Origin of the sequence: Fusicatenibacter sp. (assembly GCF_050872605.1) — a bacterium.
Taxonomy (GTDB): domain Bacteria; phylum Bacillota; class Clostridia; order Lachnospirales; family Lachnospiraceae; genus Fusicatenibacter.
On record NZ_JBNMHD010000002.1, the window covers coordinates 115344 to 164888 of the forward strand.

Here is a 49545-nt window from a genome sequence, read left to right on the forward strand (position 1 = left end):
GTACATTACACCGGCTGGAAATCTCCGCCGGATCCGCGTTCTGGTATACTTCCAGGTAATGTTCATAGGGAATCCGTTCTTTGCTGTCTTTTTCGTAATTCAAGTCTACTGCCATGTGAATCCAATTCCTCTCAAAAAAGGTTCTCACTTCCGTTTTTATACTTCTACAGACGGGAACATCGCTGTGTCCGTGTGCGGCAGGAAGCAGGCCGCTACAAATTCGTCCATATACGTCGGTACGGTCGAAAGCTCCAGATACGTCATGTTCCGGGCAACCTCGTACGTCTTCTTCTCTGCCGCTGTCGATAAGAGCATCGAATACGCGCCGGTCAGGGAAGAGTTGCCGATGTAATGGAATTTTTCCAGCGGGATGTCCGGGAACATACCGATGGTAACGGCATTTTTCATGTTGATGCCGCTTCCGATACCGCCCGCTACGTAAACCTCCTCAATCATGGAAACATCCATATCCAGATAGTTCAGCATCGTACGGATCGCTGAGAAAATCGCGCCCTTGGCGCGGATAAAGTTGTCGATATCGACCTCGGTAATCTCAACATCGCGGACACTTCCAGCCTCCTCCTCAAACGCAATGACATAGCTTCCCATGCCATATTTGTCGTGGCGGATCCGTTTTCCCTCACGGATAAATTTACCCTTCGGATTGACCATCTTCGCGCGGAACAGCGCCGCAATCACATCGATGATACCGGAACCGCAAAGGCCGATCGGTTTCGTACCCTCATCTCCGATGACATGATAAGATGGCTCCATCGTCTCCGGATCGATCGTACATTTCTCGATTGCACCGTCGGTTGCACGCATACCGCAGCTGATATCACCGCCCTCAAAGGCCGGTCCTGCCGAACATGCACAGCTTACCATAAAGTCAGAGTTTCCAAATGCAAGCTCTCCATTGGTACCAAGGTCGATAAAGAGACTCATCTCCGGCCGGTTCCAGATCATGCTGACAAGAGCGCCGGCTGTGATATCTCCGCCGACATAGCTTCCGATATTCGGTGCCAGAATGATATGCGCATCCGGATGAATCGCGAGATTGATATCTGATGCGAACAGAGAGTTCGTCTTAAAGAATGCCGGAATATACGGCTCCATCCGGAGCGGATCCGCATTGATGCCCATCATCAGATGCTCCATCGTAGTGTTTCCGGCGATCGCTGCACGGTAAATCTGCTTGCTGTTGATTTTTGCCGCACGGCACATATTGGAAATCATCGGGTTTAAGGTTTCTTTGATAATGGCGTTCTGCAGTCTCTCATAGCCGCCCGGTTTCTGGGACTCGATGATTCGGTTGATGACATCGGCACCGTAGCGGATCTGTCCGTTTCCGGAAGATGCTTTCGCCAGGATTTCGCCGCTCAGCATATCCACGATCAGCGCAGATACGGTTGTCGTTCCGATATCGACCACAAGGCCGCCGACAACTGCTTTTTCTTCCATCGGAAGCATATCGTATAAAAAGACGTCGTTTGCCGTTGTACGGACCACACACTGCACCTGGAAATGAGACTCCCGAAGGACATCCGGCATTTTTTTCAGCGCAGAGTACGGAATCCGCACCCGATCCAGTCCGGTTGCTGCCTGTACGGCCCAGGTGACTCTCTCGTTGTCCGGCATCGTATCGTCAAGTGTCGGCTCTTCCATCGAGATCGTGATCACCTGCATGCTGTTTTTCAGCTCCAGGCCGGCGTCTGTAATTTTCTGTTTTGTATCTTCAAAAATTGCAATTTCACTCGGTGAACTAAGGTCTGCGACCTTCATGCGGCTCCGGTATGCAGATGCAATGTCTGGTACTTCCACCTCGACATCACCTTTCACGGTGCTGACGCATGCCAGTCTCCAGCCGTTCTGGTATTCTTCTTCTGAAATATGGCGGGTCATTTTGGAGTCCAGCTCACCGCTCACGAGGCGGACACGGCATTTTCCGCAGGACGCGTTTCCAGAACATGGTGCATCGATCGGCACGTTGCTCTTCTGCGCTACCTCAAGAAGACGCTCTCCCTCGGTTGCATAGGTGACTACCGGTTCTCCCTCTTCAAATCGAAAGGTTACTTTTGCCATAACTTGTAAATCCCCCAGTCGTATGTATTTCTCCGCTGTTTTTCTTTTCCGCTTGTAGATAGAAAAACCCCTGATGGGCCGCAGGTTTTCGCAAACGCTGCGGCACCATCAGGGGAAAACCTGCGAGAATTACAGTTCCAGATAAGAATCTGCGTACAGAGTGTTGCCTTTGAATACGTCACAGGATTTGATGGTCTCCATCAGTCTCAGGTCATTCGGGTTAACGATGGCGCTGGTCAGACCCTGCATCATAGCCATAGCTACAAGTGCGGAATCCATGATCGGACGGATGTTTTTCGGCATACCGTTGGAGTTGTTGGAAAGTCCGCCGGTAGAATTCAGTCCCATATCGCTGAACATCTTGATGCACTCAAGAACTTCCATCTGTTTGTCCTGCATTCCTTTTACAACCAGGAACAGCGGGTCAAACCACAGATCGGTCGGCTCCATACCATGCTCCATACCTCTTTCCAGAAGGGTCTGGCAGTACATCATACGCTCGTCGTTGTCTTTTGCAATTCCTTCGCCGTTGCAAAGTGCGATAACGATTGCATCGTTTGCAGCCGCAAGGTCAACGTACTCGATTCTTCCTGCAGCATCTGCAGAGTTTACGATCGGTTTTCCTTTGGAACGGTTGTATACAGAGATACCAGCCTCAATTGCTTTTTTGTTGGATGTATCCAGAGCCAGCGGAACATTGTCAAAATTGCTCTGCAGCAGCTCAACAGCCCATTTCATGATGTCCTCTCCATCATTCTCAGCCGGTCCGATGTTTACATCAAGGTAAACGGCACCAGCGTCCAGCTGCTGTTTTGCTCTCTTTAAAATTGGCTCTTCATCTCTTGCTGCGAATGCTTTGTTTACAGTAGGAGCTGTAACGGAAAGTCTTTCGCCGATGGTTACAAATTTTGCCATATCTCTTCTCCTTTTCTTTTGGGAATCCCCCATAATTATTTTTTCACGGGCGGAACTTCTTTCTTGCAGAAGCCCCGGCCCGGAATTTTTATGTATTACAGTTCTCCGTTTGCCTGCAGATCTTTCATGAATTTTACAAGCTGAACTGCCTCAAGCGGAGCAACAATTACTTCCCAGCCAGGAAGTTTGGACTCAATGTCGCCCTTTAATACGGCTACTTTACCAGGAATAATAACTTTTCTGGATTTTACTTTATCTTCTACATTCTCTTTAAAGAACTTGGAGATAGAGTTACCGGAGAATTTACCTGCTGCCCAGGATGTCAGTACGGAAAGTCCGCCGGCGTCGTTGATTACAAGGTTGACCGGAACTCCGGATCTCTCGAGCTCTCCGGATACCAGGAAATAGGTCAGAGCAAAGTCTACGGTGGTCAGGCAGATCGAATTTTCGTCTGCGCCGTTCAGCGGGTAGATGCCCGGCTCTACTTTCATCGGTTTCTGCGGATCGGTAAATACGTTCTGGCGAAGTCCGAATACCGGAAGTGCCTCTGCGTATCCCATCTCCTCAAGAACGATGATGGAACCGTATTTCATGGTGAACAGGGAAAGCAGTGCCTGCTGCATATATCTGTCGCCCTGTGCGATTTTTGCCAGATTTACGATAGACGGATAACCGAAGGTACGGTCTGTGTCTTTTAAGGATGCGCGTCTTACCTGCACGGTAGTAGCGAAGGTCTCTTTGATGGTAGCTTCTGTGGTATCAAGAACCAGGTTCTTGTTGCCGAGTTTCTCGATTGCTTCTACGGTATCGTGAAGCTCATCGATATTTGCGCCGCTAACGCCGAGAACAACGCCTGCCTCTGTGGCAAGTTTGCTCATCTCTTCGTAGTTGGATGCGTTTGCACCATTCAGGATCGGTTTTCCTGCTTTGCATACTTCCAGAGCAGCTTTTGCAGCCTCTGCGTCCTCACAGCCAAGTACCAGAACTTTTCCGGTAGCTGCAGCTTTTGTTACGAGGGATACGTATTTGTCTACGCCATTTCCGGCATAGTTTACATACAGCATCTCTGCGCACATACGCTCACCGATACGGTCGTAATCAACTTTTTTGTCTTCTTCCAGTTTTGCATCGATCTCTTCGTCAGACATGCAGCTGCAGAGAGATACCGCATAACGGGTTTTGCTTACAAATGTTTTCTCATGACGATAGAGAACCGTCTCTCCGCCAAGAGTGTACTCACTGTCGCCGGTTCCGACTTTGATCGTCTTCATTGGCGGTGCGGTAGCTTCGGAAAGCTGTGCCATAGCGTCGTCAGACATATATGGGCACGCTGAAATATCCATAGCGCCCTGTGCAACCTTCATGGAGAATGCCATACAGGTCGGACATCCGCACTCCTTACAGTTTTTCTTTGGGGTCATTTTAAAAATCTGAATACCTGATAATGCCATAATTCTTTATCCTCCTAATCTCTTCCTTACGTACTGATTACATCAGTTCCTGAATCATTTTGGAAATGGTTGCAACAGACTGTGGATGTTTGAGGATAACTGCATCAGAACCAGAAGCCAGAGATGCGGCTGCTGTCTGAATCTCCATAGAGACTCCTCGTACTTCCTGACTTCCCCATTCCGGAGATTCCTCTTCTGTTGCCATTGCCTCTTTTACAGTCCATGTCTCAGAAGCGATTGGAGTAATAATTGGCATCTGCAGCATTTTATCGTCCTGGGATAATGCTGCTGCTTTGATACGGTCCAGTGTAGATACTACGTACTCATATCCGTATCCGACTGCTGCAGAACCTACGTTCATAACAATGCTGTCTGCGCTGACACCAAGCTGGGTCATAACAACATTCAGCTGTTTTGCAAGGTTGATATCTACAGCGGACTCAGCGCCGACTTTCTGGCTGTATGCCAGACCTGCGGCTGCACCAACTGCCTTGTAATCTTCTTCTCTTGCGGACATAACAAGAACGTTTCTTCCCTGAAGAACCTCTGCTACTTTTGTGAGCAGCTCGGAATCTTTCTCAACGTTTTTGCATCCTTCTACAACAAGCGGCACGTCAACGGCATCAGCAACCTCTTTGACTGTCTCAATGAGTTCTTCTACCGATTTGTTCAGACCGTTCGGGTCTCCGCCTGCCAGACGAAGGCAAAGGAAATCTGCACCTTCCATAGCTGCTGCTTTTTTTGCAATCTCGCCCATGGTAGCTGCACCTTCATAGTATGCTTTTACGCTTTCCGGTTCTCCTTCCATACCAAGGTCTGTGATTTCAACGCCGACCTTCGGTCCGTTTTTGATTTCACCATCGAAAGCATAGAATGGTAATACGTTTTCTCCGCCAAGAGTTACGGTTTTGTCTCCGCTGCCGATTACAACGGATTTAATTGCTGCATTAAACTTTTGTGGTTTGCGATTAAACGGCATAAAAAAAGCCTCCTTAAAAATAAATTACATACAGGCATATCTCCATGATTCCGCTTCATGGACACACCTGTTATTATTTTAACGTTTTTTCCCGGAGAATGCAAGATTTACCAGGATATTTTCCAAGATTTTCTGACAAAAAGTATCCGTTTTCTCTTCGTCAGCCGTTTTTTTTCAGAAAATCACTTTACAGCTGCCGGCATGTGCCGGAAAGGGCTTCCTCCTCCGCTTTGGAATCCCCTCCCAAGCCATACCGGTCTGCTTATTCTTTCACAGGATAGGCCTGTAAAATACGAATTACATCATTGGATCCATACCAAGTGCCGGATGGCCTTTCTCGGTCAGGAATGCAACCAGTGTCTCCGGATCTTCTGCGATGGTCTCATCACCGATCATATCGGTAAAGTTGTCGATACCGTACAGCTCTTTTGCTGTCTCATTCAGTTTCTCTGCAACCTGCTCTTTCAGCTCTTTCGGCATCCATACGATACGGGCAACACCGCCTTCTGCTTTCATAAACTTCTTGGAAGCGATAAAGTGTTTGCCGTGTCCCATGAATCCAGGAGTCTGAACACCGCCGCCTGTCATGGAAGCCAGTTCGGAGAAGGTCATTCCCAGAGGAGTCATGCCTGCGTACTCACGGTTTGCGATGCAGACACCGTTGGAGAACGGCTCGATACCACAGATACACTCGAAGCATCCGCAGGATGTCATTGGTTTTTCCATGATGGAGTACAGAGATACATCATCAAGAGCGCCCTGGGAAAGTTTACGAACAGCCTCGTTAACATCCTCGTACTCACCGATTCTCTCATCGATTACTTTTTCTTTTGTGATAACCTGGCAAGGTCCGTTCGGATCCAGCTCGTTGGTAGCTTTTGCATCCAGCCATGAAACAGCACCGCAAAGTCCGAGACGCTCTGGTGTAACAACGCATACATGGCTCGGGGAGAATGCCTGGCACATGATACAGCTGTAGTATACCGGTACGGATTCATCTGTCATGGTAGACAGACGCTCATCACGTTTGTCGAATACCGGAATTGCAATTTCGTGACGGATCTTGGTACAGTCTTCCGGATTGGTGTAGATCTTAACCTGACATTTGTCAACAACAGCCTCGAACTCGTTTTTAACCTGTGCGTACAGAACTTCTCCGAAGTGTTTTGCACGGAAGCCTGCGTTGAAAGCTTCTTTGCTGACACGGATACGGATCATATCACGCTGTCCGGTATGCATCACACCTTCGATGCAGTTCAGGTAGCTGTGGAATTTACGCTCAAATACAGGCTCGAAATCCGGCTGCATGCTCTTTCCGGCAACCTCAACAACGTATGCAATGCTGTGTTTGGAACCTACCTCGAACTCGTCGATGTCCGGTCCGATCAGCTCGATCCTGTGATCTTCTACTTCGGAAGCACCTTTTGTCTGAACCAGCTCGCAGCAGTCTACGCGGGAACCGTCAAACTCAACCTGCATATCACCACGGCGGATGATTTCACCCTCGAATGCAGATGCGAATGCAACCGGGATATCAATGTTGGTGATTTTGATCTTGATATCGCGTGCTTCCAGAGAAGTTGCGTTGAATTTGGAAACGTCTTTCTGGATAATAAGGCTCTTCGGAATAGCCGGAACGTCTTTGTCATCGTTTGTGATAACCGGGAAACCAAGTGCAATTGCACCAGCGCCGCATGCAACAATCACATCGTCCAGAGGAGCAAAAGCATTTACAAATGCCGGTACACGGTCTTTGGTATAGGTCATCAGTGCGCCTGCATCGCCTGCGGTTACGTTACCGAAGATCAGGGCTGCACGGATTGCTACGGATACAACATGGATAACAGATGTTACGTCTTTTCCAAGCGGAATAACACGTACGTTTGCGCCGGTCTTGTATCCTAATTCCTGACACTGATCGATGATTCCGCCAACCAGTGTTACAAGAATACCCTGTGCCTGATAGCTCTTAACCAGATCCACGCCTTCCTGTGCGGTCGGAGCGCTTCCAAGGATAACAGCTACGCCCGGGATATCGCCTGTTACAAGCGGCACACCAAGCTCACGGATGATGGCATCGCTTAAATGGCCGTAGCACGGCTCATCATATGGTTTTGCACCGTCGATGTATTTAATTGCCTCGATGAACTCTGCGCAGAGTGCAGTTGCAACACCGGACATAAATACATCATTCAGCTGATTTTCTCTTGTCATCAGAGATTTTACCACGCCAAGAGCCTCTTTCATCTCTTTTAAGTTGGTAACCTTTACTCCTGTTACAGCATAGTAACACGGAAGTGCGTAAGCAGTGTCCGGGAAGCTGACTGCTTTTTCCTCTCCGTTTGCTGCGATTGCGGCATCAACGGCAGCTTCGGTAAGACCGTATACTGCATCATTTCCGCCAAATACTCTCTCGAATAATGTCATGTGTTTTTCCTCCTATCACACTTTTTCCATGCCAGGCATGTTTGACTTATCGATTTTTGTTTTTATTTTCCGTATCTCTTCTACTGCAGCCGCGCTGTAATCATATGGAGACGAACCTTCCCTGTCCGCTTCCATAATTTCCGGGTTGTAGTGGACCATGCCCAGAAGATCCTCCGGGGGGATACGGTCCTGTATGAATGCCTCATCTTTTTCGTCGCGTACTTTGTTTGCCACGACATGAACCTGATGAACGCCAAGCTCTTCGGCCAGACGTTTGACATTCTTATAGGTCTGAATACTTCTTGCACCCGGCTCGATAACTACGATGAACATATCCATGCCCTCAGTCGTTCCTCTTCCCAGATGCTCAAGGCCTGCTTCCATGTCGAGGATGACAACATCCCCTCTGTGAAGGACCAGGCTGTTGATGATTCTCCGCAGCATCACATGCTCCGGGCAGACACAGCCGCTTCCGGCCGTCTCCACGGTGCCAAGCGTCAGGAGTTTGACTCCATTGTACTCTTTGCTGTATTTATCGGGGATATCACTTACTCTCGGATTTATCTTGTAAAACCGGTTGTCTGCACTTGCCTCGGTGCGCTCTTCGATCAGCTTTCTCATTTTGGTAATCGGAACGATCGAATCGAGGATTTCTTCCGGAAATCCAAGCGCAAGGCCCAGATTGGCATCCGGATCGACATCTGCAGCCAGAACCGGATGGCCTTCTTCTGCATAAAGTCTTGCAAGGGTCGCTGCGATGGTTGTTTTTCCTACGCCACCCTTTCCAGTTACTGCTATTTTCATTTTACACCTTTTCACTTCAAAAAGGGCGGTCTCTTTTTACGTCAGGGACCGCCCTGTCCTTTTTATACGCCGAGTGCGGCACGTTTCTCTTCGATTCGTGCGAGCATTGCATCGCCCAGCTTGTCGATGTCTTTTTCTACTGTGTAAGCTGCCTCAACCCAGTCGCGGACACCGTTGGTCAGAAGTCCTGTTACCTCAGTGGATCCGGATACGTACGGCTCTACGCCAAGGTAAGTATCGATACCGGTTGCTACAACATAGTTTCCGATAGAAACTGCTTTCTCAGACATCCACTCCGGAGCACATCCGACAACCGGAAGCTGGGAAATATTGACATTACCGATTTTAGCAAGTTCTGCTACAAGAACCATCATACGGGAGATATCAACGCAGGATCCCATGTGGAGTACCGGCGGGATATCAGCCAGCTCGCAGACACGTTTCAGACCTGCACCGCAGAGATCTTTGGCACGTTTGTCCATCAGACCTGCTCTTGCTGCTGCCTGTGCAGAGCATCCGGAAGCAACGATGATAACGTCGTGCGCAATCAGCTTCTTCATCAGCTCGATGTGAGCGGTGTCCGGACGGACTTTCGGGTTGTTGCATCCTACCATGGCAACTGCACCGCGGATAACGCCGGATGCCACACACTGCCACAGCGGCATCAGAGTTCCGGTCTGGTCAACCTGGGAATTGGTTACTTTATCCAGAGTCTTGATGATGGACTCAACAGAGTATCCAACGGTTGCTTTCTGCTTCATATGCGGGATATGTACCAGCTCCGGTTTCCGGTTTTTAAAGTTTTCAATTGCCATTTTTACGATGGCTTTTGCATTCTCACCTGCTGTTTTTGCGTTGAAACGAATGTATTCTGCATCCGGCATCTGCGCAATCGGGCTGGTGGTAACGAATTTAGTATGGAAGCATTTGCTTAAAGGTCCAAGTGCCGGGAAAATACACTGTACGTCAACAACGATGGCCTCGCAGGCACCGGTCAGTACCACGTTTTCCTGCTGCAGGAAGTTACCTGCCATCGGCACGCCGCGGCGCATTGCTACCTCGTTGGAAGTACAGCAGACACCTGCTACGTTGATTCCCTTTGCTCCCATTTCTTTTGCATATGCGATCATCTCCGGATCGTCTGCGTATTCGCAGATCATCTCGGAAAGTGACGGGTCATGGCCATGAACGATGATATTTACTTCATCTTCTTTCATAACGCCAAGGTTTGCCTCTGTTTCAACCGGCTTTGGAGTTCCGAACAGTACGTCAGAGAACTCGGTACCCATCATGGAGCCGCCCCATCCATCGGAAAGTCCGGAACGAAGGGACTGGCGAACGAGTGCTTCCGGAAGGGAAGAACATCCCATATGAGTCATATGAAGAGAACATGCAACCTCACGGTCGATCGCACGCGGTGCGATTTCTTCTCTCTCCCAGATCTCCTGCGTATGCTGCGGAGCACGTTTCAGGAATCTCTGTGTTCCGAACGGTTTACCATACTCTAAAAGAGCCAGCTCGGACATTTCATGTGCCAGATCGTAGATATCTTTTCCTTCGTACTCTACGCCCCACTCTTTTGCCAGGCGGATCAGTTTCTCAGGATCTTTTACTTTATAGCTTCCGTTTGGATCTGCCTCATGCAGAGTATGGCAGATTTCACGGCCGTGATCGGAATGGGTAGCAGAACCGCCTGCTGTAAAGCGCAGGAAGTTACGTCCTACAATACCGTGTACATCGCATCCGCAGATTCCTCTCGGTGCCTTTGGTGTAATACGGCAAGGTCCCATCGTACAGATACGGCAGCAGGTTCCCTGCTCACCGAATTTACAGTGCGGGGTCTGGTTTTTTACACGAAACTGCCATGCGTCAGCGCCAACTTTTGCACCATTTTCCAGGAGCTCATTGGTGGCCTGTTCGAATTCTTCTACGCTTGTTAATTTGAATTCGCTCATCTTGTCCTCCTCAAGATTGTATTTTAATATTTTTATGGTAAAAACATCCTCCCATGGGGGATATTTTACTTTTGAAATATCCCTCCGTCTGCAGCGCGTACAGAGCGGAGGGCAGATCATCTGTTTTTATAAATCAAGGTTTTCTACGATTTTCTTTAATGCCGCGCGTACCGGAGAGTCTTCCGGCAGACGTACGGTTGGTTTTCCGTCGCAATCATATTCATAAACCTGATCATCGTGCGGAACAACGCCAAGGAGAGTTAATCCCTGTTTTTCAATTTCCTCACGGGTTCCCTCATTTAACACGCCATTCGGCGCGCGATTTATGATCAGTCCTACCTGCTTCGGCTTCATATCGCATCCTTTGATCAGCTCCGCGATTCTCGCAGCGGCCTGTACTCCTCTTCTTGAGCAGTCACTGACCAGAATAGCTGTATCCATGCCCGGAAGTATACCACGGCTGATATGCTCCATGCCTGCCTCGTTATCCACAACCATGAAGGGGTAATTCGGATACAGCTTGGCAAGCTGATTCTGCAGAAGTCCATTGACGAAGCAGTAGCAGCCTTTTCCCTGTGTTCTTCCCATCACAAGCAGGTCAAAATCATCTTCCTCCGTCAGAGCGCCTGCAAATTTAAATTCCGCATAATCTGCCTTGCTCATGCCTGCCGGAATCGGGTTTTTGGATGCCATCTCTGCACGGGCAATCTCCTCCCGGATATCTCCAAGGGTAGCTTCCACTTCTACACCGAGTACCTCATTCAGGTTTGAGTTTGCGTCCGCATCAACCGCAAGAACAGGACCTTTTCCTGACTCGCAGAGATACTGGATCAGCAAGCCGCATAATGTTGTTTTTCCAACGCCGCCCTTTCCGGCGACAGCTATTACGTGTGCCATAAAAATCGGATGCCTCCCAAATTCAAGTAATTAATTCATTAAACCAGTGTGCAAAGACCGGATCTGTCGATGATTTCGGATACGTCTTTCCATTTGTTCAGTGCATACAGATGGATTCCGTTGACACCGAGTGCACGGTAAGCATCGATCTGTTTTACGGTATACTCGATACCCTCTTCTTTGAACTCTGCAACTTTCTTGTCGTAGAATACGTCGAACGGTTTGCCCTCTGCGTCTTTTGCTGCAAATGGGTTCGGGAACAGCCAGTGTCTGGAGATCATTCTGGAAAGCTCTCTGTCCATAACACAGCCGTTTCTGGAAAGTGCCATGTTGATGGTAGCTGCCTGATCCAGGATCGGCATAACTCCAACGTCTACCGGCATGGTGATTCCGGCTTTGCGGATTGCATCCAGCCAGTATTTGAACTGCTCCATATCCCAGCAGAGCTGAGTCATGATGTAGTCTGCGCCGTTGTCCTGTTTCTGTTTCAGGACTGCGATATCAGACTCCAGGCTTCTGCAGGAGATGTGGCCTTCCGGAGATCCTGCAACAGCGATTTCGAATTTGTCGCCGTAGGTATCGCGTACGAATTTTACAAGATCGGTAGCGTAGTCAAAGTCGCCGCAGGTTGTGGTCTCGCCAAGCGGGATATCGCCGCGCAGTGCCAGCATGTGGTCTACGCCGTCAGCTAAATACTGATCCAGCTGCTCTTTGATTCCTTCTTTTGTGTTTTTGATAACGGTGAAATGAGTAACCGGTGTAGTTCCGGCATTTTTGATCATCTGACATACTTCACGGTTTGCTCCGACGTTTCCGCCGCCTGCTCCGTATGTACAGGAAATGTAAGACGGGTTGTACTTCATCAAGTGGTCGATGGTACCCGGCAGATTCTGCAGTCCTTTCTCTGTCTTTGGCGGGAACAGCTCAAAAGACAGAAGAGTCTTGTTTTTCATCTCTTCTGAAAGTTTCATAATTCAATTTACCTCCGCTTTAATATGATATATTCCTATTCTAAGTCCCGGTTCGCTTGTTCTGTTTCGTTCCGATTTGCAGAACCCGGGTTCTTAAAACCGCTTTTACAAATAACTGGCTCCGTCTGCCAATTATCATTCACAGTCCAGCTCTACGATGCTGTTTGCAAGATCAACCATTTTGATCTTGCCCTGCAGTCTGATTTCCTCGCCCATGATGTCACGGATCAGAACGTATTCTCCATCGACATCGATGCGGCTCACATTTTTACAGACAACTGTGTTTTCCGGATTTTTGTATACCGTTGCAAGGCACATAGCTTACGCCTCCTCTACTTAACTTCTTTCAAATGCTCTTTTACAAGCGTCAGTGCCAGAGACAGGCGCATATTGCCTTTCTGAAAATCGGATACTCCCTCCCGGATCTGTTTTGCGGCGTCCGCCATTCCGGCTTTTTCCAGTTTGTCGGCCATCTCGTCGAGTTCTGCTGCGTGATGTTCATTGTGCTGCAGCATATAGGTTAAAAGTGCAAGATTCTCGTCCTTGCATTTTTCTTCGGAACCGCATGCATTGCAGGCATGTCCGCAGTCTTCTCCCTCGTGATGATGGTCATGGTGATGATGGTGCTCGTCGTGAGCGCCGTGCGGAATGGGATTTCCATTCTCGTCATATAATAAATGCATAATATGGCCTCCTCTGTCCCCGTTTTTCTCCTCTGCCGTCCGTTTCGTCCGCTTTTTGTTTTCCTGAAACGTCCTGCAGATTGTACAGGGAATGATAAATAAATATCAATTCGAGTTTATTATACTCTATTTCATGCACAAAATCAATACGGCCTCCACAAAATTTCTGTACAATTCGCCGTACAGTCTGCCCTGGCGTCCTCCTTTTTTCTTACAGGGCTTGTTATTTTTTTCATTTTTCAATTGTGTTAAACTTTTTTAATATATTTGGTCTGATTTCTTTAAAATTTCATGTTATACTTACGGTATTTATGAGAGAAATACGGCAGAATCTTTTTTTGATTCAAGATACGGAGGGTTTTCATGGCACTTTCTATTCCAACCATTACATTGAACGACGGCAGAGCGATGCCGCTTCTGGGGCTTGGCACTTACAAATCGACAGAAAAAGAGGCAGAAAAAGCAATTGTCACCGCGGCAAAATACGGCTACCGTCTGATTGATACCGCCTCCTCCTATAAAAATGAGGACAGCATCGGCCGCGGGATCCGCGCAAGCGGGATTCCGCGGGAAGATTTTTTTATTACCACAAAGGTCTGGAATACAGCGCAGCGGGTCGGCGATATCGAAGGTGCCTTCAACCGCAGTCTCGACCGGCTCCGTCTCGACTACGTTGATCTTTACCTGATCCACTGGCCGGTGCCGGGCTGCTACCCGGAGACATGGCGCGCACTCGAAAAAATCCGCGAATCCGGGCGTGCAAAATCAATCGGCGTCAGCAACTTCGAGGAATCGCATCTTACTGCCCTCTTTGAATTTTCCGGCGTCATTCCGGCCGTCAACCAGATCGAATGCCATCCGCTCTGGAACCGGAAACCGCTCATCGCTTTCTGCCGCTCGCATGGAATCGCTGTTCAGGCGTATGCGCCGCTTGCAAGAGGCCTTTACCTGAACCGTGAGATTATGCAGCAGCTGGCTGAAAAATATGTACGCACCGAAGCGCAGATCGGCCTCCGCTACCTCGTTCAGCAGGGCATCAGTGTCATCCCGAAATCGACACAGCCGGACCGCATCTTTGCCAACGCGGATGTCTTCGACTTTGATCTTTCTGAAGCCGACATGGCGCTCATCGACACAATGGATGAACAGCTCCGTTCTGCTTCTATCCCGGATGACCTGCTGTAGCTGCGGATTCACAGAAAAAGCAGCATAGAAAATCTGTTTCTTTCCGTTTCAGATTTCTGTGCTGCTTTTTCTGTTTTTCTTTATTTCGAGGGTACCATCCAGCCTGCTGCAGGTGCAGATCCAGTCCCCCATTGCTCCGACTTCTTCTAAATCATGTGTGACCAGAAGCATTGTTTTTTCTTTTCCCTTTCTGCGGATATAGTCCATCGTTTTCTTTTTCGTCCCCGCATCCAGTCCCCGGAACGGCTCATCCAGAAGAATGAAATCCGCGTCCATGCGCATGGCCCGCAGAACCGCCACCCGCTGGCGCATGCCGCCCGACAGTTCCGATACAGCCTGATTTTCACAGCCCGAAAGGCCGAGTTCCTCCATCTCCTCCGCAAGATGACAGGAGCTTCTTTTTTCTTTTCCAAACATGCGACGTCTTACCGCGAGCTGGATATTAGCTGCGGCTGTCAGTTCTTCCGCCAGCCGTGGTTCCTGAAAAACCATACTTTTCCTTAAAGCTTCCAGTCCCCCGATGTTTCCGCCGTCCGCCTGTTCCAGGCCTGCCAGAATCCGCAGCAGGGTTGTCTTTCCCGCCCCGGAAGGCGCCATCAGACAGGTCACTGCTCCTTTTTTCAGTTCCATCGTAAGATCCGAAAAAATAACATGTTCTCCATACGCTTTTTTCAGATGACAGATTTCAATCGTATCTTCTCTCATTTCATCACCAGCATCCTTTTTTCTGCAAGATCCATTCCTTTTAAAACAGCTTTTTCAAGACAGAAGCTGACGCACACGATCGCTGCCGTCCAGGCAAAGAGTCCCGGTGTGTCGAGATATATTTTTGCCTGATACAGATGCTCTCCGATGGATCGGTTCGGAATGCCGATTACTTCCGCGGCCGTTCCGGCCTTCCAGCAGAGGCCGAGGGAAAGCGAGCATCCCGTCCGGATATACGGGTACAGCTGCGGAAGGATCACCCAGCGCAGCCGCACCGGCCACGGAACCTGAAAAACGTCTGTCATCTCCAAAAGCGCTGTGTCCAGTTCCCGCAGGCCGTTCCGCGTGTTCGTATACAGGATCGGAAATACCATCAGAAACGAAATCACAACAGAAAGATTCTTCGATGAAACCCAGATCAGGATCAGAATCACGAACGAAGCGACCGGAACTGCTTTTACTGCTGCAACCAGCGGCGTCAGGAGTTCTTCTGCAATGGAAAACCTGCCGGCAAGTGCAGCTCCTGCAATTCCCGCCGCCGCGCCGAGAAGAAATCCGGCTCCGATGCGTGCTCCGGAAAACAGCAGGGACTGCCAGAAGACCGGTTCTGTCACAAGCGTAAAAAGGCGTTTCAAAACAGCGGCAGGAGATGCCAGAAGGATCTCCTGCCCGACAAAAACGCTTGCCGCCTGCCAGATCATAAGCCAGAACACGATCGGCCAGAGCTTCGTTTTTCTCTGTTTCTCTTTTTTGTTTTTATTCGGAATAATAGAAGTCATCTCCTGGAAGTTCTCCTCCGACTGCCTCCGGATTCTGGTCTTTGAGCACACCGAGATAACCGGAAAGCTTCTCTTTCATCTCATCACCGGTGATGCAGACAATGTTGCATGCCGGAAGCGCTTTCTTTGCGACCGCCTCCGGAACAATGTCATAATCCCCGATCAGTTTTGCCGCCTCATCGGTGTTTTCGGTTACGTAGGATACGGATGCCTGATAGGCTTCCATGAACTCTGCAACTGCTTTTGGGTGCTCCTTGGCAAATGCAGTGCGTACAACGGTAACGCCCGTCACCAGTGTGCTCGCTGTTCCTTCGGACTCCTGGATTTTGTTCCATTCTTCGGTCAGATCAAGTGCGGTGCGCAGCGTTTCTTTTTTCGCCTGGGCCGTCGTTACAAACGGCTGCGGCAGCATGGCGATTCCATCGGCATCTTCTGCAAGTGCCGCCACGCACTCGGCGTGTTCGCTCTTCCACTCGATCGTTACGTCCCCACCCGGTACGAGGCCGTTCTTTTCGAGGATATAATTCAAAGCATACTCCGGAGTTGCACCTTTGCCGCTCGCATAAATGGTTCTGCCTTTCAGATCCGCAATGGAATGTACGGTATCGCCGTCCTCGACGATATAAAGGACACCGAGCGTATTGACTGCGAGCACCTGTACACCGCCGTTCGTCTTGTTGTAGAGTACACTTGCAAGGTTCGCCGGAACTGCGGCGATATCCACCTCACCCTGTACCAGTTTTGCGCTGACCTCATCCGGGGCAGCGGCAAGTTCAAACGTGTCCGCAGGTGACTCTTTGCTGTCGTTATCGCTCATCATTTTTACCATTCCCATGGCAGTCGGTCCCTTTAATGCAAGCACATGGACCAGTGTCTCATCTTCTGCTTCCGATGCTGCTGTGCTACTTTCCGCCTGTGTACTCCCGGATTCCGTGCTCTCTGATACCGCGCTTTCTTTCCCGCTGCTCTCCGTCTTTGTCTCTGTCTGGCCACATCCTGCAAACAGAAGTACTATTGCAAGAATCGCTGCCGCAAAGCCCATCTTTCTTTTCTTTTTCATTTTTGTCTCCACCTTGCTGTTCTTTTTAGTCTACCAGTTTGTCCAGTTCTTTTACATATTCTGTCTGGCTGGAAATCTTGTGTTTTGCCTGCGCCGCATATTTGTTGACTGCCGCCTGCGACTTTTTGATTGACTGCATCGTGCCGGCTCCTGCCACGCATCCGCCCGGACAGGCCATGCCTTCAAGAAGATAACCGTTGTACTTTCCGGCTTTTGCCATCGTCAGCAGTTTCCGGCATTCCTTTAAGCCTTCTGCATTTGCCATCTTGATCTCGCGGTCCGGATATTTTTCACGGATCACATTCTCCACGGATTTTGCAACGCCGCCCGATACAGCAAAGTTACGTCCGTCCACGGATGCATCGCTGACACCGTCCGGATCTTCCTCGAGTGCGCTCACATCTACCTGGCGCGCATCGAAAATGCCCGACATCTCTTCAAACGTCAGAACGAAGTCCACCTCACTGCGGACAGACCGGCGCATGGCCTCCAGTTTTTTCGCCGCACACGGTCCGACAAAGACAACCTTCGCATTCGGATTGTGTTTCTTGATCAGACGCGCCGTCAGCGTCATCGGAGTCAGTGCCATCGAGATACAGTTTGCGTAATCCGGGAACAGTTTCTTCGCCATTACAGACCAGGCCGGACAGCAGGATGTCGCCATAAACGGCAGTTTCTCCGGAACTTCGTTCACAAAATCCTCTGCCTCCTGTGCCGCACAGAGATCCGCTCCGATCGCAACTTCAAAGACATCCGCAAAACCGAGCTTTTTCATCGCCGCACGCAGTTTTCCAGGCGTTACTTTCGGTCCGAACTGGCCGACAAACGCCGGTGCCAGCGCTGCATAGACGCGCTCTCCCGACTGGATCGCACGGATTACCTGGAAGATCTGGGATTTGTCCGAAATAGCGCCGAACGGGCAGTTGACGAGACACTGGCCGCAGGATACACATTTCTCGTAATCGATATCCGCTTTTCCGTTCTCATCTGAACCGATGGCATCCATTCCGCAGGCTCTCGCACACGGACGCTCCTGAATGATAATAGCCTGGTATCCGCATACTTTGGCACACTGACCACATTTGACGCATTTATCCTGATCAATATAGGATCGTCCATTGGTGCGGTCCAGCGTAATGGCCTTTTTCGGACAGACTTCCACGCACGGATGTGCAAGACACCCCTGACATCCCTCCGTGATCAGAACCCGTTTTTCATGACAGGCGTTGCATGCAAATTTGATGACATTAATGAGCGGCGGTGTATAATACGTCTCCGCCTGGTCCGCCAGTTTGATATTGTCCGAGATCGGGGCGTGCTCTGCCGCGCTTCTGCACGGAAGTCCCATTGCAAGGCGAAGCCGCTCTCCTACAATCGCCCGCTCCAGAAACACATCATTTCTAAAATTTCCGACCTCACCGGGAATTACACGGTAAGGAATTTCCTCGATCGTCTTTTCCACCGGAGAGTCCACGTCATACGCCATTTTTGCAACTTCCGTAAAAATGGCATGGCGGATTTCCTGAATTCTTGTTTCTACTCCTCTCATTCTTTCTTCCTCCTGCCGTATTTTCCTCCGCATCTTTTCAGTTAAAATTATTCCGCTTTCTATTACTATACTTGATTTCGAAAGTATTGTCATCTTTTTCCCGTATTTTTGCCGAAAAAATTTCGGTCTGCACAAAAAAAGAACCTGCCGTCTCTGTATCATTTCACAGAAGTGACAGGTTTCTTATTTTTACCGCTCCCAGAGATCCGGGGCGAGTTCGTCTTTTTTCATACGCTGCATCAGTTCATCCACAGCCTGTTTCGGGTTTTTGTTTTCAAACAGAACCTGATTGACTGCCTGAATGATCGGCGTTTCGATTCCGAATTTTTTCGACAGGGTAAGACCCGCTTTTGCGGAATAGACGCCCTCGACGATCATCTGAACTTCATCCATCGCCTGCTGCATCGTTCTGCCCTGGCCGATCAGGTATCCGGCTTTCCGGTTCCGGCTGTGAACGGAAGCACACGTTACAATCAGGTCGCCGATACCGGAAAGACCGTAGAAGGTTTCCGCATGGGCACCCATCGCCGTGCCGAGCCGTGCAATTTCCGCGATCCCGCGGGTAATCAGAGCCGCTTTCGTATTGTCGCCGTAGCCAAGACCATCCGCCGTTCCGGCTGCCAGTGCGATGACATTTTTCAGAGCTCCGCCAAGTTCAATTCCCGTGATGTCCGGGCTTGTGTAAACGCGGAAGACAGGACTCATGAACACATTCTGCACATACAGTGCGCTCTCGCGGTCATGCGCGCCGACAACGATCGTGGTCGGCAGGCCGCGGCCGACTTCCTCTGCGTGGCTCGGTCCGGAGAGAACAACGACATTCGCTCCCGGCACTTCCTCCTCGATGATCTGAGACATCGTCATCAGGGTATCGGCTTCCACGCCTTTTGCCACATTGACGATGAGCTGGCCGTCCGGAATATCCGCCGCATACTTTTTACATGTGGTTCGCACGTACGGGGATGCTTTTGCCATCACAAGGATGTCCTGTCCGGAAAGGGAGCCGCGCACATCGCAGGTGAACTTCATTTCATCCGGCAGTTTTACGCCCGGAAGCTTCGTCAGATGCTCTCTGTGTTCCTTTAAGCTCTCAATTTCCTTTTCATTTTCCGAGCAGATCGTCACGTCATGCCCGTTGTTGCAGAGCAGGAGGCCGAGGGCGGTTCCCCAGCTTCCCGCTCCGATGATGCTAATCTTTGCCATATTTTATTTCTCCGACTTTTTGGATAAATACGTTTTCCGCTCTGTTCCCGCGATGAGACGCTTGATGTTTGCACGGTGCTCCCAGAAGGCAAGCACGGCAAGAAGTGCGATCACCACGTACATCTCATAGAGATACGGCGGTTCCAGCGCAAAGCAGCCCGCCTGTCCCATGATAACGGCCATTGCAAAAAAGACAACGTAAACCATCATGGAACCGAGGGAAACATAGTGTGTTACTGCAAGATTCAGGAAAAACAGCGCTGCACAGACCAGCGTGATTCTCCAGTCAAACGAGATAATCAGACCCGCGGTCGCAGCGATTCCTTTTCCGCCGCGGAAGCCTAAGTAAAACGGGAAGTTGTGGCCGAGAATCGTTCCGGCCGCAGCATACACCGTCAGCAGTTTCAGCATTTCCGGGTGCGATGCACCGAAGATCAGGCGTACCGTCAGGACCGCCAGAATGCATTTGATGCAGTCGCCGGCAAGCGTGATGGCGCCTGCTTTTTTCCCTAAAGTCCGGAGCGCGTTGGTCGTTCCTGCGTTTCCGCTGCCGTGTTCCCGGATATCAATTCCCTTCGTCCTTCCATAAAGATATGAGGTCTGAAAAAGGCCAAATGCGTATCCGATCAAAAGGCATATGATCCGTACCATAACTCTTTACTGCTCCTTCTCTTTTCGTTCTCTGATGATGAATTTCAGCGGTGTGCCGCGGAAACCGAACGACTCTCTGATTTTATTCTCCAGATATCGAACGTAGGAGAAATGCATCAGTTCTTTGTCGTTGACGAAAATAACAAATGTCGGCGGTTTGACCGAAACCTGTGTCATATAGTAGATTTTCAGTCGTTTTCCACGGTCTGACGGCGGCTGCTGCATTGCCATTGCCTCGGTCAGAATCTCGTTCAGGACACCGGTCTGTACGCGCAGGTTCTGGTACTGCAGAACCATGTCGATCGTCTCGAACAGCTTCGGAAGACGCTGTCCTGTCTTCGCAGAGATAAAAAGAAGCTCTGCGTACGGCATGTAAGCCAATGTATTTCTTACTTTTTCGGTAAAGCGGTAGATCGTCTTGTCATCTTTTTCCAAGGCATCCCATTTATTTACCGCAATGATCATACCTTTTCCACGCTCATGGGCGATACCGGCAATTTTGGCATCCTGCTCGGTGACACCCTCGGTTGCATCGATCAGAAGAACAACGACATCGGCACGCTCTACGGCAGATACGGTACGGATGATGCTGTACCGCTCCAGCTCCTCTTTGATCTTGTTTTTCTTTCGAAGGCCTGCGGTATCGATGAAAATATATTCATTTCCATTGTGCATGATCGTGGTATCGATCGCATCGCGCGTCGTTCCGGCGATATCGGATACGATAACACGGTTCGAACCCAGCAGTTTGTTGACCAGGGAGGATTTTCCGACGTTCGGTTTTCCAACAATGGCGATGCGCGGAATCTCGCTCTCCTCCTCGTTTTCCATCTCCGGATCAAAGTATCCTGTCACCTCATCGAGCATATCTCCGATGCCGAGCTTTCCGGATGCGGAAATGGCGTGCGGCTCTCCGATGCCGAGGTTATAGAATTCATAAACATCCATCATCTGACGGTCGAAGTTGTCGACTTTGTTGACCACCAGCACAACCGGCTTGCGGCTTCTTCTGAGCATATCAGCTACTTTTGCATCGGCATCTACAAGGCCCTGACGGACGTCAGTGATGAAGATGATGACATTTGCGGTATCAATGGCGATCTGTGCCTGGTCTCTCATCTGGGAGAGAATGATATCTTTGGATTCCGGCTCAATACCGCCGGTGTCTACCAGCGTAAATTTGTGGTTCAGCCACTCTACGTCGGCATAGATGCGGTCACGGGTTACACCCGGTGTGTCTTTTACAATCGAAATATTGTCTCCGGCTAATACATTAAACAGGGTGGATTTACCCACGTTCGGCCGGCCCACAATTGCTACAATCGGCTTGCTCATACATTGTTCTCCTTCTGTGTATCATCTCCTGGTTTTCCTCCACAACGGCTTTCACCAGGTCGCTGCCCGGCTCATCGATAATCTGTACCGGTGTTTTCAGGCGCTCTTCCACCTCTTCCACCGTCACATCGTCGAGAAAGACGTTTTTTCCCGAACGGAGCATGTTGCACGGAAGCAGCAGGCAGTCGCCAAGATCTCTTCCCTCTAACTGCTCCATCAGATCCTTTCCGGTAATCAGACCGGATACGGTAATGGATTCTCCAAAGAAATAGTTGATAATCGTGACAACCTCCGCCTGTACATTCGGATATTTTTCACGAATTTTCTGCATGTGTTTTTCCAACGACGGCGCCGCAGCTTTTCCGGTCGCAATCGTTACATGGCGGTGACGGCCGTCCCCTTCTCGTTTCGAAAGTTCTTCCGCAACCTCGTCCTCCAGAAGCCGGAGCATTCCCACTCCGTTTTCCAGCTGGATATAGCCATCGTAATTTTCCTCCTCCGGGATCGGCTCTTCTGCCAGCAGATACCATTCATCACCGGCATGGATAAAGTGAAGTCCCCACTGTTCATACAGCTTTTTCTGCCATTTGTGAATCGTGGCAAGAACTTCTTTTGCATCCTCCCTGGTAAACGGTTCCAGAGGCGCCAGTCCGTCGCGGTACTTCGAAAGTCCGACCGGGACAACCGAAACACTTTTCAGATGCGGCAGATATTTTGACAGATCCGAAATACTGCGCTCCAGCTCTGCGCCGTCGTTGTATCCCTTGCAGAGCACAATCTGTCCGTTCATCTCGATTCCCGCCTCGTAAAGGCGCTGGACCTTCGGAAAGATATTGCCCGCAAAACGGTTGTGCAGCATTTTGCAGCGGAGCTCCGGGTTCGTTGTCTGGAACGAAATATTGATCGGTGCCAGATGGTAGCGGATAATCCGGTCGATATCGTGGTCGCTCATGTTGGTCAGTGTAATATAGTTTCCCTGCAGGAAGGACAGACGCGAATCGTCATCCTTAAAATACAAGGTGGGACGCATTCCCGGCGGCATCTGATCGATGAAGCAGAAAATGCAGTTGTTGCTGCAGGAACGGTACTGATCCATGAACTCGTTCTCGAATGTGATGCCGATTTCCTCGTCATACTCTTTTTCGATTTCCAGGTCCCATTCCTCGCCGTCCTTTTTCCGGATCGTGAGTTCCAGATACGTATCGTTGGTCTGGAAGTGGTAATCGAAGACGTCCTCGATGATTTCCCCGTTCACGCGGAGCAGTTCATCGCCCGGTTCGAGTTCCAGTTCTTCGGCAATACTGCCCGGTTCTATTGTCTTGATAATGTGTTTCGTCTTGTTTTTCACAGATCTTACGTTTTGGCCTTTCCATTTACTTCTTTATAACTTCTCTTTGCCCAGTAAAAAGCGTGCTTTTTTTGCATACCTTCCGGACATTCATCCATTATAATAACAACAACCTGCACAAAAAGCAAGGATTCTTTCGTTTTTTGCTTGACGCGCCCTTTCCCAAGATGATATAAATAGGAAGTAAATGGTTTGTAAAAAATGTCGATTACTGGAGGTTTGTATGGCTAATTTAGATTTACTTGAAAATTCCATTCCGGTTGCTCCGTTAAAGCTCGCAGCTCTGCCGGGCAGTATGGAAATGGCAAAAAAAGTTGATGCGTATCTGGTTCAGTTCCGTAAAGAGCTCGCCGAGCGCCGCAACGGGGTTTCCTTTTCCGGATATTCTGAGGATTCTTTTCTGATTGACTGCGAGTGCCCGCGTTTCGGTTCCGGCGAAGCAAAAGGAAAGATCAACGAATCCGTCCGCGGTGCCGATCTTTACATCCTGGTTGATGTCTGCAACTACAGCATCACCTACAAGGTCTGCGGCTACGAGAACCACATGTCACCAGATGACCATTATCAGGATCTGAAACGTATCATCGCTGCTGCAACCGGAAAAGCACACCGGATCAACGTAATCATGCCTTTCATTTATGAAGGAAGACAGCATAAGCGCACCAAACGTGAGTCTCTCGACTGCGCACTTGCTCTGCAGGAGCTGATGAACATGGGTGTTTCCAACTTTATCACCTTCGACGCACACGATCCTCGTGTCATGAACGCAATTCCGCTCGGCGGCTTTGACAACTTCATGCCAACCTACCAGTTTTTAAAAGCCCTTCTTCGTTCCGTTCCCGATCTGACGATCGACAACGATCATCTGATGATCATCAGCCCGGACGAGGGAGCGATGGCGCGTGCCGTATACTTCTCCAATGTGCTCGGCGTCGATATGGGTATGTTCTATAAGAGAAGAGATTACTCCACCATCGTAAACGGAAAGAACCCGATCGTGGCACATGAGTTCCTCGGCGATTCCGTAGCAGGAAAAGATGTTGTCATCATCGACGATATGATCTCCTCCGGTGAGAGTATGCTCGACGTTGCAAAACAGGTCAAAGAGCGCGGCGCTGACCACGTCTTTGTCTGCACCACCTTCGGCCTCTTCACCGACGGTCTGGAGAAATTCGATGCTTACTATGAGAAAGGCTATATCAGCAAAGTCATCACCACCGACCTGACCTACCGTACACCGGAACTCGTTTCCCGTCCTTGGTATGAGCCGGCTGAGATGAGCAAATATATGGCAAGCATCATCGATACGCTGAACCACGACGTATCCGTTGCAAAAGTACAGTCTACGACAGAGAAAATCAATAAGCTGCTGGCAAAACACAGATAATCGATTTTGTGTCCGCCGGATGCATACAGCAAAAAAACGGATCTGTTTTTTCCAGGTCCGTTTTTTGATGCTTCCTATTCTGTTTTCGATCCTGTTTTCAGACCAGGGAAAGGAATGCCGCGAGGTTTCCTCTTTTTCCCTTCGATGCACGGTGGGAATACAGGAAATCCGGGTTGCAGCAGGTGCAGAGGTTCGGCAGATGAATCTGCTTCTCCGGCACTCCTGCCGCAAGAAGGATCTGATGATTCGCCTCCCAGAGATTTAACTGGTATTTTCCATCTGGTTTTCCGTAGAACAGTTTCTCATGCAATGTTTCCGGGAATGCTGCCCGGAACTCTTCGATCACGTCACCGCTCACCTCGTAGCAGTCCTGGCAGATCGACGGGCCGACGGCTGCGATCACATCTTTTGCTTCTGTTCCAAACCGTTCGTGCATCGCATCGAGCGTTGCCTGTCCCATTTTGTGGACCGTTCCGCGCCAGCCGGAATGGGAAAGTCCGATTGCACGGTGCACCGGGTCGACAAAATAGAGCGGCACACAGTCCGCATAAAACGTTGCAAGCACGACGCCCGGCTCGTCGGTGATCATGCCGTCGATATCGTGGAAATCGCGGTCTCTTGTCACGCCGCTGCCGCAGTCCGCCTTTGTCACGTAACGGACATTCGTCGTGTGAGTCTGGTCGGAGGTAACAATGTTTTCCGCTTTAAATCCCGCCGCCTCGCAGAATCTTCTGTAATTCTCCCGCACATTTGCCGGATCGTCGCCGCGCGAAAAGCTGAGATTCATGCTGGAGAGATGTTCCTTACTCACCCCGCCGATCCGTGTGGAAAATGCATGGCGGATGCCCTCAATTTTCTCAATCGCCGGCCAGGTCAGATAGACCACGCCGTTTTCCGCCTCGTTGACATGCATCGTTTTTTTATCGTTTTGTTTCCATTGAATTGGCATCATAAAAACTCCCTTCCTACCAGCCGCTCCCCTGATAATAAAACGCGTTCGCATAGACGCGGATCTCCTCCGGTGTCTCTGCCACGACGTCGAAGCGGCAGGGCACATCCATCGGGATCTGGTGGAGCATGCGGTAGTAATCTGCTGTTTTTGAAATTTTCTTCTGTTTCTTTCCGTCCACGGCGCTTGCCGGGTCTCCGGCGGTACGGCCGGTGCGGTATTTTACTTCGATAAAGACGTATGTGTCGTCCTGTTCTGCGATCAGGTCGATCTCACCGAAGCGGCACCGGAAATTCCGCTCCAGAATGTGATATCCCAGGCTTTCCAGATATTCTGCCGCACGGCTCTCCTGTCTCGTTCCTACTTCCCGCTGATTCAAATGCGATACCTTCTCCTTTTTTGATGCGGTGCCTTCACACGAAATGGCCGATAAACGACTGCCGGTGGATCGGTGACGGGCCGATTTCTTTTAAAGCAGCGATATGCTCTGCCGAACCGTAGCCCTTATTCGATGCAAAACCGTAGCCCGGAAGCACCTTGTCGTACTCTTCCATCAGGCGGTCCCTTGTCACCTTCGCAACAATACTTGCCGCCGCAATCGAAACACTCTTGGCATCTCCCTTGATGATCGGCACCTGGCGGATGTCCACCTGCGGGATTTTCACCGCATCGTTTAAGAGCACATCCGGCTTCACGGAAAGCTTGCTGATCGCCTCCCGCATCGCCTCGTACGTTGCCTGTAAAATATTGATCTCGTCGATCCGCGCCGGGGAGGCATAGCCGATGCCGACGGCCACTGCCTCGCGCATGATCACGTCGTACAGCTCGTCGCGTTTTTTGGCCGTCAGCTGCTTGGAATCGTTCAGATACAGGATTTTACTGTCGCGCGGCAGAATGACCGCTCCTGCGACCACAGGGCCCGCCAGAGGGCCTCTTCCGACCTCGTCGATGCCGCAGATCCAGCCAAAATCCTCATATTTGTGCTCGTAGATCTTCATCTGTTCCGTGCGCTCGCGCTCTTTTTTTAAGGCCTCTTCCTGTTTCTGGTATTTTTGAATCAGATTTTGTACGCCGGCACGGGAATCCTCTTCATATTCCAGATAAAGGGCGGGCAGCTCCGTCTCCGAAGCTGCCGCAAAAATTTCCCGTATGGCGGATATCGATTGTTTTTTCTCTGTCATCGTTGTTCTCCGCATTTTTTATTTTGATAAATCCATTTATTCCGGTTTTTCCAGCGTGATTCTGCCGAGCTTTCCGCTCCGGAAATCATCCATCAGAAGCCGTGCTGCTTTCTCGTAATCGAGCTCATTTCCCTTTTTCAGGCAGCCGCGCACACGAGCAATCTCGCCTAAGATTTCCACACGATCCGTCACACCTTCAAAGCCAAAGCGTTTCTCCAGCGTTCCCGGATACTCTGCCGTCAGATAATCAATGACGGACAGCGCCAGCTCCTCCACGTTCAGGATCTCATCATTGATGGAACCAATCATCGCAAGGTGAAGTCCCACCTGCTGGTCCTCAAACTTCGGCCACAGGATACCAGGTGTATCCAGAAGCTCGAGCTGTTTGCTTAAACGGATCCACTGTTTTCCCTTCGTGACGCCCGGTTTGTTTCCGGTTTTCGCACAGGCTCTGCCCGCATACGCATTGATAAATGTCGATTTTCCGACGTTCGGAATACCGACAACCATCGCGCGGACCGGACGGTTCAGGATGCCGCGTCTGCGGTCGCGCTCGATTTTCTCTTTGCAGGCCTCCTGTACGGCACTGTTGATCGCTTTCATGCCGGCTCCGGAACGGGAATTGACCTTCACAACGGAATAGCCTTTTCCCTTGAAATATTCCATCCAGGCGTCGTTTCCACGCTCATCGGCAAGGTCCGATTTGTTCAGCAGGATCAGCCGTGCTTTGTTCTTTCCAAGTTCATCTATATCCGGGTTGCGGCTCGCTGCAGGAACTCTCGCATCGACCAGCTCAATCATCAGATCGATGAGCTTTAAGTCTTCCTGCATCTGTCTGCGGGCCTTCGTCATATGACCCGGGTACCACTGATAATTCATGTTTCTTCTCCTTCTATGCTGCGTTTACACGAAACCGATTTTCTTCCACGGCGAAATCGTAAACCAGAGCTTTCCGACAATGCGGTCCGAATCCACGAGTCCCATGCCGTTGTGGCGGCTGTCCTCGCTGTTGTTCCGGTTGTCGCCGAGCACAAAGTACTGTCCCTTCCCGACCGTGATCGGCTCGGAGGCAAGTCCCGCGTTTGTGATGGCCGGAAATTCATCTTTTTCATTATAGACTTCCCCGTTGATGAGGATCTGTCCGTCTTTGATCTGTACCGTCTCGCCCGGCAGCGCAATCACACGCTTGATGTGGATGCTCGCCTTCTTGTCCTCACTCGTCCGGAACGCGATGATATCCCCGCGTTTCGGAGAACTTAAGCGGTACCAGGCGGAGTCCATCAGCACACGCTCCCCCGGCACGAGAGTCGGCTCCATCGAGCCCTCCTGCACCACGACACTTCTGCAGAAAAACCAGGAAAATGCCGCCGCGAGAAGAATCGCTGCGATGATCTCCAGAATCCATACAAGCATGGAACGGATCTTTTTCTTGTAGAAATATTCTTTTACATATCTGGTATTCATACCCATAGTGTAATTCTCCGTAAGACAAAACCGGAGAAACACAATTGCTCATGTTCCTCCGGCCATCCTTTTAACGACTTATTATTTTACCAGCTCTTTTACTTTCGCTGCTTTACCAACACGGTCTCTTAAGTAGTTCAGTTTCGCACGTCTTACTTTACCACGTCTGATAACTTCTACTTTCTCAACGTTCGGAGAGTGTACCGGCCATGTTTTCTCAACGCCTACGCCGTTAGAGCTCTTACGAACAGTGAAGGTCTCTTTGCTTCCGCCGCCCTGTCTTTTCAGGACAACGCCTTCGAATACCTGGATACGCTCGCGGTTACCCTCTTTGATTTTACCGTAAACTTTAACGGTATCACCAACGCGGAACTCCGGTGCTTCTGCTTTTAACTGTGCATCTTCGATTTTCTTAATAATGTCGTTCATTTCTTTATCTCCTTTTTTTACCCTGGATGTTCTTAATGCCTTTTTGCAACAGCGGACCATCTCTTTACTCACAACAAGTTACATTATACTATAATGCATCCGCAGATGCAAGTATTTTTTTCACTTTCCATTCGCCGCTGTACAGCAGACTGCGAAGCGCGAAGGAAAACCGCTGCAGGCCGTCCGCGGACGGTATGCCGGTAAGCCGTGCGACCAGACGGAAACCGTTTTTTTCAAGCTGCTCTTCGAGTTTTTCTTCCTCTTCCGAGAATCCGGCCGGGCACAAAAACACCAGCGGTGTTTCTTTTCCGGCAAAGCTGCGGATATACTCGCTCTTTGCTTTCATCCCCTCCTCAAGCGTTCCCGGAAGCTGCAGAATCAGCAGGTCATGGTCATCAAACAGATTTTTCTGTTTCCGGATCTTCTTTCGTCCGAGATCAAGACTGACACCGTAGCGTGTCATGCCTGCAAGAAGATCGTGCGCCCAGGCAGACGATTCCTCTTTTTCATTGCATGCGCAGGAAATCTGGAATGCATTCTCCAGAAGGTCCGGCCGCCGCTCGGCTGTCCGCACCAGAGAGGCCTCATGGCGCCATGCTTCGATCTTTTTGTGGTCTCCGGAAAGAAGCACCTCCGGAACTTTTTTCCCGTGCCATGTCTCCGGTCTTGTGTAATGCGGATACTCAAGCAGATTGTCCTGCAGTGACTCAAACTGCGAAGATTCCTCGTTGCTTAAGACACCCGGCACAAACCGCGATACCGCATCCACCAGCACCATTGCACCGAGTTCTCCGCCTGTTAAAACATAATCTCCGATCGAGATATAGTCCGTTACCACTTCCTGCAGTACGCGGTCATCGATGCCCTCATAGTGGCCGCAGAGCAGCACAAGATCTTCCTCAAGTGCCAGCTCTTCCACCATCGTCTGGTTTAACACTTTTCCCTGCGGTGTCAGATAGACCGTGCGCGGCTTTTTCCCGATCTTTCCGGCTACCGACTGGTAAGCACGGAACACCGGCTCCGCCTCCATGACCATGCCGGCACCGCCGCCGTACGGGTAATCATCCACACGATTGAATTTATTTGCTGAAAAATCCCGGATATTCGTCGTCTCGAGGGAAATATAGCCATTGTTGATGGCTCTTCCGAGGATGCTGGTGTGCAGCCCCTGCTCGATCATCTCCGGAAACAGCGTCAGAATATGATATTTCATCGTTCTTTACTCTCTTTATCAGTCAATCAGGCCCGGAAGAAGGTGAATCGTCATCTTCTGCTCATCCAGGTCCACATCCAGAACACAGTCATGGATCGCCGGAATCAGAACTTCTCCGTGCTCTTTTGAATCTACAATATAGACGTCGTTTGCGCCGGTCTCCATCACGTCGCGGAGCGTGCCGAACAGTTCGCCGTCCTCGGTGTACATCTGCATACCCTGCAGATCTGCAATATAGTATTCGTCCTCTTCGAGCGGAATGGCGTCCTCTCTCGTCACATAGAGGCTGCAGCCTTTATACCGTTCGATATCGTTGATGTTGTCAATTCCCTTGAATTTTACAATGGCAAGCTGTTTGAAAAAACGCACGCCAGTTACATGGAGTTCTTTTTTTTCTTTTCCTGTGTCGAGAAAAACGCGGTCCAGAGAAAGAAAACGCTCCGGATCTGTCGTCGGATATACCTTTACCTCACCGCGTACGCCGTGGGTTGTGGTAATTACGCCAATCTGCAAATATTCTTCCATTCAAAAACCCTTTCCAACCAGTTCTACTGTGTATTGCGACTTGAGAAACTCGCAAAGCGTGTTTCCCAAGTTATCGCGGCAGTCGCCAAGGTCCCGTGCAAGCACGGACTTTGGCTCGTTGCCCGCGTAAAGAAAGGAACCGGCAGCAACTGTCGGTTCCTTTTCCTATCTTTTACTTACTGTAAAATTTCTACGACAACTTTTCTGTCGCTCTTTGAGGAAGCTGCTTTTACAACCGTACGGATTGCTTTCGCAATACGTCCCTGACGTCCGATGACTTTTCCCATATCTGACGGATCTACTTTGAGCTCCAGCAGAAGGTCATCACCGCTGACGGTTTCTGTCACAACTACCTCAGATGGATGATCAACCAGAGATTTTGCAATTACTTCGACAAGTTCTTTCATTACAAGATACCCCCGTATGAATTATTTCTCGATACCAGCCTGTTTTAAGAGTTTGGCAACGATTTCGGTCGGCTGTGCGCCGTTAGCCAGCCATTTTTTAGCAGCCTCCTCGTTGAAGCTGATTGCGCTCGGCTCGCGGTTCGGATCGTAGGTTCCGATCTCCTCGATGAAACGTCCGTCTCTTGGGGATCTGGAATCTGCTACAACGATTCTATAAAAAGGAGCTTTCTTCTGTCCCATTCTTCTTAATCTCATTTTTACTGCCATTTTTCTTTACCTCCATTGTAAATTCATGTATTTATTTATATTTTTTCTTTTATGCTAAAAGGGAAGTTTGAATCCTCCTCTTTTACCACCCTGACCGACCATTCCGGTCATCTGTTTCATCATTTTTCTTGACTGTTCAAACTGTTTGATGAAACGGTTTACCTCCGCGATATCAACACCGGCACCTTTTGCGATTCTCTGCTTTCTCGACGGGTTGATAAGATCCGGATTTTCTCTTTCCTTCGGCGTCATGGAAAGCACGATGGCTTCCTTTCTCGCCATATCTTTTTCATCCACCATACTCTCGAGGTCCTGGCCCTTCATCTTTGTGCCGACGCCCGGAAGCATATTCAGGATGCTGGAGATGCCGCCCATATTGCGCATCTGCTCCATGGAATCCAGGTAATCGTTGAAGTCGAACTGTGCCTTCTTCATCTTCTGTTCCATGGCTTTTGCTTTCTCTTCGTCGATGTTTGCCTGTGCTTTTTCAATCAGGCTCATGACATCGCCCATGCCGAGGATACGGGACGCCATACGGTCCGGATAGAACTGCTCCAGATCCGAAAGCTTTTCGCCCATGCCGACATAAAGAATCGGTTTGCCGGAAACTGCGCGGATCGAAAGTGCCGCACCACCTCTGGTGTCACCATCTAATTTTGTAAGCACTACGCCGTCGATGCCGACTTTATTGTTGAACATCTCGGACACATTGACTGCATCCTGACCGGTCATAGCGTCTACTACCAAAAGGGTCTGATCCACAGGAACAGCCGCTTTGATATCCTGTAACTCCTGCATCATCTCTTCATCGATGTGCAGACGGCCTGCGGTATCCAGAATCAATACGTTGAAGCCGTTTGTCTTTGCATGCACCAGCGCTGCCTTTGCGATATCCACCGGACGGTTTTTATCTCCCATGGCGAACACTTCCACACCCTGCTTTTCTCCGTTGACCTGCAGCTGTTTGATCGCTGCCGGACGATAGACATCGCAGGCGGCAAGGAGAGGTTTTCTTCCCTTTGCTTTTAACTTTCCTGCAATCTTTGCGGTTGTGGTTGTTTTACCGGCTCCCTGAAGACCTGCCATCATGATGATGGTAACTTCGCTTGCCGGGCGCAGTGCGATTTCCGTTGTCTCGGAACCCATCAGCTTGACCAGCTCGTCATTTACGATTTTAATGACCATCTGGCCCGGATTCAGTCCGTTCATGACGTCCTGTCCGACTGCCTGCTCCTGTACGGATTTGATAAACTGTTTTACTACTTTGAAGCTGACATCCGCCTCGAGAAGTGCCATTTTAACTTCCTTCAGCGCAGTCTTTACATCCGCCTCGGTAAGACGGCCCTTGCTTCTGAGATTTTTGAAAACATTCTGGAGTTTCTCGGTTAAACTTTCAAATGCCATGCTCAAAGCTCCTCTAATATATCCGATGCAATTGCTGCAATCCGCTGCATCACATCTTCTTTCGGGGTATCACCAGAAGGGTCTGTCAGCTTTCGGATCTCGTTCACATTTTCCCGGATCTGCACAAAGCGTTGTACCAGATGAAGCTTTTCTTCATACTCTTCCAGTGTCTTGTTGCAGCGTCTGACCAGATCGTGGACTCCCTGGCGGGAAATGCCCCGCGCTGCCGCAACCTCGCTCAGGGAAAAATCGTTGAGCACCACGTCCTCGTATACCTGACGCTGATGTTCGGTCAGAAGTTCGCCGTAAAAATCATACAGTAATGTCTGTTCCAATATTTTTTCCATTGCGATCACCTTGGTTATCATACACGAAAAGATGCAGGGTGTCAAGTATTTTTTCTTGACAGTTTTAAAATTTTTATGATATGTACCGGAAGCTGCAGAAAAGGCGCATTTTCCGCGTTTTTCCGCAGAAAATACGCCCCTTGTAAAGACTTTTGTAAGCCTACTGCAGCTCCGCAATCCTCGTTACCGCCACATAAATCGACTGGATTTTATACCACGTCGGGTAATCCACAATGCCGGAGACCGGCAGGCCGAACAGCCGCTGAAATGCTTCGACGGCGTCCTGCGTCTCTTCATCGAAATAGCCATTTTCATAGACCGTCGGAATCGATGAATACACCTCCGCAATCACGTTCAGCTGCTCCTGCATCTGCAGCACCTTGTTTCCGGACGAGCCGATGGTCAGGTCATACCCCGGCCAGGAGGACGGGATGCCGGAGATCTCCTCTGCCGTGTTGATATACATATTGTCTCCATAATAATTGCGGAGAATCTGGATCGTCGAATACCCTTGGTCCGCCAGTTTTTTCGAACCCCACTGGCTCATCCAGTTCGGGCAGCTCACACGGTTTCCGTCGCAGTACTGTGTCAGAATCGGCTGTTTCACATTCGGGCGCGACAGGTAATCGGCAAAGATCTCATCGACCACAAGGGAAATGCTGTCGAAAATATTTCTGCCGTAAATCCATTTGTGATCGTAGGCCGTCGACGAGGTGATCGTAAAATCGTATCCTTTGTTGCGATACCACTCCGTGTAGACGCGGTTCAGCGTAAACGACATGATTGCAAGAATATTCGCACGGATCGCCGCATCCGGCCACGTTGCATAGATTTCTGAGCACGCCACGTTTTTGATGTAGTCGCGGTACCGCACATAATAGTCGCGTGCCGTGCTGTCGGTCGGCGCTCCGTCGTGGACGATGATATACTCCGGGATCACGACGCGGGACAGCACAATCTCGCCGCTCTCCCCCGTCGGCTTGATCTCACTTTCCGGAATTTTCTCCGGATATTCGCCGAACAACGTATGATCCGGGATCGTCACATCCGCAAACGCTGCGCCCTCTGCCAGTTTGAGGTCCACCTGCTGGACGGACTGTTCTCCTGAAAGAAGCTCGGAGCCCGTCACTTCAACCGTTTCATACCCTTCCGCCTCCACTTTCACCGTATATTCGGAATACGGCTGGTTCACATTCGGTTCCAGACTGTACTCGAGCGGCGGTGTCGCCAGATCCAGCGTCTCCGTTCTGCCGTCCCCGTCGGTAATCAGCTCCTCGATCACATTCTGCGGATCTCCCGTATACGAAACCGTCACCCGCGCCCCGGAAACAGGCCGCGCCTGGATTCTTGCATTTACCCGGATTTCCAGCCGCCCGCGGTCAGTCATTTCCTGCTGCATACGCAAATTTTTCATAAAAAAGCCCCATATCCTGCACTCCTTTTATGGTATGCAGAATATGAGGCTTTGTTGCTTTTCACTTTTCGATTTACAGGATCCGCTGGACGTCGTGGATCATGACGTAGACCATCAACGCCATCAGCAGCACCAGGCCCGCGAAGTGAACCATGCCTTCCAGATCACGCCGGATCGGTTTTCTGCGTATGGCTTCTATGATCAGAAAGACAAGCCGTCCGCCATCGAGTGCCGGGAGCGGCAGCAGGTTCATGACGCCAAGGTTCGATGACAGCAGAATCACCATGTTCAGCATCGTCATCACCGTAACCAGAACGCCCTGCGATTTTACATCATCATAGGCGGTTCCGATCGCATCCACCACGCCGACCGGGCCGGAAAGATCGTTCACGGAATACTGTCCGGTAATCAGCATACCGACGCTGTCAATGACGGTGCGCACCCAGTATTTGATCTCCAGCACGCTGTATTTCAGCACGCCGATCGGGGACTGTTTCTCCCGGAGCTGATACGAAAACTGTACATTCGCATACGTGTTTTCAACCGGTGTCACCGTAATCTCTTTCGTCTTTTGGCTGTGCTCATACTCCAGCGTCACAACGCTTCCATCGAAAGGATGCTCTGTCTGGTAAGCAGTAAAATCTGCCACACAGGTGATCGGCGCTCCGTTGATCGATACGAGCAGGTCGCCCGCAACAACACCCGCAGCGGCAAGCGGCATATTCTGCTGCACATACGTGAATTCCATGCCGCGGTCGCAGTCATCGTAATTGAAGCCCATCATATACCGCGTCGTCATCGTCGGTTCATATGTGATCGTTTTCTTTTCTCCATCGGCCTTTTTGACCTCCAGCGTAATCTCATCCGTCGGCACGCCCTGTACCGTCATCACGGAGTTCAGCTCTTTTCCGATGGAAATATGTCTTCCCTCGTAGGATGTGATAATATCTCCCGCTTCGAGGCCTGCCTCTGCCTCCGGCGAACCGTCCGCAACTTCTGTGACGCGCGCCGGGGAGCTTCCCGCGTAGCTGATCACAAAGATCGCACAGAAAAATGCCAGAATCATGTTGAACACCGGTCCCGCCGCAACGACGGAAATTCTTGCCCACACGGATTTGCTGTTAAAGGTTCCTTCCCCCTCCTCTTCACCGTCCTCGCCGAGCATCTGGCACGCGCCGCCGAAAGGCAGAAGTTTTAAGGAATAGATCGTTCCTCCTTTTTCTGTCTTCACGACAGTCGGGCCAAAGCCGATCGAAAATTCCGTCACGGTAATGCCATTCGCCTTCGCCAGAAGAAAGTGCCCCAGCTCATGGATAATGACGGTAATTCCGAAAATGAGTACGGCTATCAGGATTTTTACAATCATGCTGTCTTATTCTCCCATCTTATATCTGCTTGCAATCCATTCATACGTCTCCTGCTCCGTCGCGAGAATCTGCTCCAGCGTCGGATCGGCAATCGTTTTGTGTGCTTCCATTGCACCGGCGATCACGTCGTAAATCTCGAGGAAACGGATCTTCTTCGCGAGGAACAGTGCAACGGCGCGTTCATTTGCCGCATTGAAGACCGTCGGCATGGAGCCGCCCGTCCGGGACGCCTGCATTGCCATCGGAAGGCCGAGGAAGGTCTCCATATCCGGTTTTTCAAACGTGATCTGTGTCAGCGCCGCAAAGTCGAGGCGGTCGCCTGCAAGGAAGCGGCGCTCCGGGTAATACAGTGCATACTGGATCGGCAGTTTCATATCCGGCGTGCCAAGCTGTGCCATGACGGCGCCGTCTTTAAATTCTACCATCGAATGAATGATGCTCTTTGGCTGTACCACAACCTGGATGTGGTCGAGGTCGACACCGAACAGCCATTTTGCTTCCATAACCTCGAGTCCTTTGTTGACGAGTGTCGCGGAATCGATGGTAATCTTGTGGCCCATCGACCAGTTTGGATGGCGGAGCGCCTGCTCTACCGTTACGTTTTCGAGCTCTGCTCTCGTCTTTCCACGGAACGGACCGCCGGATGCGGTGATCAGAAGCTTATCGATTTCTTTTCTGTTTTCCCCGTGCAGGCACTGGAAAATTGCCGAGTGCTCACTGTCAACCGGAAGAATCTGCACGCCGCATTCTTTGGCCAGCGGCATAATAATGTGTCCCGCCGTTACCAGTGTCTCTTTGTTTGCCAGTGCAATGTCTTTTCCTGCCTTCATCGCCGCAACCGTCGGGCGGATGCCGATCATGCCGACGATCGCTGTCACAAGGATTTCACTCTCCGGCATCGTAGCAAGCTCGAGCATGCCGTCCATGCCGCTGCCGATTTTTACAGGAAGATCCTTCACTCTGTCACGGAGTTCTGCCGCTTTCGCCTCATCACCGACTGCCGCAAATTTTGGATGAAATTCCCGGATCTGCTGCTCGAGCAGGGTAATATTGCTTCCGGCGCTGATGCCGACCACCTCAAGATCGCCGTTGGCACGCACGACATCGAGGGTCTGGGTTCCGATCGAACCGGTTGAACCAAGAATTGCTATTTTCTTCATATTCCAGTTTCTCCCATCTGCTTCCCGTTTATGCTGTGTGGGAAGCTTTTTTCTAGTGAATCAGAAGCACCGACAGGAAATAGATGATCGGTGCGGTAAAGATTACGCTGTCAAAGCGGTCAAGAATGCCTCCGTGGCCCGGAATCAGCTTTCCGTAATCCTTGATGCCCTGATTTCGTTTGATTGCGGATGCCGCAAGGTCTCCGACCATGGAGATCAGCGCGCCGACACCGCAGATAATCGCATATTCCATCATGCCGCCCTTTGTTGCAGCCGCATAGATGATACCGAGCAGAATTGCTCCGACGATACCGCCGACAGCTCCTTCTACGGATTTTTTCGGGCTTAAAACCGGCGCCATTTTATGTTTTCCAAAAAGCACGCCCACGCAGTATGCACACGTGTCACAGCCCCAGGAACACAGGAAAATCAGCCATACATGGAATTTTCCGCCGTCCAGCATACGGGTCTGGTATACATAGGAAAGCATTACGCCGACATAGACAATTGCAAAGAACGCCGGCATCACCTGATTGGCGTTGTATTTTGGATAAGTAAATACGTATACTGCCATCAGAAGCACGAGATCCAGGATCAGTGCAAGCATCTGGTACATCGGATCCTGAAGCAGCAGGGACAGATAGAAAATCACAACGCCCGCATAGCCTGTGATTTCCAGCAGGTTCCACTTGTCTCCTCTTACTTTCATGACGCGGAACAGCTCTCCTGCGCCGATCAGCGACAGGCAGAGCACTGTCATATAGAGCACGGTTCCGCCGCTGCAGATCGTGAGCAACGCCACAAGAACGAGCACGATGCCGCTTAACAGTCTTGTTTTAAACATCTTTCTTATTCCTCCTTCACGCCGCCGTAGCGCCGGTCTCTGTTATTATATTGTTCGATGGCTTTTCTCAATTCCTCTTCGTGGAAATCCGGCCACGGAACTTCGGTAAAGTAAAATTCCGTGTAGGCGAGCTGCCACATCAGGTAGTTGGAAAGGCGCTGTTCGCCGCTTGTGCGGATCAGAAGATCCGGATCCGGGATGCCGGCGGTGTCGAGATAGCTCTCAAAGCAGCTTTCTGTCAGCTTTCCGTTCTCATCAAACGCATCCTCTGCAAGCGTTCCGTTTTTCACATCCTCGATCATGCGGGTCATACCGCGCAGGATTTCATCGCGGGAACCGTAGTTCATTGCGATCTGGAAATACATATGATCGTAGTCTTTGGAGCACTCCTCAAGCTCATGAATGCTGTCCTGGATGTCCTGCGGGAACGCGCTTGGATCTCCGATGATTTTGACGCGCATCTGGTTTTTATGCGCTTTTTTGATGCATCGTTTTAAATACTGGCGGAACAGCTTTAAGAGACCCTCCACCTCGGCGCGGGAGCGTTTCCAGTTCTCGGTCGAGAACGCATAGACGGTCAGATATTTGACTCCCATGTCTTTGATCACATCACACATTTTTTCCAGATTATCGCAGCCGACGATATGGCCGTAGCCGCGCGGCATGTTCCGCTTTTTCGCCCATCGGCCATTTCCGTCCAGAATGATGGCGATGTGATTCGGCACTTTTAATTCATTATCCATATTCTTTTTCCTCCGTAAACGATAACAGGCTGCCTGCAAATGACAGGCAGCCCCTCGTTTTCTTTGTATTACACGGTCATAATTTCTTTGGATTTTACGTCCACCATCTGATCTACTTCTTTGATGTATTTGTCTGTTAATTTCTGGGTCTGCTCCTCGAGCTCTTTGATTTCGTCCTCGGAAACGTCCTCTTTGGCAAGTTTCTTGAACGCATCATTGGCATCGCGGCGGATGTTGCGGATGGCTACTTTTGCGCCCTCGGCTTTTTTCTTTACCTCTTTTACCAGCTCTTTACGACGGTCCTCGGTAAGCTCCGGGAATACCAGACGGATGACTCTTCCGTCATCGGACGGGTTGATGCCAAGATCGGACATCATGATCGCTTTCTCGATCTCTTTTACCAGGGATGCTTCCCACGGCTGGATCTGGATCATACGTGCTTCCGGAACAGAGATGTTTGCTACCTGCTGCAGCGGAGTCGGTGTTCCATAGTAATCTACAGTAATGCGGTCCAGTACGTGCGGATTTGCACGGCCTGCGCGGATGGTTCCGAATTCGGAATCGAGGCTTGCAATGGATTTTCCCATTTTTACCTCAAACGGTTTTACTCTCTCGTCGATCTGATTTGCCATATTAAATTTGTCCTCCTGCTATTATACGGTTACTCGTGTACCGTTGATTTTTCCGTTTGCAGCATTTACAATGCTGTTCTCTTCATTTAAACCAAATACCAGCATCGGCATTTTGTTTTCCTTGCAAAGGATGGATGCGGTCATATCTACCACTTTCAGATCCTTTTCAATGACTTCCTGAATGGAGATCTCGTCAAATTTCTTTGCATCCGGGTTGGTCTTCGGATCGCTGTCGTAGACACCGTCTACTGCTTTTGCAAGCAGAATTTCGTCTGCCTCGATCTCAATGGCGCGAAGTACGGTTGCCGTATCGGTTGAGAAATACGGATGGCCTGTACCGCCGGCAAAGAATACAACCATGTTGTGCTGGAAATATTTGTTTGCACGGTCTTTGGAAAATCCTTTTGTGAACTCTCCACATGGGAATGGAGTCAGAACGGCTGTCATCATTCCCTGGGAACGGAAGATTTCTGATACATAGATACAGTTCATAACAGTTGCCAGCATACCGATCTGGTCTGCTTTGGTACGGTCAATATTTTCGGAACTGCGTCCTCTCCAGAAGTTTCCTCCTCCGATTACGATGCCGACTTCAATCCCCTGGTCTACCAGAGTTTTTACCTGTTTTGCCACTTTTGTGACGGTCGGCTCGTCAAAACCGGTGTGTTTCTCTCCTGCAAGAGCTTCTCCGCTCAATTTCAGTAATACTCGTCGTTTCATCTTGCATCCTCGTTCCTTTATGATATTTTTTCACAAATGTCTTGCATTTATGAAATGATTATACCATCTGTTCCCCAAAACGACAAGGGCAAAATTCGTTTCTGTTTACCTGCGGTACTCGGTCGGCGTGAGGCCGGTGTAGCTTTTAAATCTCTTTGAAAAATACCCCGGCGAGGAAAATTGATAGTTCAGCGCAATCGTCATAATCTCTTCGTTTGTATTCCGCAGATCGTCTGCCGCTGCGAGAATCCGCCTCCACTGCAGATATTCCATCGGCGTCCGGTGCAGATACGCTTTGAAAATCCGCTGGCATTCCCGTGGAGAGAGGTGAACACTTACGGCGATTTCTTTTAACGTAAGCGGCTCCGTCAGATGGTTTTCGATCCAGGACATCATCTCTTTGATATGCACCTCCTGAATACTCTCCGATGCCCGCTGCGGAGACTGCTCTGTTTTCCCGCACAGAAACAGCATGATCTCAGAAAACGCAGCCCGCACCTGAAATTCATATCCAGGTTCCATCAACACGCATGCCAGAAATGCACGCTGAAACGCCGTAAAATACGGCGCATTTTCCTCTGTCTGCTCCAGTTTCAGAAATGTCGGTCCTGTTTTCTTCACCGGTGTCACATACGTCAGATCAAATACGCTGCCGGGAACACCCGCAACGAGAGAGGAATCAAAAACGAACGAGCGGTACCGGCACGGATGCTCATTTTTTGCGCGGAAGCAGTGCAGAATCCCGCTGTTGATAAAGCAGCCTTCCCCCGGTGAAAGCGTGATCCGCTCTCCCTGAATGTCAAGCAGTGCCTCTCCATCCTGCTGCACATAGATTTCCCACTCCGGATGCCAGTGTGCCGTGATGCAGCCGCCGATGAACTGGTGAATGTCGCCGTCGTTCACGATCATCGGAAAAACATGGAAGTCCTCCATAATCTCTTTTCCACTGTCATCCACAGCAATTTCCGACATTGACTGAATAATTCCCATGCTTTTATTCCTCCTTTTTGCTGTTTTCTTTTTGGCAGAAATGTCGTTTTTTTACCAGTATACGTCGTATTTCAGCAAGACACAAGCGAAATGTCTGTGCTATAGTAATCCTGTTCCCGACCGGGAAATAAGTTCCGGCCTTACGCAACGATAAAACATTACGATTCACAGGAGGTTACTGCGATGAACGCATCACAAACATCCGCTTCCCCATCCCAGACACTGGATATGACTTCCGGCAATATCTTACGGATTCTGCTCACCTTTGCACTGCCCGTTTTTTTCGGCAGTCTGCTGCAGCAGTTTTATAATCTCGCCGACACTGCCATTGCCGGAAATATGCTCGGCGATGCCGCTCTGGCACAAATCGGAGCGACTTCCGCACTCTACAGCATGCTGACCACGTTTTCCGTCGGTCTAAACAACGGCTTTGCCATTTCCGTCAGCCGCTGGTTCGGCGCCGGGGATAACAGAAAAATGAAGCAGGCCGCCGCCTGGATGATGGTCTTTTCCCTTTCCATCGGCCTTTTTCTCGCCGCGCTTTTATTTCTGCTTCGCTGCCCGCTGCTCCGTCTTTTACAGACGCCGGATACCGCCTTTGCCGGAGCACTCGCCTATATCACCGTGATTTTTCTCGGCCTTCCGTTTACAATGCTCTACAACATGGAAGCAAGTCTCCTTCGTGCAATTGGAAACAGCGTCGTACCACTTCTGTTTCTCGCCTTTTCCAGTGTCCTCAATATCATTCTTGACGTCTGGTTTCTCGGTTCTCTTCACATGGGCATTCAGGGAGCCGCTATTGCCACCGTACTCGCGCAGGCTGTCAGTGCACTGCTCGGCCTTTTCTACCTTTACCGCAGTTATCCGCTTCTGCGCTTTTCGTTTGACAGTCTTCGTACCGGCTTCTCCTTCGCTCTGGATGTCTTTTTCAACGGACTTTCCATGGCGCTTATGAATGCCGTTTACAACATCGGAAGCGTGATTCTGCAGGGCAGCATCAATGCACTCGGCAGCACGTACATTGCCGCACAGGTCGGCGGACGGCGTCTCGCCGAGATGTTTATGCTGCCGGGGGACTCTCTCGGCGCAAGCATGGCAACGTATTCGAGCCAGAATTTCGGTGCCGGAAAACGGAAACGCATCGGGGACGGTGCTAAAATCGCCTGCGCACTCTATCTGATCTGGTGGCTTGCGGCGCTTCTCTTTACCTTCACCATCGCGCCGGCTGTGATCCGTCTCATCACCGGAAGTCAGGACCCGGAGGTTCTCTCCAACGCACTGATGTATCTTCAGGTCTGCGTCCCGATTTTCCCGCCGATGGGCTTTCTCGTGATTCTCCGCAACTGTCTGCAGGGCATGCATCACCGCTATGTACCGCTGTTCTGCAGCGTGCTCGAGCTGATCGGGAAGATACTCTTCGCCCTGTTTCTCGTCCCGTCGATCGGATACCGCGCTGTCTGCTTCTGCGAACCGACGACCTGGATCATCTGCTGTGCGGTGATCTGCATTTTTACTTTCATGATTCGAAAAGAATTCCGCGATACAGCGGCATAAAAAAATCTCTGTCGGAAGTCCACACTCCTGACAGAGATTTTGTTTTTTATCTTTTTCAGATCTGTGCTACCACAAAGATATCATAGATCGCTTTGATTGCAGTCTCGAAATCGCGGTTCTCCACGCCGATGATGATGTTGAGCTCGCTGGAACCCTGATCGATCATCTTGACATTAACGTGTGCATGCGCCAGTGCAGAGAAAATCCTTCCGGCTGTGCCTCTCGTTCTTCTCATACCGCGTCCTACAACAGCAATCAGCGCCAGATCGGATTCAAGATCAATAGAATCCGGCTGTACGGCACGATGCAGTCCTGCGATAACCTGCTGTTCTTTTGCTGCAAACTCACTCTGATGAACAAATACCGTCATGGTATCGATGCCGGACGGCATATGCTCAAAGGAAAGATTGTTATCCTCAAAGACGCCAAGTACTTTTCTGCCAAAGCCGATCTCGGTATTCATCATGCTCTTCTCAATCGTGATGGATGCGAAGCCTTTCTTTCCTGCAATACCGGTGATGGTGAATTTCGGTTTGCTGCAGGTATTCTCTACAATCATGGTTCCCGGATCCTGCGGTGCGTTGGTGTTCAGCACATGGATCGGAATGCCCTCCTGGCGGAGCGGGAAGATGGAGTCCTCATGAAGTACGGTAGCTCCCATGTAGGAAAGCTCACGCAGCTCGCGGTAGGTAATGGTGGAAATCACTTCCGGATCTTTGACGATACGCGGATCGGTTACCAGGAAACCGGAAACGTCGGTCCAGTTCTCGTAGATGTCAGCGTGTACGGCCTTTGCCACGATGGAACCGGTGATGTCAGAACCGCCGCGGGAGAAGGTTTTTACGCTTCCGTCCGGTTTTGCGCCGTAGAATCCAGGAACGACTGCGTTATCCAGATCTTTTAAACGCTCGGAAAGCACTTTGTCAGTCTTGTCTGCAAGGAAGTTTCCGTTCTCGTCGAAGCAGATCACTTCTGCAGAATCAATATACGTATATCCCAGATAATTTGCCATCACGATACCGTTCAGGTACTCTCCGCGGGATGCGGCGTAGTCCTCTCCGGCTGCTGCGGCAAAGTTTTCTGCTATTTTTTCAAATTCCGGGGAAAGATCCAGGCTGAGGTTCAGACCATCGATGATCTCCTGATATCTCGCTTTGATGTTCTGCAGTTTCTTCTTGAAATCTCTTCCGGCAACTGCAGTGCGGTAGCAGTCATACAGCATATCGGTTACTTTCGTATCAGCAGAATTTCGTTTTCCAGGAGCGGAAGGTACCACGTATCTTCTTCCCTCATCTGCGCGGATGATGTCTCCGACCTTCTTAAACTGCTCTGCGCTCGCGAGGGAGCTGCCGCCGAATTTTACTACTTTCTTCATAATAATCTCTCCTTGCGTTCTTTTCGGATATCTTTCGAAATCTCGTTTTTCAGCCCGTCACTTTAACGTTAGAAAGCTGTTACGTACTAGATTAGAACAAAATCCCGTATGCGTCAAGAACTTTTTTGGCTGATTTATTCATTCCACAGATAAATTTCCGGTTTTTTCTCCATTTCATAGGAGAATGTCTCTCCAAGGCCGTAAACCGCCTGGCTTAAGACGTACTCTCCGTCGTTTGCATAAATCTCGATCATATTCGGATCCACGAAAATCTCGAGAAGATCGCCCTCTTTTAACTGCGGTGTCTCCGCATGGAGCCATCCTTTTGCGCCGGACGGATAGACGTTTGTACGGTCTGCGCAGACCTTGCCGCTCTGCCGCCAGATCTTATAGCCGCCGATTTCCAGACTCTCACCTTCTTTTAATTCAGCTCGGATCATGACACACTCCCCGCAGGCAGAGACAATGGAATCTGTCTTTTTGCAGAATCCATCGCGGACAGCAGGAAGAACGCGGAAATAGATGTGATCGTTTTCTACCTCTACCACACGCGGCAGACAGAACATACCGTTCCATGTACCATCTACCGGCTCCGGCATCCGAAGCCATGCGATGGAAATCCGGTTTCCGTCCGCATCTGTCATAGTCTGCGGTGCATAGAGATCGCCGCCGCAGTCCAGAAGCTGCCAGCTCTCCGGGAACTCCATCGTACAGGTTTTCTCATCAAAGTCAGGCAGCATGCAGATCGCCTGATCTGCATAGCCGTCGGTCTCCTCGATCAGTTCCATCGGAGAGAATACAAAGACGCTGCGTCCATTCACGGTAAAGAGATCCGGACACTCCCACATCCAGCCAAGTTTCTGTTTCGTCGTCGCCTGTCCGGCCAGATGCCAGTGGGAAAGATCCTCACTCTTATAGAATAATGCCTCGCCCTTGTGATTCTTCGTCGTGCTTCCAAGCACCATGTACCACGCATCGCTTCCCTTCCATACCTTTGGATCGCGTGTGTGCGTATTGTCGCCGATTTCCGGATCGGTGAGTGCCGGGATAACAACCTCTTTATCCCCGAACACATCAAAATGCATGCCGTCTTTCGAGGTCAGGTGAAGCTGCGACGAGATAAAGTCGCCATTCAGGCACGCATGAATATCTTTCGGATCTACCTGATTATAATGAACACCAGTGTAAAAGAGATGCATCACGCCGTCCTCTTCTACCGCGCTTCCGGAAAAGCAGCCGTTCTGATCCTCAGAAAGACTCGGGAACAGGGCAACACCGACGTGCTCCCAGTGAATCAGATCCGGGCTTACCGCATGGCCCCAGTGCATCGTACCCCACCGCGGTGCATATGGAAAATGCTGGTAGAAAAGATGATACTGTCCTTTGTAATAAATCATGCCGTTCGGGTCATTGACCCAGTTGCCCGGCGCTTTTACGTGCAATCTGTTTTTCATGTGTTTCGTTTCCTTTCTGTCTCGTTCCTGTTGTTTCACTAAGAAAAGCCGGGAAAAGAAAGCTTTTTTGTTCCGCCCTTCTTTGCCCGGCTGTTCTGTCATTTCTGTTATTTTATTTCACTGCTCCGGCTACAACACCGTTGATGATCTGTTTCTGCAGTACGACGTACAGAATCAGGATCGGGATGACACAGAGCAGAAGGCCTGCCATGATGGTTCCGTAATCTGCGGAGTAGGTTCCGTAGAAGCTGTAGGTGGAAAGCGGCAGAGTCAGCAGCTTTTTGTCGGTCAGTACCAGGGACGGCAGCAGGAAGTCATTCCAGAATGCCATCGCATTCATGATTACCATGGTGGAAATGATCGGCTTTAACAGCGGGAACACGATGCGGAAGAAGGTCTGTGTGTGGGTACAGCCGTCGATGTAAGCGGCTTCCTCCAGCGCCAGCGGGATACTTCCGCGGATAAATCCGTGGAACATGAACACGGACATTGCCATGGAAAACCCGGTGTGCATGAAGATCAAGGTCAGTCTGTGGTTCAGAATGTTTAAGGTTCCGCCGTATACACTGACAAGCGGAATCATGATCGCCTGGAACGGAATGATCATGGATGCAACCATCAGTGCGAAAATGACATTGGAAAATACATTGACATTGCGCACGATGTAGTAAGCCAGCATAGCTGCAAGTACCGTAACCAGTACGGTTGCTGTTACGGTTACAAAGAGAGAATTCTTGAACGCGTTCAGGAAATTCATCTGCGTAAATGCTTTTACAAAGTTGTCAAACGAAAGACCTTTGATGGTGAACAGCCAGGAGAACGGACTCTTAATAATATCACGTTTCTGTTTTAAGGAGTTGATGATAACCATGGCAAACGGGAACATGAACGCACAGAAAACGATGATCATAAGGAGCATAGCCAGCGCGTCGGTTACTTTTTTCTTTGTTCCGCCAATTTTCTTCTGATTCATTATGCTTCAACCTCCCTCTTCTTGGTGGTGTATACCTGAATACCGCTGATGCAGGCTACAATGATAAACAGGATAAAGGCTTCTGCCTGGCCGACACCGAACTGTCTCGATGTGAATGCTTTCTCATATACGTGCATGGCTGCCATCTCAGTGGTTCCGTACGGAGCACCGCCGGTTAAGGACAGGTTGACATCGTATACCATGAACGCACGGGACAGGGTCAGGAAGAGGCAGATGGTAACGGAGGACATCATCAGCGGGAGGATAATGTTTTTCATTTTTACCCAGCCGGATGCGCCGTCGATGCTTGCCGCCTCGAGCACGTCCTCAGAAAGTCCCATAAAGCCGGCAACGTAGATCAGGATCATGTATCCTGCCAGCTGCCATACCGAAACGAGTACCAGTGCTGCAAATGCTTTGTTCGGGGTGGAAAGCCAGGAAATTTCAAACAGGCTCCATCCTGTGGTCTCGCCGATGCTGACGAAAACACGGGAGAATACAAACTGCCAGATGTATCCAAGTACGATACCGCCGATCAGGTTCGGGGTGAAAAATCCGGCACGGAAGAAGTTCTGGCCTTTGATGCCGCGGGTCAGGATGTAAGCCAGCAAAAAGGCGATCACATTGACGAGAACAACAACCGCAATAACGTATTTAAAGGTTAACAGCAGGGATTTCCAGAACTGTGCGTCGCGCATAACGGCTGCGAAGTTGGAAAGTCCTACAAAGTTTTTCACGCTGGAAACACCGTTCCAGTCGGTTAAGGTCAGGTAAATACCGTAGACAAACGGTACCATGACGACTGCCAGGAAGCAGAACAGGCCCGGCAGCGCAAATACACAGAAATCTTTTCCCTTGTTGCTTGATTTCATTTTCGTTCCTCCTTCATATCCTCCGGCCTACTGCTCATCCCAGTATGCCTGGATGGAATCCATCAGTTCCCCGCGGTCACTTCTTCCGGCCAGATATTTCTGCATTGCCGCACCAAGGACGGACCAGTGGTCGTTCGGCACGATCGCGGATGCGTTGAATGCTTCGCCGTTCTGTACTTTTTCATAGATGTCGCAGCTTAACGGATCGCTTGGCTCGTTCGGATTGTTTTTAAACGGTGGAATCAGGCTGCAGGTTTTTACAACCATCTGCTGTCCGATCTCACTGTAAACCAGCCAGTTCAGGAACTCTTTTGCTGCTGCTTTCTGCGCGTCGGTTGCCACAATATCATCCAGCATAATCTGTTTGGACGGGGATGCCTGGATTTTGCTGTTGACGAAGTCGTCCGGATCGTTGTTCATAAAGTATGGAAGGAAGCCGTACTCGTCGGTCGTCTCAGCACCTGCCTCCTCGAGGTTCGGCCATGCCCAGTTTCCGTTGAACCAGAAAGCGGTTTTTCCGTCTGCCAGGTCAATTGCCATCTCATCGTAATCTGCGCCGAGCGGGTCGCCCTTTGCTACGTTGTACTCTTTTAACAGATCAAAGGCATTCAGGAACTCATTCATACGGCTGTAGTCCGGCAGATATAAGGTTCCGTCCTTCAGCTCGTTGATGACTTCTGCTGCTCCGTCGGAGGTTCCGTCGTATGTCTCGTAGATGTACTGCAGCTGATGTGCACCAAGGGACCAGTCTTCTTTTGCCATGGAGATCGGATTTTTCATTCCGTTGTCCCGCAGGCTCTGGAGGAGTGCTGCGAAGTCGTCCTGGGTTTTGATCTCGGATGGATCGAACTCGGTACCTAAGGTATCTTCGATCACGCTCTTGTTGTAGATAATACCGCGGCCCTCGATACAGAGCGGGAAGCTGTAAACCTTTCCGTTGATTTTGGTCAGGTATTCTTCTGCCTCACCGGTCCATGCTTCATTGCTTAAGTCGGCTGCTTTTTCCTCTGCCAGCGCAATGACATCGGTCGTATCCAGAATGGAAAGTGTCGGCGGGTTTCCGGAGTTGTAGAGGCTGACTACTTTGGTATAAGGAGAATCGCCGTCCGTTACCGGCATGATCTCAATATGTACGCCTGCTTTCTCCTCGAACACTTTTGCAATCTCTTCCAGTGCTGTCTGGATTTCTGCTTTTGTGTTCATGATGACGATACTCGTTCCGGAAAGCGACGTATCGTACTGGAAGGTATCGGTGGTCATGTCGATCGGCACTTCTTCTTTTACTGCGTTCGGGTCATCCGGATCGCTTGCGAAGCCGAAGGTGCATCCGGTCAATGCAGAAGTAAGAAGCACGCCGGACATTCCAAGAGCTGCCGCCCTGGCACTAAATTTCTTTCTCATCACAAATCCTCCTGTTATCTCTGGACAGCGGGTCCTGTCCTTCGTTTTGTGTAACCGGTCAAGTAACCGGTTACTTTCATTGCCTTTATCATAGCATTGACAGTGAGTTTCGTCAATATTTTCTTTACTTTTCGTGATTTTCCATAATTTTGTTTTTGGCTTTTATGAAACTTTTACAAAACCGGTTACTTAACCGATTCCCGCTTGTTCCGGCGGGCGAGAAATGTTATACTATATTCATATACTATTTGTTTTTTTCTGAAAGCTTACACGATTCACGCAACACTTTTGAAGGGAAGGACACTTGAACTTATGGCACGAAAAAAAAATGTAACCTTTAATGATATTGCACAGTACACGCATTTTTCCAAAACAACCATTTCCCGGTATTTCAACAACCCGGATTCCCTGACACTGGAAAATCAGCAGATCATTTCCGATGCACTGGATAAACTGAACTATAAAGAAAACAAAGTGGCAAAAATCCTCGCGAACGGACAGACCGAATTTGTCGGCGTCCTGATCCCGAGTCTCTCCATGAACTACTATTCCGAGATGCTGAATCAGATTCTTGCTTCTTATGAGAAATATGGCTATAAATTCCTCGTCTTCGCCGGAAACGGCCACGACGAGACGGAGCGCCGCTACATTCAGGAGCTGATGTCGTACAAAATCGAGGGTCTCATCGTCCTCTCCCATACACTCTCCTCCCGCGAACTCTCCAATCTGCAGATCCCGGTCGTTGCAATTGAGCGCGAAGACCAGTTCGTCAGCAGTGTCAATACAGACAACTACCTCGGCGCGTACGAAGCGACTTCGCTTCTGATTCATAACCACTGTGATGTCCTGATTCATCTGAACTCACCGACCAAAGAAAATGTTCCTGCCTACCGCCGTCTCACCGGTTTCCAGGATGCCTGTGTAAAGGCCGGTGTACCGCACGAGGTTATCATTCGGGATTTCGGACTCTCCTATCAGGAAGCCGCAGCACCGATGCAGGAAATCTTTGACAGCATCGAACAAAAATATGCCGGTCAGAAAAAGGGCATCTTCCTCTCCAACGATGATCATGCCAATATTCTTTTAAATCTTCTGATTCGCAAATACCATACCCTGCCGGACGATTACGAACTCATCGGCTTCGACGGTGCGCCGATTTCCGAGCAGGCTATCTATCCGATCAGCACTGTCGGCCAGCAGATTGACCAGATTGCAGACGAAGCTGTTTCCCTTCTGGTCTCCCAGATGCAGGAACGGAAAAAACGCCATCCGGTGCCGCTTGCCGAGCCGGTTCACAAGACCGTTCCGCCGCTTCTGATCCGGCGTCAGACGACCACTTGATTTTATAGCAAGACCCGAAAATAATGCAAAAAATTCAGCACCGCAGAGCGTGAATTACTGCGTCACAGATTTTCGTCGTACCCCGGTACGCCTTCAAATCTGTTCCTTGCAATTCGCGCTCTGCAGCACTGCCTTTTTTGCATTATTTTCGGG

Annotated in this window: 49 protein-coding genes (1 of these 49 cut by a window edge); 4 read left to right on the top strand and 45 right to left on the bottom strand. The window is 50.1% G+C overall.

The annotated features are described in order from the left end of the window. From ACY2VT_RS01335 to ACY2VT_RS01390, 12 genes are all read right to left on the bottom strand, one after another. On the bottom strand, nt 1-115 hold the 5' portion of the coding sequence (locus ACY2VT_RS01335; RefSeq protein WP_459919316.1) for a DUF3786 domain-containing protein. Its footprint begins 557 nt before the window's first position; the window shows 115 of its 672 coding nt (coding positions 1-115); its start codon is at nt 113-115; its stop codon lies off the left edge, out of view. A gap of 41 nt (nt 116-156) precedes the next feature. Then, on the bottom strand, nt 157-2082 hold the full coding sequence (gene acsV, locus ACY2VT_RS01340; protein ID WP_461878616.1) for a corrinoid activation/regeneration protein AcsV: 1926 nt from the start codon (nt 2080-2082) through the stop codon (nt 157-159). A 129-nt stretch (nt 2083-2211) separates the two neighbouring features. Then, nucleotides 2212-2997, bottom strand: a complete 786-nt coding sequence (gene acsE, locus ACY2VT_RS01345) for a carbon monoxide dehydrogenase/acetyl-CoA synthase methytransferase subunit (protein WP_022462424.1) — start codon at nt 2995-2997, stop codon at nt 2212-2214. 95 nt (nt 2998-3092) lie between these two features. Then, entirely contained in the window at nt 3093-4448 is a 1356-nt protein-coding gene (gene acsC, locus ACY2VT_RS01350) for an acetyl-CoA decarbonylase/synthase complex subunit gamma (RefSeq protein ID WP_117509045.1), read from the bottom strand. A gap of 37 nt (nt 4449-4485) precedes the next feature. Beyond that, nucleotides 4486-5427, bottom strand: a complete 942-nt coding sequence (gene acsD, locus ACY2VT_RS01355; protein WP_461873137.1) for an acetyl-CoA decarbonylase/synthase complex subunit delta — start codon at nt 5425-5427, stop codon at nt 4486-4488. A gap of 297 nt (nt 5428-5724) precedes the next feature. After that, complete coding sequence (acsB, locus tag ACY2VT_RS01360; protein ID WP_461878617.1) at nt 5725-7854, bottom strand: acetyl-CoA decarbonylase/synthase complex subunit alpha/beta; 2130 nt, start codon at nt 7852-7854, stop codon at nt 5725-5727. A gap of 15 nt (nt 7855-7869) precedes the next feature. Next, nucleotides 7870-8658, bottom strand: coding sequence for an ATP-binding protein (locus ACY2VT_RS01365; RefSeq protein WP_022462428.1), 789 nt, complete (start codon nt 8656-8658; stop codon nt 7870-7872). 62 nt (nt 8659-8720) lie between these two features. Further along, nucleotides 8721-10613, bottom strand: a complete 1893-nt coding sequence (gene cooS, locus ACY2VT_RS01370) for an anaerobic carbon-monoxide dehydrogenase catalytic subunit (RefSeq protein WP_461878618.1) — start codon at nt 10611-10613, stop codon at nt 8721-8723. A 126-nt stretch (nt 10614-10739) separates the two neighbouring features. Further along, entirely contained in the window at nt 10740-11510 is a 771-nt protein-coding gene (locus tag ACY2VT_RS01375) for an ATP-binding protein (protein WP_461878619.1), read from the bottom strand. A gap of 38 nt (nt 11511-11548) precedes the next feature. Next, nucleotides 11549-12481: a methylenetetrahydrofolate reductase gene (locus ACY2VT_RS01380; protein ID WP_022462431.1), complete on the bottom strand. Its 933-nt coding sequence runs from the start codon at nt 12479-12481 to the stop codon at nt 11549-11551. A 135-nt stretch (nt 12482-12616) separates the two neighbouring features. Next, entirely contained in the window at nt 12617-12799 is a 183-nt protein-coding gene (locus ACY2VT_RS01385; protein ID WP_022462432.1) for a CooT family nickel-binding protein, read from the bottom strand. A gap of 14 nt (nt 12800-12813) precedes the next feature. Beyond that, entirely contained in the window at nt 12814-13164 is a 351-nt protein-coding gene (locus ACY2VT_RS01390) for a hypothetical protein (RefSeq protein WP_055218122.1), read from the bottom strand. Nucleotides 13165-13527: 363 nt separating this feature from the next. Here ACY2VT_RS01390 and ACY2VT_RS01395 point away from each other — a divergent pair, with 363 nt between their 5' ends. Then, nucleotides 13528-14349 (top strand): aldo/keto reductase, encoded by an 822-nt coding sequence (locus tag ACY2VT_RS01395; RefSeq protein ID WP_461873143.1) that lies wholly within the window; start codon nt 13528-13530, stop codon nt 14347-14349. Nucleotides 14350-14397: 48 nt separating this feature from the next. Here ACY2VT_RS01395 and ACY2VT_RS01400 read toward each other — a convergent pair whose 3' ends face one another. The 8 genes from ACY2VT_RS01400 to ACY2VT_RS01435 form a co-directional block, all read right to left on the bottom strand. Next, complete coding sequence (locus ACY2VT_RS01400; protein ID WP_461878620.1) at nt 14398-15054, bottom strand: ATP-binding cassette domain-containing protein; 657 nt, start codon at nt 15052-15054, stop codon at nt 14398-14400. Beyond that, nucleotides 15051-15833 (bottom strand): ABC transporter permease, encoded by a 783-nt coding sequence (locus ACY2VT_RS01405; protein ID WP_461878621.1) that lies wholly within the window; start codon nt 15831-15833, stop codon nt 15051-15053. Before ACY2VT_RS01405 ends, ACY2VT_RS01400 begins: the two co-directional genes overlap by 4 nt. Then, the gene (locus ACY2VT_RS01410) at nt 15811-16893 is read right to left on the bottom strand and encodes an ABC transporter substrate-binding protein (RefSeq protein WP_461878622.1); all 1083 of its coding nucleotides are present in this window, start codon (nt 16891-16893) and stop codon (nt 15811-15813) included. Before ACY2VT_RS01410 ends, ACY2VT_RS01405 begins: the two co-directional genes overlap by 23 nt. Nucleotides 16894-16918: 25 nt before the next feature. Continuing rightward, complete coding sequence (locus ACY2VT_RS01415; protein ID WP_022461521.1) at nt 16919-18442, bottom strand: 4Fe-4S dicluster domain-containing protein; 1524 nt, start codon at nt 18440-18442, stop codon at nt 16919-16921. 189 nt (nt 18443-18631) lie between these two features. Further along, complete coding sequence (locus ACY2VT_RS01420) at nt 18632-19645, bottom strand: NAD(P)H-dependent glycerol-3-phosphate dehydrogenase (protein ID WP_022461520.1); 1014 nt, start codon at nt 19643-19645, stop codon at nt 18632-18634. A 3-nt stretch (nt 19646-19648) separates the two neighbouring features. Continuing rightward, nucleotides 19649-20296, bottom strand: a complete 648-nt coding sequence (gene plsY, locus ACY2VT_RS01425) for a glycerol-3-phosphate 1-O-acyltransferase PlsY (RefSeq protein WP_461878623.1) — start codon at nt 20294-20296, stop codon at nt 19649-19651. A 6-nt stretch (nt 20297-20302) separates the two neighbouring features. After that, complete coding sequence (der, locus tag ACY2VT_RS01430) at nt 20303-21631, bottom strand: ribosome biogenesis GTPase Der (RefSeq protein WP_022461518.1); 1329 nt, start codon at nt 21629-21631, stop codon at nt 20303-20305. After that, on the bottom strand, nt 21585-22979 hold the full coding sequence (locus ACY2VT_RS01435; RefSeq protein WP_461878624.1) for a DUF512 domain-containing protein: 1395 nt from the start codon (nt 22977-22979) through the stop codon (nt 21585-21587). The genes der and ACY2VT_RS01435 overlap by 47 nt, the downstream gene beginning before the upstream one ends. Before the next feature lie 223 nt (nt 22980-23202). On the opposite strand from ACY2VT_RS01435, the gene ACY2VT_RS01440 reads away from it, so the two are divergent. Beyond that, the gene (locus tag ACY2VT_RS01440; RefSeq protein WP_117509055.1) at nt 23203-24366 is read left to right on the top strand and encodes a ribose-phosphate pyrophosphokinase; all 1164 of its coding nucleotides are present in this window, start codon (nt 23203-23205) and stop codon (nt 24364-24366) included. Nucleotides 24367-24463: 97 nt separating this feature from the next. On the opposite strand, the gene pgeF is transcribed toward ACY2VT_RS01440, so the two are convergent. The 20 genes from pgeF to ACY2VT_RS01540 all read right to left on the bottom strand — a co-directional run bounded on the left by pgeF (nt 24464) and on the right by ACY2VT_RS01540 (nt 40422). Then, nucleotides 24464-25315: a peptidoglycan editing factor PgeF gene (gene pgeF / locus ACY2VT_RS01445; protein ID WP_461876921.1), complete on the bottom strand. Its 852-nt coding sequence runs from the start codon at nt 25313-25315 to the stop codon at nt 24464-24466. Nucleotides 25316-25331: 16 nt separating this feature from the next. Then, entirely contained in the window at nt 25332-25694 is a 363-nt protein-coding gene (locus ACY2VT_RS01450) for a YraN family protein (RefSeq protein ID WP_461873151.1), read from the bottom strand. Between the two features lie 34 nt (nt 25695-25728). Beyond that, entirely contained in the window at nt 25729-26496 is a 768-nt protein-coding gene (locus ACY2VT_RS01455; protein WP_461878625.1) for a ribonuclease HII, read from the bottom strand. A 36-nt stretch (nt 26497-26532) separates the two neighbouring features. Beyond that, entirely contained in the window at nt 26533-27375 is an 843-nt protein-coding gene (gene ylqF / locus ACY2VT_RS01460; RefSeq protein WP_461878626.1) for a ribosome biogenesis GTPase YlqF, read from the bottom strand. 24 nt (nt 27376-27399) lie between these two features. Beyond that, complete coding sequence (gene lepB / locus ACY2VT_RS01465) at nt 27400-27960, bottom strand: signal peptidase I (RefSeq protein WP_461878627.1); 561 nt, start codon at nt 27958-27960, stop codon at nt 27400-27402. Between the two features lie 81 nt (nt 27961-28041). Continuing rightward, nucleotides 28042-28389, bottom strand: a complete 348-nt coding sequence (gene rplS, locus ACY2VT_RS01470; RefSeq protein ID WP_022461510.1) for a 50S ribosomal protein L19 — start codon at nt 28387-28389, stop codon at nt 28042-28044. A gap of 88 nt (nt 28390-28477) precedes the next feature. Continuing rightward, nucleotides 28478-29602: a tRNA (guanosine(37)-N1)-methyltransferase TrmD gene (gene trmD, locus ACY2VT_RS01475; protein WP_461878628.1), complete on the bottom strand. Its 1125-nt coding sequence runs from the start codon at nt 29600-29602 to the stop codon at nt 28478-28480. Nucleotides 29603-29620: 18 nt separating this feature from the next. After that, complete coding sequence (rimM, locus tag ACY2VT_RS01480; RefSeq protein WP_461873155.1) at nt 29621-30127, bottom strand: ribosome maturation factor RimM; 507 nt, start codon at nt 30125-30127, stop codon at nt 29621-29623. Between the two features lie 176 nt (nt 30128-30303). Continuing rightward, nucleotides 30304-30534 (bottom strand): KH domain-containing protein, encoded by a 231-nt coding sequence (locus tag ACY2VT_RS01485; RefSeq protein ID WP_441761262.1) that lies wholly within the window; start codon nt 30532-30534, stop codon nt 30304-30306. Nucleotides 30535-30555: 21 nt separating this feature from the next. Then, on the bottom strand, nt 30556-30801 hold the full coding sequence (gene rpsP, locus ACY2VT_RS01490; protein WP_022461506.1) for a 30S ribosomal protein S16: 246 nt from the start codon (nt 30799-30801) through the stop codon (nt 30556-30558). A 54-nt stretch (nt 30802-30855) separates the two neighbouring features. Next, complete coding sequence (gene ffh / locus ACY2VT_RS01495; protein WP_461878629.1) at nt 30856-32205, bottom strand: signal recognition particle protein; 1350 nt, start codon at nt 32203-32205, stop codon at nt 30856-30858. 2 nt (nt 32206-32207) lie between these two features. After that, the gene (ylxM, locus tag ACY2VT_RS01500; protein WP_022461504.1) at nt 32208-32573 is read right to left on the bottom strand and encodes a YlxM family DNA-binding protein; all 366 of its coding nucleotides are present in this window, start codon (nt 32571-32573) and stop codon (nt 32208-32210) included. A 139-nt stretch (nt 32574-32712) separates the two neighbouring features. Continuing rightward, nucleotides 32713-33966, bottom strand: coding sequence for a peptidoglycan-binding protein (locus tag ACY2VT_RS01505; protein WP_461876886.1), 1254 nt, complete (start codon nt 33964-33966; stop codon nt 32713-32715). Between the two features lie 73 nt (nt 33967-34039). Beyond that, nucleotides 34040-35332, bottom strand: a complete 1293-nt coding sequence (gene rseP / locus ACY2VT_RS01510; RefSeq protein WP_461878630.1) for an RIP metalloprotease RseP — start codon at nt 35330-35332, stop codon at nt 34040-34042. Nucleotides 35333-35338: 6 nt separating this feature from the next. Further along, on the bottom strand, nt 35339-36493 hold the full coding sequence (locus tag ACY2VT_RS01515; RefSeq protein ID WP_461876884.1) for a 1-deoxy-D-xylulose-5-phosphate reductoisomerase: 1155 nt from the start codon (nt 36491-36493) through the stop codon (nt 35339-35341). A 52-nt stretch (nt 36494-36545) separates the two neighbouring features. Then, the gene (locus ACY2VT_RS01520; protein WP_461878631.1) at nt 36546-37337 is read right to left on the bottom strand and encodes a phosphatidate cytidylyltransferase; all 792 of its coding nucleotides are present in this window, start codon (nt 37335-37337) and stop codon (nt 36546-36548) included. Between the two features lie 5 nt (nt 37338-37342). Continuing rightward, nucleotides 37343-38080 (bottom strand): polyprenyl diphosphate synthase, encoded by a 738-nt coding sequence (gene uppS, locus ACY2VT_RS01525; protein ID WP_461878632.1) that lies wholly within the window; start codon nt 38078-38080, stop codon nt 37343-37345. A gap of 68 nt (nt 38081-38148) precedes the next feature. Next, nucleotides 38149-38667, bottom strand: a complete 519-nt coding sequence (frr, locus tag ACY2VT_RS01530; protein ID WP_373141022.1) for a ribosome recycling factor — start codon at nt 38665-38667, stop codon at nt 38149-38151. 66 nt (nt 38668-38733) lie between these two features. After that, entirely contained in the window at nt 38734-39432 is a 699-nt protein-coding gene (gene pyrH, locus ACY2VT_RS01535; RefSeq protein WP_022461497.1) for a UMP kinase, read from the bottom strand. A 105-nt stretch (nt 39433-39537) separates the two neighbouring features. Next, nucleotides 39538-40422, bottom strand: a complete 885-nt coding sequence (locus ACY2VT_RS01540; RefSeq protein ID WP_461878633.1) for an AraC family transcriptional regulator — start codon at nt 40420-40422, stop codon at nt 39538-39540. Between the two features lie 183 nt (nt 40423-40605). On the opposite strand from ACY2VT_RS01540, the gene ACY2VT_RS01545 reads away from it, so the two are divergent. Continuing rightward, nucleotides 40606-41976 (top strand): MATE family efflux transporter, encoded by a 1371-nt coding sequence (locus ACY2VT_RS01545; RefSeq protein WP_461878634.1) that lies wholly within the window; start codon nt 40606-40608, stop codon nt 41974-41976. Nucleotides 41977-42031: 55 nt separating this feature from the next. Here ACY2VT_RS01545 and ACY2VT_RS01550 read toward each other — a convergent pair whose 3' ends face one another. From ACY2VT_RS01550 to ACY2VT_RS01570, 5 genes are all read right to left on the bottom strand, one after another. Further along, on the bottom strand, nt 42032-43351 hold the full coding sequence (locus ACY2VT_RS01550) for an aspartate kinase (RefSeq protein WP_461878635.1): 1320 nt from the start codon (nt 43349-43351) through the stop codon (nt 42032-42034). Between the two features lie 134 nt (nt 43352-43485). Then, nucleotides 43486-44805, bottom strand: a complete 1320-nt coding sequence (locus ACY2VT_RS01555) for a glycoside hydrolase family 32 protein (RefSeq protein ID WP_461878636.1) — start codon at nt 44803-44805, stop codon at nt 43486-43488. A 112-nt stretch (nt 44806-44917) separates the two neighbouring features. Then, the gene (locus ACY2VT_RS01560) at nt 44918-45778 is read right to left on the bottom strand and encodes a carbohydrate ABC transporter permease (RefSeq protein WP_461878637.1); all 861 of its coding nucleotides are present in this window, start codon (nt 45776-45778) and stop codon (nt 44918-44920) included. Then, nucleotides 45778-46650, bottom strand: coding sequence for a carbohydrate ABC transporter permease (locus ACY2VT_RS01565; protein ID WP_461873166.1), 873 nt, complete (start codon nt 46648-46650; stop codon nt 45778-45780). Before ACY2VT_RS01565 ends, ACY2VT_RS01560 begins: the two co-directional genes overlap by 1 nt. Before the next feature lie 27 nt (nt 46651-46677). Next, nucleotides 46678-48051, bottom strand: a complete 1374-nt coding sequence (locus tag ACY2VT_RS01570) for an ABC transporter substrate-binding protein (protein ID WP_461873167.1) — start codon at nt 48049-48051, stop codon at nt 46678-46680. A gap of 312 nt (nt 48052-48363) precedes the next feature. On the opposite strand from ACY2VT_RS01570, the gene ACY2VT_RS01575 reads away from it, so the two are divergent. Then, nucleotides 48364-49392 (top strand): LacI family DNA-binding transcriptional regulator, encoded by a 1029-nt coding sequence (locus tag ACY2VT_RS01575; RefSeq protein ID WP_461878638.1) that lies wholly within the window; start codon nt 48364-48366, stop codon nt 49390-49392. Nucleotides 49393-49545: the final 153 nt, after the last annotated feature.

Excerpts from the sequence above, each read along its gene's own strand:
- acsV (WP_461878616.1), bottom strand. The coding sequence starts at position 2,082 with ATGGCAAAAGTAACCTTTCGATTTGAAGAGGGAGAACCGGTAGTCACC.
- acsE (WP_022462424.1), bottom strand. The coding sequence starts at position 2,997 with ATGGCAAAATTTGTAACCATCGGCGAAAGACTTTCCGTTACAGCTCCT.
- acsC (WP_117509045.1), bottom strand. The coding sequence starts at position 4,448 with ATGGCATTATCAGGTATTCAGATTTTTAAAATGACCCCAAAGAAAAAC.
- acsD (WP_461873137.1), bottom strand. The coding sequence starts at position 5,427 with ATGCCGTTTAATCGCAAACCACAAAAGTTTAATGCAGCAATTAAATCC.
- acsB (WP_461878617.1), bottom strand. The coding sequence starts at position 7,854 with ATGACATTATTCGAGAGAGTATTTGGCGGAAATGATGCAGTATACGGT.
- ACY2VT_RS01365 (WP_022462428.1), bottom strand. The coding sequence starts at position 8,658 with ATGAAAATAGCAGTAACTGGAAAGGGTGGCGTAGGAAAAACAACCATC.
- cooS (WP_461878618.1), bottom strand. The coding sequence starts at position 10,613 with ATGAGCGAATTCAAATTAACAAGCGTAGAAGAATTCGAACAGGCCACC.
- ACY2VT_RS01375 (WP_461878619.1), bottom strand. The coding sequence starts at position 11,510 with ATGGCACACGTAATAGCTGTCGCCGGAAAGGGCGGCGTTGGAAAAACA.
- ACY2VT_RS01380 (WP_022462431.1), bottom strand. The coding sequence starts at position 12,481 with ATGAAACTTTCAGAAGAGATGAAAAACAAGACTCTTCTGTCTTTTGAG.
- ACY2VT_RS01385 (WP_022462432.1), bottom strand. The coding sequence starts at position 12,799 with ATGTGCCTTGCAACGGTATACAAAAATCCGGAAAACACAGTTGTCTGT.
- ACY2VT_RS01390 (WP_055218122.1), bottom strand. The coding sequence starts at position 13,164 with ATGCATTTATTATATGACGAGAATGGAAATCCCATTCCGCACGGCGCT.
- ACY2VT_RS01395 (WP_461873143.1), top strand. The coding sequence starts at position 13,528 with ATGGCACTTTCTATTCCAACCATTACATTGAACGACGGCAGAGCGATG.
- ACY2VT_RS01400 (WP_461878620.1), bottom strand. The coding sequence starts at position 15,054 with ATGAGAGAAGATACGATTGAAATCTGTCATCTGAAAAAAGCGTATGGA.
- ACY2VT_RS01405 (WP_461878621.1), bottom strand. The coding sequence starts at position 15,833 with ATGACTTCTATTATTCCGAATAAAAACAAAAAAGAGAAACAGAGAAAA.
- ACY2VT_RS01410 (WP_461878622.1), bottom strand. The coding sequence starts at position 16,893 with ATGAAAAAGAAAAGAAAGATGGGCTTTGCGGCAGCGATTCTTGCAATA.
- ACY2VT_RS01415 (WP_022461521.1), bottom strand. The coding sequence starts at position 18,442 with ATGAGAGGAGTAGAAACAAGAATTCAGGAAATCCGCCATGCCATTTTT.
- ACY2VT_RS01420 (WP_022461520.1), bottom strand. The coding sequence starts at position 19,645 with ATGGCAAAGATTAGCATCATCGGAGCGGGAAGCTGGGGAACCGCCCTC.
- plsY (WP_461878623.1), bottom strand. The coding sequence starts at position 20,296 with ATGGTACGGATCATATGCCTTTTGATCGGATACGCATTTGGCCTTTTT.
- der (WP_022461518.1), bottom strand. The coding sequence starts at position 21,631 with ATGAGCAAGCCGATTGTAGCAATTGTGGGCCGGCCGAACGTGGGTAAA.
- ACY2VT_RS01440 (WP_117509055.1), top strand. The coding sequence starts at position 23,203 with ATGGCTAATTTAGATTTACTTGAAAATTCCATTCCGGTTGCTCCGTTA.
- pgeF (WP_461876921.1), bottom strand. The coding sequence starts at position 25,315 with ATGCCAATTCAATGGAAACAAAACGATAAAAAAACGATGCATGTCAAC.
- ACY2VT_RS01455 (WP_461878625.1), bottom strand. The coding sequence starts at position 26,496 with ATGACAGAGAAAAAACAATCGATATCCGCCATACGGGAAATTTTTGCG.
- ylqF (WP_461878626.1), bottom strand. The coding sequence starts at position 27,375 with ATGAATTATCAGTGGTACCCGGGTCATATGACGAAGGCCCGCAGACAG.
- lepB (WP_461878627.1), bottom strand. The coding sequence starts at position 27,960 with ATGAATACCAGATATGTAAAAGAATATTTCTACAAGAAAAAGATCCGT.
- rplS (WP_022461510.1), bottom strand. The coding sequence starts at position 28,389 with ATGAACGACATTATTAAGAAAATCGAAGATGCACAGTTAAAAGCAGAA.
- trmD (WP_461878628.1), bottom strand. The coding sequence starts at position 29,602 with ATGAAATATCATATTCTGACGCTGTTTCCGGAGATGATCGAGCAGGGG.
- rimM (WP_461873155.1), bottom strand. The coding sequence starts at position 30,127 with ATGGAAGAATATTTGCAGATTGGCGTAATTACCACAACCCACGGCGTA.
- ACY2VT_RS01485 (WP_441761262.1), bottom strand. The coding sequence starts at position 30,534 with ATGAAAGAACTTGTCGAAGTAATTGCAAAATCTCTGGTTGATCATCCA.
- rpsP (WP_022461506.1), bottom strand. The coding sequence starts at position 30,801 with ATGGCAGTAAAAATGAGATTAAGAAGAATGGGACAGAAGAAAGCTCCT.
- ffh (WP_461878629.1), bottom strand. The coding sequence starts at position 32,205 with ATGGCATTTGAAAGTTTAACCGAGAAACTCCAGAATGTTTTCAAAAAT.
- ylxM (WP_022461504.1), bottom strand. The coding sequence starts at position 32,573 with ATGATAACCAAGGTGATCGCAATGGAAAAAATATTGGAACAGACATTA.
- ACY2VT_RS01505 (WP_461876886.1), bottom strand. The coding sequence starts at position 33,966 with ATGAAAAATTTGCGTATGCAGCAGGAAATGACTGACCGCGGGCGGCTG.
- rseP (WP_461878630.1), bottom strand. The coding sequence starts at position 35,332 with ATGATTGTAAAAATCCTGATAGCCGTACTCATTTTCGGAATTACCGTC.
- ACY2VT_RS01515 (WP_461876884.1), bottom strand. The coding sequence starts at position 36,493 with ATGAAGAAAATAGCAATTCTTGGTTCAACCGGTTCGATCGGAACCCAG.
- ACY2VT_RS01520 (WP_461878631.1), bottom strand. The coding sequence starts at position 37,337 with ATGTTTAAAACAAGACTGTTAAGCGGCATCGTGCTCGTTCTTGTGGCG.
- uppS (WP_461878632.1), bottom strand. The coding sequence starts at position 38,080 with ATGGATAATGAATTAAAAGTGCCGAATCACATCGCCATCATTCTGGAC.
- frr (WP_373141022.1), bottom strand. The coding sequence starts at position 38,667 with ATGGGAAAATCCATTGCAAGCCTCGATTCCGAATTCGGAACCATCCGC.
- pyrH (WP_022461497.1), bottom strand. The coding sequence starts at position 39,432 with ATGAAACGACGAGTATTACTGAAATTGAGCGGAGAAGCTCTTGCAGGA.
- ACY2VT_RS01540 (WP_461878633.1), bottom strand. The coding sequence starts at position 40,422 with ATGGGAATTATTCAGTCAATGTCGGAAATTGCTGTGGATGACAGTGGA.
- ACY2VT_RS01545 (WP_461878634.1), top strand. The coding sequence starts at position 40,606 with ATGAACGCATCACAAACATCCGCTTCCCCATCCCAGACACTGGATATG.
- ACY2VT_RS01550 (WP_461878635.1), bottom strand. The coding sequence starts at position 43,351 with ATGAAGAAAGTAGTAAAATTCGGCGGCAGCTCCCTCGCGAGCGCAGAG.
- ACY2VT_RS01555 (WP_461878636.1), bottom strand. The coding sequence starts at position 44,805 with ATGAAAAACAGATTGCACGTAAAAGCGCCGGGCAACTGGGTCAATGAC.
- ACY2VT_RS01560 (WP_461878637.1), bottom strand. The coding sequence starts at position 45,778 with ATGAATCAGAAGAAAATTGGCGGAACAAAGAAAAAAGTAACCGACGCG.
- ACY2VT_RS01565 (WP_461873166.1), bottom strand. The coding sequence starts at position 46,650 with ATGAAATCAAGCAACAAGGGAAAAGATTTCTGTGTATTTGCGCTGCCG.
- ACY2VT_RS01570 (WP_461873167.1), bottom strand. The coding sequence starts at position 48,051 with ATGAGAAAGAAATTTAGTGCCAGGGCGGCAGCTCTTGGAATGTCCGGC.
- ACY2VT_RS01575 (WP_461878638.1), top strand. The coding sequence starts at position 48,364 with ATGGCACGAAAAAAAAATGTAACCTTTAATGATATTGCACAGTACACG.